Consider the following 57,671-nt stretch of genomic DNA (forward strand, 5'->3'; position numbering starts at 1 on the left):
CCCTCACCTCATCGACGGATGCCTCGCCACCACCGGCCTGATCATGGATCGCTGACCAGATCTCAGACCGACATCACGAATTCAACTTCAGTAGCGATATGGTTCCAAGGCCGCCACCCACCGACCTTCTGGACCTTCACCTGTACGCCGGCTACGCCGGCCGATCGGCCCCCGGACGCGGCACACGCTTCCAAGCGGAGGACGGAGGACAGAGCCGTGTCCCCTGCGAAGCGGGCGGGCGCCGTCCCAAGCCGGGGTCGGCACCAGGGCGAAGTCGTCGCCGTACGCTGGTGGCCGGGCCCCGCACGTCGACGAGCGTGCGGGACCCGGCCACTTCTGCGGTTGCGTGGGGCACGGCGGCCCACACCGGACCAACGCGCTCGTCCCTGCACGGCCAGCCGCCGATCTTCAAAGCCGATCCGCCAGGCGCTGGCGCTGGCCTCGGCCTGCGCGCCACCACCTTCACCACCCGCATCGCCGCCCTGTTCCGCGGCGCCGGCACCGACGGCGACAAGTTCCTCGACCGCGCGAACATCCTTACCCTCAAGGTCCCGGCCTCCGGCGTACAGGCCGCTGATGAGGGAGTGTCATGAATCAGGTGGACACCCTGATCAAGGGAGACACTGATGAGCTCGCTGACGGAACACCAGATCGGGTCGGTTCCTGACGGGTCGGTTTCGTCGGAGCCGGAAACTGCCGATGCCTTGGGCATGGGTCCGAGGAAGAACACGGGTGCGTCGGATGTGGTGGCGTCGGTCGCCGAGCTGGCGGCCGAGCAGGCCAGGGCCGGCGGGATGCAGCTGCTCGGCGAGGGCGGACTGCTGCAGCAGCTGACCCGGCACCTGCTCCAGGAAGCGCTGGAGGCCGAGATGGACGAGCACCTGGCCTCGACCGCGGGGCAGGGCCGCTCGGCGCGCAAAGGCGGCAACGCGCGCAACGGCTACCGGATGAAGACCGTGATGACCGAGGCCGGGCCGGTCACGCTCGAGGTCCCGCGGGACCGGGCCGGCACGTTCACACCGAAGGTCGTGCTCCGGCACGCCCGCCGGACCGAAGGCCTGGACAACCTGGTCATCTCCCTGACCGCGAAGGGCCTGACCTCCGGGGAGATCGTCGCGCACCTGGCCGAGGTCTACGGCATGACCACCAGCAAGGAGACCGTCTCCACGATCACCGACCGGGTCCTGGAGAGCATGGCCGACTGGCGCACGCGTCCCCTCGACCCGGTCTATCCGGTGCTGTTCGTGGACGCCGTGAACATCAAGGTCCGCGACGGTCAGGTCGCCAACCGGCCCGTCTACGTCGTCCTCGGCGTCACGGCGGACGGCTACCGGGACATCCTGGGCCTGTGGACCTCCAGCGGCGGCGAGGGCGCCAAGTACTGGCAGCCCGTGCTCACCGAGATCAAGAACAGGGGCGTCAAGGACTGCCTGATCCTCATCTGCGACGGCCTGGCCAGGCTGCCCGACGCGGTCGCCCAGGTCTGGCCGCAGACCGTGGTGCAGACGTGCATCGTCCACCGCAGCCGTAAAGAATCAAGATGTCGGTGTGTCGATGATTCCCTCTTGATCGTCCGTCAGGTTCGCGAGGTGCTCGAGAAGCTCGGCAGCGGAGTCGAACCGTCGCGAGGCGGCTGGAAGCGTGACGCCTGCGTCCTCGAGCACCGGCTGTGCGTCGGCGAGTGCATTGCGTACAGTGTTCAAGCTCACCCCGAATGCGTCGGCCAGGACCGGCTTGCTGGCGATCTTCCGTGCGTCCAGGACCGCCACGAGCAGGCGATCGGCGTCGGTGATCTTTTGGCGGAACACGCCGCCGCGTGAGCCGGGTTGACGCGGGCCGCCGCGCTGACGGTGGCGCCGGGACTCGATGAGCGCACTCTGCTGCACCGAGAGCCGGTCGATGAGCGCGTCCAACTCGGTGCGGCTCAGGCCGGTGAGTGCGGGGTGGGCGAGCTGGTGGGTGGCCCGCTGCCGGGCCGTGGTCGGGGCGTCGGTGGCAAGGTAGTCGCGGATCTGCTGGCCGTTGTCGAAGCACAGGGTTGTCGGTGTGACCGTGATCTTGTGATCCTGCAGGAGTCGCCGGACGTCCTTGACCGCAGGCCCGATGGTGCGCTGATGGAGGCCCAGCATGTCCGCCAGTGTGGTCTGGGAACAGATGTGACGTAGATACAGGACGCTGACCAGGACTTTGTCCGCCGGGGAGAGCGCCGGCGGGCGGGATCCTGCGCTCTCGCGCCGGCGCCGGCCGTCGCGGTAGCACCACAGCCGCTCCTCGCGCAGTGCGGCGAGTCCGGGGGTGAGAAGCTCGCTGATCCGGGCCAGCTCCTCCGGCTCCATGCCGGTCAGGGCCGGGACGGCCAGCAGATCGAGCACCTCTCGGCGGGTCTGGTCGTCGCGTACTGCCGCGCCATCGGCACCCGCGCCGCCGGCAGGCAGGATGGTGTAGTTCCACGCGCTCTGCTGCTGGTGGGCCTCGACAGGCAGCGCCTTGATCTGGGCCTTGCTCACCGCAACGCCCAACGGGTAGGTGCCGGTGTCGAGTTCGGCCTGTATCCGCAGCCCGGCGCGGGTGCGGGTGGCGGCGATGGCCTGGACCACGACCTCGTGGCTGGTCAGCGGGCGGCCGCGCCAGTTCATCGTGATGTGGGCGAACATCCGGTGCTCGATCTTGTTCCACTTGGACGTCCCGGGAGGATAGTGGCAGACCGTGATCGCCAGGCCCGAGTCGGCGGCGAAGGCGGCGAGCTCGGCCTTCCACAGCCGGTAGCGGTAGCTGTTCGACCCGCCGGCGTCCGCGGTGATCAGCAGCCGGGTCGCCTGCGGGTAGTCGAGGCGGCCCCTGGCCTGCCACCAGCGGCGGATCGAGGCCACAGCGAAGGCGGAGGTGTCGTGGTCGACCCCGACGTTGACCCAGCCGGTGTTCGCGGACACGTCGTAGATGCCGTAGGGGATGGCGGCGTCGCCAGTGGGACCGGAGAAGAAGCAGTGGTCCTCCACCAGCACGGGATCGCCCTTCGGGCGCCACTGCCGCCCCGGATTGGGCAGCTGGCCGAGTAGTTCCTTCTTCTTCGTGTCGACGCTGATCACCGGCTTGCCGGTGCTCTGGTGCTGCTTGACCTGCTCGTTGATGTAGCGGAACTGGGCGTCGCGGTCAGGATGCTGGGTTCCCTCCAGCACCTTGGCCTGGGACTGGAGGCTGAAGCCACTCTCCTTCAGCAGCCGGCCCACCGTCACGGCAGACACCGGGTGGCCCTGCCGCGTCAGCTCGTCGGCGAGGTTGCGCAGCGACTTGGTCGTCCACCTCAGCGGGGACATCGGGTCACCCCGTTCATCCGGCTCCACCAGCGCCATCAGCGCGGGCAGCAGGTCAGGGTCCACCTGCTCGGCCCGCCTGCGTCCGCCGCCGGGACGCCGAACACGGCCACCATCGATCGACTCCTGGCCGGCTTCCAGCTCGAAGACACCACTGCGGATCGTGGTCTCGCTGGCCCCGCTGATCCGTGCGACCGCCCGGACACCGCCGTGCCCGATCAGCCTCGCCTCGGCCGCGAGCAGCAGACGCCGCTGCCGCTCGTTCAGAACCGGCAGCAACACCTCCAACCGCGCGGCGAGCTGGCCGCGCTCTCCCTCCGATATGCCCATACCAAGTCAACGACGCCCACAGGCAGAAGCAACAGGTTGATTCTTTACGGCTGCACCTGCTGCGCAACTCCTTCCGCTACACCTCCAAGCGGGACTGGGCGGCGGTCGCCCGCGACCTCAAGCCCGTCTACACCGCGCCGAACGAGGCCGCGGCCCTGGAGCGGTTCGCCGAGTTCGCCGCCGCCTGGGAAGCGCCCTACCCGGCCGTCGTGCGACTGTGGGAGCGGGCCTGGTCCGAGATGGTGCCCTTCCTGGCGTTCGACGCCGAGATCCGAAAGATCATCTGCACGACCAACGCCATCGAGAGTCTCAACTCCCGCTACCGCAGGGCCGCCGGCGCCTGCGGCCACTTCCCCAACGAGCAGGCCGCCCTCAAACGGCTCTACCTGGCCACCCTCGCGCTCGACCCCACCGGCCGTGGCCGCCAACGCTGGAGCAACCGCTGGATGGCCGCTCAATGCCTTCGACATCACCTTCGACGGACGCCTGTCAGCCGGACGGGCGTAGGCCACCCGGCCCACGCCCGACAGCAAGATCAACACCTAGTCCAACCGGGTGTCGTACACCTAGATCGTGATAGTCCCGGACGTGCACAGCGGTGGTGCCTGAGTCCCGTTGGTGCTTTGGCTTTGCTGGTCAGTTCTACTCGGGGGCGAGGCGTGCCGCGCGGGTGGTGAGGTGGCGCCGTTCCGGTGTGCTGGTGGTGCGTCGGGCTGCCTCGCGATAGGTGTGGGCTGCTGCGTGATGGTCGCCGAGCTGTTCCAGGAAGTGGGCGCGAGTGGCGAGCAGGCGGTGGTGGCGTGCCGTCCGTTTGTCGGACTCCAGTGCCACCAGCAGGTCGAGCCCGGCGGTGGGTCCGTGCACCATGGCGACGGCGACCGCGCGGTTGAGGGTGACCATCGGGTTCGGTGCGAGGTGCTCCAGCAGGTCGTAGAGGGTGAGGATCTGCGGCCAGTCGGTGGCGTCGACGTGCTCGGCCTCGTCGTGGACGGCGGCGATGGCCGCCTGCAACTGGTACGGGCCCACCTGTCCGCGGGGCAGGGTGCGGCTGATCAGGTCGACGCCCTCCGCGATGAGCCGGCGGTTCCATCGGGTGCGGTCCTGCTCGGCCAGCGGCACCAGGTCGCCGTCAGGGCCGGTGCGGGCGGGGCGGCGCGCGTCGGTGAGCAGCATCAGGGCGAGCAGCCCGGCCGTTTCGGTGTGGTTGGGCAGCAGGCGGTGCAGCAGGAGGGTGAGCCGGATCGCCTCGGTCGACAGGGTCGGCGCGGTCAGGTCGGCGCCGTCGGTGGTGGTGTAGCCCTCGTTGAAGATCAGGTACAGCACATGGAGTACCGCCTCCAGCCGTTCGGCCCGGTCGGCCGCCTGCGGCAGGCGCAGCGGCGCGGCGGAGGTTTTGACGGTCTGCTTGGCGCGGCTGATGCGCTGGGCCATGGTCGCCTCGGGCACCAGGAAGGCGGCGGCGATCTGCGCGGTGGTCAGGCCCCCGACCGCGCGAAGTGTCAGGGCGATCCGGCTGGGCTCCGACAGTGCCGGGTGGCAGCATAGGAACAGCAGCGCCAGGGAGTCGTCCCGGTCCGCGTCCGGTTCGGCGTCGGCGTCGGCGGCGCGGCTCAGCAGCTCGGACTGCGGGGTGGCCAGGGCGATGCGGTCCTCGCGGCGCCGCCGCGCCTGCTCACTGCGTACCTGGTCGACCAGTCGGCGGGAGGCGACGGTGACCAGCCATCCGCGGGGGTTGTCCGGTGCTCCCTCGGCGGGCCACTGGAGGGCGGCGGCCAGCAGTGCCTCCTGGACGGCGTCCTCGCAGGTGTCGAAGACGCCGTAGCGGCGGACGAGCGCGCCGAGGACCTGCGGCGCCAGCTCGCGCAGCAGGTCCTCGACGCCGGGCCGCTCGGTCACAGGTCCGTCGCGGCGTCGTGCAGGACCGGCCACAGCTCGACCGGCTCGGTGTCCGCGAAGGGCATGTCGGCGGCGATCTCCTGCGCGCGCTCCAGGGACTCGCAGTCCAGCATGTAGAAGCTGGCGATGTACTCCTTGGTCTCCAGGTACGGCCCGTCGGTGACCACCGGGACGCCGTCCTTGCGGCGCACAAGCTGCGCGTTGGCCGCGTCCGCGAGGCCGTAGGCGCCCAGCAGTTCACCGCTGTCGCGGTACTTCTTGTTGAACGCGTCCTGCTTGGCGATCGCCTCGGGCCAGGCATCGGCCGGGAAGGAGTCCCACTTGGCCTGGTTGCCGTAGATCATCGCGACGTACTTCATCAGGTGTCCCCTTGTGTCCCGCGCACCCCTTCGGCGCGCTTCCACCCCTCAGTCGGAGCCGGGCGCAGGTCCTCGACATCCGGCACGAAGAAGATTCTTCGGCTTTTCTTCCGAACCGCGGTGGCGGGCTGAACCACCCAAACGGCACAAACGATCAACCTACCCGGCGCCCTCTGCCCGGGGACAGTCACCCGCACCGGTGCACGTTCGCGCGTACCCGACTGTGCAGATTGACCCGTACGCCGACACAGGGGGCGCGACAGCACCCACGCCTACTCCCGAGCCGGGCGTCGGCGGGCGTCCCACGCCGCTTCCTTGGCTGGCCGTGCCTCCTGCACGGCCAGCTCGACCACACAGAACTCCTGCCGCAGCTGGTACGCCACCGCACGGTGCAGCCGGGCGCCGGCGGGCCAGTGGGTTCCGCGGGCGTGCCGCCGCACCGTGCCGGGCCTGACGCCGAGCCAGACAGCCAGCCGCTCGACCGCTCGGGCCGTCGTCTTGTCCTGGCGCAGCCGGCGCTCCAGGCGCAGCGGCTGGCCGTCGACGTGCCGAGCGAGGAGGGCCAGGAGCTGGTCCCGGACGGTGCCGTAGGCCTCGACAGGTCAACAACCTCGGTGGCGGGCGGTCAGATCGGCGTGGTCCCGGCACACAGCCGAGCAGGTACTGGTCGTCATGCCCCGCAGCCTCCGGCGCCGGACCTGTGGACAGCGGAACCGGCCGCCAAAACCGAACACCATCCCCGCCACCACCCCCGGCCACCGCAATTCCGACCCGAATTCACAGCGTCACAAGAAACCAATCCATAAAAGCAGCAGCACGGAACACCCGGCCGAATTCACACCGAACACAACCCACCACACCGAACCGACCCCGCCAGCGACCGACCCGGACCCTCAACCCCCGCCCGCCACCACACACAGTCACAACCCCAGCCACCCACTGGCACCCCCAACAGGTCCAACCAAAGGTCCAGACAACTGCGCGAGAGAGGCCAAAACACGCCCACCACGGCCAACAGGTCACAATGACGGCCCCCGCCGGGTAGAGCTTGGCGTGCAGCACGCGGTCCTCCCACCACGGATCGGCCGGGGCGGAGACCAGGGCGGCCACCAGCTCCCGCTTGGTCGGGACCGGCAGCACCAGCGGGCCCAGCTTCTCCGCCTCCCGGTCGCTGACGCACTGCGGGCACTCCAGCCGGTCGGGGCCAGGCTGCTCGGGCTGACCGTGCAGCGCCGAACCTTCCTTCCCGCCGATCGGGCCCCGGCACGTCCAGCACGGGCGCAGCGCGGCGTTGGCCGTGCGGGCGGCCTCCAGCTGTTCTTGGGCCTCCCGTTCCAGGCGCTCCTCGCGGTCCTGGTGGCAGGGCCAGCAGCGGCCGCCGGGGCGGCGGGTCCACTCGACCTGTCCCTGGCGGCCGTACTCCCAGGTGCTCTCCTCTTCGGGAACGCCGCCGCAGTCGATGCAGGCCAGGGAGTCCATCGGCTCCTGGTGGGCCTGGTGCTCCTCGTCCTCGCGGGCGGCCTGGCGCAGGTCGTAGGCGGCCCGGTTGTTCGGGTTCTCCAGCGCCTCGATGAGGGAGTGCCGGCCCGGGCGGCCGAAGCGCCACCAGATGGGCCCGAGTGGCCCGTGCTCGGCCAGCAGCTCCAGGGTGGTCGCGACGATGGGCACGGCGTCGTCGTACTCGCGCCACCCGTCCTCGTTGTCGTCGCGGACCTCCCTGCACCACCGGCCGCGCCAGCAGTCGGCCGACAGGTCCCCGATGGTTTCCTGGCGGTTGGCCAGGGCGACGGGTCCGGCGTCGGTGACGACCAGCGCGACGGGCGGGTACCCGGCACGGGTGTGGCCGGGCCAGGTGCGGCGCCAACAGTGCACCGTCCGGTCGGCCGGCCCCTTCTCGGCGAGGGCCGGGTCGTTGTCGCGGACCTTGGTGCGGAACAGCTCGCGGTAGGCGGTGAACTTCGCGGCGACCCGCTCCGGCGCCATGGTCGAGCGGTCGACCTCGACCATGTGGACGTGGTTCAGCACTGACCACTGACCACATGAAGATGACCTGCTCCAGGTGGGTCGCGGCGTCGGATCTTGGCCCGCTGTCGGCGTACAGCTGAACGTCCCGCAGCCACGTACGGATGAACGTGGCCACTTCTTGATGCGTGTCGAGGACCCTTCCCCAGCACTCTGCTGCTTGGTCGGTGAGGCCACGTGATGAAAGGGACTCGACGGCATCGCCGTCGGGTCCCAGGCCGCCGCCGAGGCGGACGACTGGCTGGACCGTCCTTGCCCGATTCGACAGGTCGACGAGGGTCAGGTGGTGGCGAGCAGCATGTCCTCTCCGGTCGACGGGCGAAGGCCGTCGGTGCGATCGGGGAAGTAGCGCCCGGCGTGCGAGGCCCCCGACACGTGTCGGGCGTCCGCGAAACCGGATTCGCGGGCGAGGGCCAGCATCTCCTTCGGGGTGTAGAAGCTGATGAACGGCGTTCCGGACGCGCGCGCACCTTCCCTGCTCGCCCGCAGGCCGGGGCGGTCGGCCTCGTCGAGCAGGTCGGGCGGCAGGAGGAAGGTCATCGCGAGTGTGGAGCCGGGGGCGAGCCCGGCGATCTGGCGCAGGGTGGCCGCGGTGGCGTCCTCGGTGAGGTACATGGTGACGCCGGTGGACGCGATGAACGCCGGCCGACCGGGGTCGAAGCCGACGGCAACCAGCTTCTTCAGCCAGTCCTCGCTCGCCTCGAAGTCGACCGGTACCAGCTGCAGCCAGTCGGGGATGCCGTAGCCCAGTTCGACCAACCGACGGCGCTTCCACGCCTGCGGGCCGGGCTGGTCGACCTCGAAGACCCGCAGGCGGGAGGCGGTCTCCGGCCTGCGTTGGGCGAAGGTGTCCAGCCCGGCTCCCAGGATGACGTACTGGGTGACGCCGCGGTCGGCCTGCTCGATGACCAGGTCCTCGATGAACCGGGCGCGGGCTGCCATGGCCGCCCGGAACCCGCTGGTGAGGTGCGGGTCCATGTCGGGCCAGTGGCGCCAGTCGCCGTCGGGGGCCGCCAGTTCCAGGCCGATCTCGTCCTCGAACACGTGGGGCGGCCGGTCGACCTGGACGTGCATCGACCGCCAGAGGGCGGTCCGCACCGCGGTGCTGTCCGGCGCCGCGGTCGCTTCGTCTGCCATGGTGTTCCCCCTCTCCGTCGCAGTCAGTTCTTGACCGGAGCCTGGAGGCTCCACAGCCGCCCGTCGGGGTCGCGGACCGTCATCAACCTGGTCCCGAAGTGGGTGTCCTCGAACGGCGTGACCACCTCGACGGACGGATCGGCACGGAACGCGTCCGCGTCCGGCACCTTCAGCACAACCTGCACCTGAGGCTCCCGGTCCTCGGGGACCTCCGCGATGAAGACGTAGGGACCGTCGCCGTTGCGGAGTTGGCCGGAGCTGTGGCCCGTCTCGAACTCCAGGTCGTAGCCCAGCGCCTGGAAGAAACGTGCCGCCTTGCCCCAGTTGTGGGTCTCCAGGAACAGGGCCTCGATTCCCTCGGTCGCCATGTCAGGCCTCCTTCTCGGTCGATTGGCGCTCTTGCCCATGGGCGTCGTCGAGGTAGGCACGCAGCGCCTCGGCGACCAGTGCCGACAGCGACATGCCCGACTCGATGGCGCGGTACTTCACCTGCTTGATCAGCCCGATCGGCAGGTACACGTTGAACTGCTTGACTTCCTCATCGCCCACGAGACCAGGCTAACTCGTTGCTAGCATGCTAGCAAGCTAACCCGACCAAGACCGGGCTCGATCCCGAGGTGCTGCGGCTGGCACTCCGCGTCAGCCCGGTGCTTACCACCGCGCCAGTCCCCGAGGAGCAGGTGCCGCAGCGGGGAAACCTCCGGCAGGTCGCCGGGTAACTGGCCGACGCCGTCCGGGAGCCGGCTGCGGATGCACACGGCGGGCGACGGCAACGGGCAAGGCACGGCGTGCGGCAGGCCGGTGGCCCGGGTGATCGCCAGCGGCGCACGGTGGAGGCGGTGAGCACGGCCGCACCCGCCTGGCCGCAGATGGAACAGCTGCATGTCCGCCACCACGGAGCCTTCCCCTGCGTGAAGGCCGAACTGGCCGACGGCGAACGGGGCAAGCCGATGCGCCTGCGCTACACCGGCGCCGTCGGCAGATGGGGATTCGCCCCCTACTACGCCAGCAGCGATCGCTACGAGGACTCCCTGGTGCCCACCGGCCGCCCCATGGGAGCCGCCGCAGACGCACTCGACTGTGCCTGCCGGCTCCACCTCGCCGTCCCCGACATCTGACCAGACGCCAGCCACAGCCCCACCTCCGCCGTCAACCCCCGAAGGACTTCCGGAGCCGACCACTCAGCGAGACGCCGAGGTGGCCTGACAACTGGGGACGTTCGCCTGTACGCACCTGGGGAACTGAGGCCGTACGCCGACACCCGCTGCCCTCTCGGCTGCTGGTGCGCTGGGGGCTAGGCTTCGCGCATGTCCGAGTCAGCCCCCGATCCTCGCCTGCAGTCTTTGCTCGACCGGCTCCAGCCGGGACCGGTAAGACGGGTGAAGGTCATCGGGTTCGACGGGGCGGATGCACTCGTGGCCCTCGAAGGCCCGGAGGGGCGGAACGTCGAGGTCGGGAGGGTTCCGCAGCACGAGCTGTCGATGCGTCGCTTTGACGACCCCGCGGAGATCGTCAGCGTGGGCGAGGAGATCGAGGCGGAGGAGATCGGACGGTGGCGGGAGGGGCAGCTTCACCTGTCCGCGAGGGCCTGTGAGAACCCGGAGCTGAGGTCGTTTCTCCTCGGCATCCGGCCGGGGCAGATCCTGTCCGGGACGGTGTCGGAGGTTCACAACTTCGGAGTCTTTGTCCATCTGGACGGTGAGCCCGATGGTCTGTGCACTGGGTTCATCCGTGTGACAGAGCTGTCGTGGTCGCGGATCAATCATGCTTCGGAGGCCGTCGAAGTAGGGCAGCGTGTCACCACCGAGGTGATCGTCTCCGAGACTCGCCGGGGGCAGGTCATCGTGTCGTTGAAAGCGTTGCTGGAAGATCCGCTCATCCGCTTCGCCAACCAGACCGGCCGGGTCCTCCGCGGGCCGATCACGAAGATCATCCCGTTCGGTGTATTCGTGCGGCTCGCCGACTGCGTGGAGGGATTTCTTCACTTGTCCGAGCTGACCAATGAGCCTGTGGAGAGCCCTGACCAGCTCGTCAGCGAGGGCGAAGTGATCACGGTGCGGGTTGCCGAAGTCGACCTCCAACGTCATCGCGTCAGCCTCCGCGCGGTTATGACTGGCGAGGACGTCCAGGCGAGCCGATCCGTGTGACGTTGCTGGCGGCTCCCAGGGCTTCGCGTAGGCGGGCGTTGTCGACGGCCAGGTGCTGGATCTGGGCGGCTGCGAACTGGAAGTTCTCGCCCAGTGACCGGTTGGCGCGGCGGAGTTTGGCGTTTCGGGCGGCGAGGACTTCGTAGGGGCTGGGCCGCGTCTCGGCCCTGGGGTGGGGGGTCGGTCCGGAGCGGGCGGTGGAGACTTCCTTGGCCAGGTCGGGGAAGTGCCGTCGGAAGGTGGTGTTGCTCAGGTCCAACTTCGCGGCCAGGGCCAGGACGCTGGGACGGGTGCCGTTGTCGTGGCACTCGTTGACGTACTGGTCCAGGACGCGTCGGACGTGAACCTCGGCAGGGATGTCTGCGGGGCGGCTCACGAGGACTCCCCGGTGGTGCTGTTCTTTAGCAGGAACGCGGTGATCTCGGTCCGGCGGCCCTCCAGCCGGTGCCGCAGGAGCGGCGGCAGAGCCGGACGGGTGGCCAGGCGGCGGGTGACGCGGTCGATCTCGCGCTGCCAGGTAGCGGTGCTCTCGGGAGTGAGGGCGACGTTGCGGCAGGCCAGAGGCTTGCAGCCACCGTGGTCGGGGAGTCCTTCGCTGCGGCGGCTCCGGGCGCGTTCACACAGGGCCTTGGTGTGGTCGTGGACACAGGTGATGTACTGGCCGGGATAGACGGCCGGGTCATGCTTGGCCATGAGCCGTCGCAGCCGGTTGTCGTCCAGGACGACGGTGCCCGTCACCGCCACCTTCCCCGAGACCCTGCACCCGACCACGCCGGTGCCCGGCTCGGAGAAACCGGCGGTGCGGCACGGGCGCGAGCACCTGCTCGACGTCAGCCGGATCCACACCGCCTTCGTCACCCACGCCCGCACCCACGGCGAGGCCTGCGGACCGCTCGACCTCCTCCCCCACCCGGAGCTGCCGGTCGAGAGCGGCGGGGTGTACCGGCCCGCCGCCCACCTCGCCTACACCGCCGGCACCGGCGACCAGCGGCACCGCCTGCGCGCCTCCATCGAACGCCACCGCCCCGACACCGGAGACGAGCAGACCGCGGCGCAGCTGGCGGCCTGCGCCCGGATCTGGGAACAGACGGGCCAGGACAGCCGGAGCCGGGCCTGGGAGCGGCGCTGGCGGGCCTTCCCGCGGCTGCTGGTGGTCCTGGTCGGCACCGCGGCCGCCGGGGTACGCGGCGCGGTGGCGAACCTGCGCCTCGCCTCCGAGGAGAACCCGACCGTCGCCGACACGCTCACCACCGTCCCAGCCGGCGCCACCCGCATCGAAGACCTGATCCAGCGCGAACCGGTGCCCAGGCCCGGGTCTGTACGGGCTTCGGGCGCGGGCAGATTTCAGGCGGGGACGAGGTCCCAGCGCTGGCCGTCGGCGCCCGTGTCGGGGGCCTGGGTGACCGATCCGCCAGCCGAGGCCGGGGCGGTCAGCGCGAGTCCGGAGTGGGCGAGGGTGATCCGGTAGCCGCCTGCGTGGTCGCCGCGGACACGGAAGGCCTGGTTCATTCGCACCATGTCGCCGACATCGGCCGGGTTCCGGATGACGGCCGTGCAGTGGTACTGGACCAAGGCAGCGCCCGCAGCGGTGCTCGAACCGGGCACGTCCAGACACGAGCCACTGTGGGCCGGGCGCAGGTTCCAGCCGCCCAGCGCGGCCCGGAAGACGAAGGCCTGGTTCGGGTTCCCGGTCGCCGGGAACCCGACCAGGGCTGCCTGGTCCGCGGTCGAGGAGCCGGACACATCGAGGACGAGGCCGGTGGCCCGGTTCACGACCCGGTAGGCCTGGTCGAGCTTCGGGTCCTCGAAGCCGTAGGACATCGGCCACTGGTAGTAGCCGCGCCACGGCGAGTCGGCGTAGTACTGGCGCGAATAGTGCTCAGCGTAGTCATCGCCGCACCGGCCGTTGCGGAAGATCTCGTCGTCGTAGCGGCAGTAGACCTCGAAGACCTGCTTCTTGCGAGCAGTTCCCGCCGCGTCCAGGTTCGGGCCCGACTCCCTCGCCAGGTAGTCCCGGTAGTAGGTGACGCGCGGCCAGGACGTGCCCCGACGGTTCAGGGCCCCGATCAGCAGCCGGGTCGCCGCGACGTGGTCGGAGTGGAAGTAGCCGGCGCCGGAGGCCGGGTCGACCTGGGAGGCCTTCTGGTGGTCGGCCGACGGGTCCTCGGTGTTGACCACCGTCGGCTGGAAGTCGTCGATGACGCCCTGCACGAAGGCGAGGACCTGCTCGCGGTCCAGCCGCTGCTGCGCCGGGGCGTCCACCCCCGGGATGGGCCAGGCCTGCTGGTCGTCCGCATACAGTGCCCAGAGCTGGCCCTTGAACATCGTGCCCGCCTCGTTGGACGCGCTGGCGTCCGGCACCCGCAGCTCGACCGTCGACACCCGGTCGCCAAGCGTCCACGCGGTCGTCTGCACGCCTGCCGCCGAGTAGGGCCAGTGCCGCCATCCGTCGGGGAGGCCGGCCGCCGCCTGGTAGGCCTGCCGGACGCCGAGCTCACGGCTCTCCATGTACGTGTACTTGGCGGCGTCGGTCTGATGCGACGCCAGGCCGTCCCGGCTGTAGTACGACCCCACCAGAAACAACGTCCGCACACAGACGTCCGGATTCGCCAGGTCGTTGATCAGATCCGGCGTCAGGAAGATCAGATCGTCGTCATGGTGCGCGACCACGTTCAGCACCCGGCCCGCAGAACACGGCGCAGCCGGCGCGGCAGCAGCCGGATTGACAGCAATGAACCCGGCTGCCAGCACGACAGTTGACACCACGCCGCAAAAGCGTCGAACAAACCCCATGAAAATCCCCTCGATTCGTACAAGCCAGCCTCTCACGGCGCTCAGCTCGACTCTGCCGGGGATCTTGGTCGCCGCCGTGTCAGCTGACGGCTCGCCAGGAACGTAGGCGCGGGATGCCCCGCTGGTCGAGGTGGTCCTGGAAGGCTGCCGGCGGTCGTGGAGGCGCGCTTTCGTCGGGGGTCTGTTTGCTGAGGCGTTCGATGTTGACGGCGATGGCGGTGAGTACGTGCTGCAGGTGCGCCTTGGTCTGCCCACGGTAGCGGCAGTGGCGCACGCCGTGGCCGTGGGCGAACTCGCAGATGGTGCCCTCGATACCGGAGCGGACCGCATATCGCTCGTGCCAGGCCGGATCCTGCTGGTCGGCGCGGTTGCGCAACTGCGGTTCGAGCAGCTCGCGCGGAGGGAAGCCCACGGTGCGCTGGGCGTCGCGGGAGCTGGTGCGCTTGGCCCGGACCGGGCAGGGCTGGCACTGGCTTTTGGTGAAGCGGGCCACGATCAGCGGGGCGGCGGTCGGTGAGGAGGTCGGGTAGTTGCCGTGCCAGCCGGCGCTGGTCTGCCCCTGCGGGCAGGCGACCTCCTTGCGGTCGAAGTCGATGCGGAAGTCGTCGCGGGCGAAGCCCTCGCCGCGGCGGTGCTGGCGGGCGGGGTCGCCCGGCAGTGGTCCGACGACGGTGACACGGTGTTCACGCTGGGCCTGTTCCAGGTGGGGCAGGGAGGTGTAGACGCCGTCGACCAGGTGTTGGTCGGGCAGCAGGCTCCGGCGCTCCAGGCGGGTGTGGATGCCGGGCAGGACCTCGGTGTCGGCGCTGGTGGCGGGCATGGTGGCCACGTCGGTGATCACGTTGGGGCCGTCGCCGGAGCAGGTCTCGGTCACGTGGGCGAGGAACCCCGTCCAGCGAGTGACCTGCCCGCGGCGCGCGTAGCGGGCCGTCGGGTCGTAGGGCGAGACGATCCGGTGAGCCGAGGGCGGCAGGCCGCTGCCGTCGTCCTCGTCGCGCCACCGCAGGCGCCCCGCGGGATCCCAGTAGTAGTTCTGCACCAGGATCTGCCGCAGGACCTGGACTTGGGGCCTGCCGAGCAGGGACGGGTGGTTGCGGCTGAGGTGTTCGAGCAGGCGGCGGGCGTCTTCGCCGGTGGTGTTGATCCTGGTCTTGGGCCGAGTGGGGTTCTTGCCCAGGCGCACCGGTCGGCCGTAGCGGCGGCCCCAGTCATCGCCGACCAGGCCGTCCAGCGCGTGGTCGGCGGTACGGGCGAGTTCTTCCAGGGCCGCGCGCACAGCCTCGGTGACCAGTTCGAGGCGGGTCAGGTCCCGGACGGTGGCCAGGACGTGGGTGGAGTCGGTGCGCTGGGTGGTGCGCTCGCGGACCAGGCCGGCCTCTCTCAGCCGGGCCAGGGCGAGGTCGAGGAGGCGGTCCGCCCGGCCGTCCTGGAGCAGGCGGTCGCGGAAGTCGCTGAGCACGCTGTGGTGGAAGCCGGGGTCGTCGAGGTCGAAGCCGAGCGCGTATTCGAAGTCGATGCGGCAGCGCACGGCCTCGGCGGCATCACGGTCGGACAGGCCCAGCAGGAACTGCGGCACGCTCACCGTGGCCAACTGGGCCGGCGAGAGCCCGGACCGGCCGTCCCGTGGATACCAGTCGGCGAAGTCCTCGTCCTGCCACAGGCCGTCGAGACGGTCGCGCACCCACATCGCCGTCGTACCACCGGAATTGCTGGCCCGCGCCATCCTCGCCGTCAACTCCGGGACCTCGGAACCCGGACGGGGACGGACCGACATCTCGCACTCCTCGGAAATCTCGCGGGCATCGTGCACCGCGAGACTGACGCACCACCATGATCACCCGCAGCCGAACACCAAGATCCCCGACAGAATCAAGCTCAGGCCCGGACGCCGGGGGGCCGATCCGACGCTGACGAGGGCGCTCGACGCCGAACTCGCCGCCGCCCTCGCCCCGGAGGAGGACGAAGCCCTTCGCCGGGCGCTCGACGTGCCCGCCAGGGAGGCGGGCCCTGCCCGCCGGGTAGTCCGAAAACGCCTTTCACGGACCCGCAGGCCATGGCTACGGCGGGCAACCGCGCACGAAAGCTGGTCCATGTCCCGAGAAATCGTCACCGTCTGCCTGCCCCCCACCGACCCCGCCGACGTGACGGAAGCACGTGCTGCCGCAATGGCGCCGTTCTGGAACGACACCGAGATCCCGCCGGGCGACGTCTGGCAGGGCGAGTGGGAGTGGTGGCACGTCTACGGCGGATACCTCACGGACGGCTTCGCAGTCCGCACCGGGCACGAGGCCGATCCGCGGCTGATCCGCAACCCGCTCCTGCTCGACGGCCGACCGCGGCCGCCGCAGCCGGCCGGGCGCCGCGACGGCGGGCCGCGCGGCCTGCTCGACCTGGACGTCGACCGCACGCCCGTGGCAGAACAGGCAGGCACCGACTGGGACCGCTGGGCCGCCGTCAGCGCCGGCTTCGAACCCACGCTGTCCCTGACCGCCATGAACGAGCAGGCCTCCGACAGCGCGACGGCCCGGACCGCGTACCGCGAGCAGCCGGTCGTCCGGGCCGCGGCCGCCCTGTGAGCGAGCGACGCCCAGTCCGGCACGTCCGTGTCGATCGGTATCGCCGGCAGTTGCCAGGTCGTCTGCGCTCTGCGGCTTTTGCCCTGGCCGTAAATTCGTCGAGGCGGCGGGGGAGGGCCTGCCATGGCAGTTGAGGAGGAAACGTCATCGAACCGTAATGGTCAGGTGCCGCCCCCGTCGCCTTCCCATTCATCCTAAATGCCCATATTTAGAATGTCAGATTCTGGGTCGTTCAGTCATGTTTTTCCGTACGTCGCTTGACTACCGGTCAGCGCCCAACCGGGTGCCGCCACATGCTTTGACGTGCCGGTTTTCCGGCCGATAGCGTCAACTTGATCTCTTCTTTGCCAGCTCGGGGGTGCTGGTCGCTCCCGAGCGTACCTATCTCTGGAGCACCTGTGCGTACCGTTCGCAGACTGGCCTGGCCTCTTGGCGCGGCCCTGGCAATACCCGTGCTTGCCGCCCCGATACCGGCGACAGCCGCCGATGCCACCCCGCCGAGCACGGTGGAGGGCTTCGCCTACCCGGACGCGGCGAAGGTCTACGCCGACCGGAACATCACCCTGAAGTCCGGTGACGGGCACATCGTCCTCGCCGACTGCGCGTCGGGGCCCGGTCTGGTGCACGTGCTCAGCCGAGCGGCCAACCCGAGCGAGGTCTGCTTCCGGATCACCGGGCCGACCGGCTACCTGGCGGTGGAGATCCCGAAGGTCTACGACATCCGAGGCGACAACCACACTGTCAAGGCCACACTGAACACCGCAGGCAACGTCACCAGCATCGACGTCCCCAAAAACGTCTGGACGCCGGTCGGCGAGAGCGTCGGGGAAGCCACCACCCTGCTGGAGCTCACCTCGGTCGACGGACCTGCCGCGCCTGCCGCCTCCGGCGACTTCCCTGCCGTCGGCACGGTGACGTTCGGACAGTCCGGCCGCGCCGGCGCGCGTTCCTGCACGGCGACCCTGGTCGACCGCAACTGGGTGCTCACCGCAGCGGGCTGCTTCGGCGACAGCCCCGCCGAGGGTGCCCCCGCGACCGCCGGCACCGCCACCGTCTCCGGCCACACCGTCGCCATCGCCGAGCTCGTCCCGCGCGGCGATCGCGACCTGGTGATGGCCCGTCTGGCCAGCCCAATCGACGGCGTCACCCCGGCGGCCCTGGCCACCGGTGCCCCGGCGGCCGGGGAGAGCCTGCGCGTGCCCGGCTACGGCCGCACCGCCACCGAGTGGGCGCCCTTCAAGGTCCACACCACCACCCACACCGTCGGCGCCGTGGCCACCACCACCGTCGACACCGCCCCGGCCGCCGGCCAGGCGCCGCTGTGCCAGGGCGACGCCGGCGCCCCGCTGCTGCGCGAGCGCAACGGCACGACCGAGATCGCCGCCGTCGCCTCCCGCTCCTGGCAGGGCGGCTGCCTGGGCACGCCCGCCACCGAGACCCGCCCCGGAGCCACCTCCACCCGCGTCGACGACCTCGGTGGGTGGGTGAAGGAGCTGCGGTTCCGTACCGCGGACGTGCAGGCCGGTACGCACGTGCAGATCATCGGTTCCGACAACACGCTGTCGGAGTCGACCGCCGACTACAACGCCGGCCGCTGGACCCGTACCTGGACCCCGATGGGCAACAGCCAGCTCCTCAAGGTCGACAGCGTGGCGATCGGGGACACTGTCCACGTCTATGCGGTCGCAGGCGACGGTCACGTCTACGGCCGTGACGGCAAGGTCGGCGGCAACTGGGGCAACTGGAGCGAGGTCCCCGGCGGTGCCGCCGGTGTCAAGGATATCTCGGCCACCGCCCGCGGCAACCTCGTCGACCTCGTGATCGTCGGCGGCGACGGCTCGCTCTACGCCACCACCGGCGACTACAACGCCGGCACCTGGCGGCCGCAGTGGGACAAGATCGGCGACAACCACCTCAAGGCCGTCACCAGCGCCTTCTACAACAACACCACCTACGTCTTCGCCATCAACGAGGACGACAAAGTCTACACACGCTCCGCCGACTACACCGCCGGCCGCTGGACCGACTGGGTCGAACTGCCCGGCAGCCTGCCCAATGTGAAGGCCATCAGCGCCAGCACCCACGGCCACACCATCGACCTCGCGATCGCCGGCGCCGATGCGTTCTACAACACCAGCGGGCACTACGACACCGGCTTCTGGGACCCCCAGTGGACCAAGATCAGTGACAACCGCCTGAAGGCCATCACCAGCACCACCTCCAACAACGTCGTCCACGTCTACGCGGTCAACGAGGACGACAAGGTCTACGGCATCGACGCCGACTACAACGTCGGCCGCTGGACCGCCTGGAGCGACGTCCCCGGCGGGGCGGTCGGCGTCAAGGAGATCACCGCCACCAGCACCAGCTGACTCCCCCTCCGTCCCGGTCACGCCGCGCTGTTCCGGCGGGACCGCCGGGCGGGGACGCACCGCACGCAACGAAGAATCGGCCCGCCGCCCTGTCTGCCTCTGCGGGGCGGCGGGTCGGGTCGTGCGCGCGCCGCGCCTAGGCGTGTGGTCGTGAGTGATTTTCAGAGCCGTCGGCGGATCGTCGGCGGTCGTACGGCACTCCGGTGCCCGACAACAGAATGGGATTGCGAATTCCGATGAGGGTGTCATTGACCCCACGGGTCACAAGGTCGCGCCTCGCGGCCGGGCTCGTGGTCGGAGGCCTGCTGGCAGGGCTGTTGACGATACCGGCGGTGGCGGCCGACACGGCGCCCGCCACCGCCGCGGACCCGGACCGGGTGAAGGCGGTCGCGGCCTGGCAGGCCGGCGGACCGGTCGTACGCCACGCCGCCGAGACCGCGCTGACCGGCTCCGCCGACGACCTGAAGGCGTTCCTGGCTACCGGCCAGGTCGCAGCGGCCGACCAGGATATGCGGGCGCAGATCGAAACGCTCATCGCGAAGTCCGGCCCAGGACTGCGCGAAGCGGGAACGGACGCGCTCAAGGGCACGGCCGCCGACCTGAAGAACTTCCTCGACAAGGGCGCCCAGAAGGCCTTCGACGACGACCAGCGGGTCCGGCTGTCGCAGATCATGGCCACCGGCGGCCCCGGGGTGAAGGACGCCGCCGGCAAGGCGCTGGACGGCACCATCGCCGACGTCAACCGGTTCCTCAACGAGGGCCAGTTCAAGGCCCGCGACGACGACGACCGCGTCCACCTCTCCCAGCTGATGGCCGCTGGCGGGCCCGAGGTGAAGAAGGCCGCCGGCGCCGCGCTGGACGGCTCGATGGACGACGTCCAGCTGTTCCTCCAGTACGGCTACCAGACGGCCGCCGCGCACGACCAGGAGACCCTGACGGTCTCCCAGCTCGCCGACCTGACGAAGAACGCCTCCGGCCAGGCCGGGCAGCAGGCCCAGGCCGCCCAGGACGCGGCGGGCAAGGCCCTGGACGCCACCAAGCTGGCGAAGGAGGCCTCCGAACGGGCCGCCAACGAGACCAAGGCCGCCCAGGGCTCCGCCGGACAGGCGTCCAACGCCGCCGGCCGCGCCGCGGACGCGGCGAACCGGGCCGCGAACGCCGCCCAGACCGCCTCGAAGGCGGCGAAGGCCGCCAACGAGGCCTCCCGGCAGGCCGCCAACGCCGCGGCCGATGCCGCGTCGGCCGCGACGAAGGCCGGCAACGCGGCCGCCAGGGCGATGGCCGCCGCCGCCGGCGCCGCCGGTGACGCCGGCCAGGCGGACACGGCTCGCAATGCCGCCGTCACCGCCCGCAACGCAGCCGTCGACGCCCACACCGCGGGTGAGGCCAGCGCCTGGGCCGGCCGGGCCGCATCACAGGCCGGACTCGCCGCGCTGGCCGCCGCCGCCTCGGGTATCAACGCCCAGGCCGCCGCCGACGCCGCCGCAGAGGCCGCCAGCTACTCCGGCGTGGCCAGCGCGGACGCCGCCCGGGCCCGTCAGGCCGCGGCCCGGGCCAGGAGCGCCGCCACCGAGGCCACCCGCGCGGCGAAGGCCACCGTCGCGATCGCGAACCAGGCCGCCGCCGCAGCCTCCGAAGCCCAGCGGGCCGCCAACGACGCAGCCGCGCACGCCGAAGCCGCAGCCACCGCAGCCGAGGAAGCCGCGAAGCACGCCGGCGATGCGAACACCGCGGCCAACGTCGCGCAGGCGGCCGCCGACGCGGCCGACTCCTACGCCAACTCGGCGGCGAACTCCGCCAAGCAGGCCCACAACGTCGCCGACGTCGCCCGCGCCTCCGACCAGGAACGCCTCGACGCCCAGCAGGCCGAGGAGATGGGCAAGGCCGACGAGGCCTCCCGCGCCGCCGACCTCAAGGCGAAGACCGCAGCCTGGGAATCCGGGAAGGCAACCCAGCTCGCCGCCGACACCGAGCAGCTCATCAAGGACGCCACCGCGGCCGGGGCCGATGCGAAGACCGCCGTGCTGAAGGGCCGCCAGGCCGCACTGCGGCTGTTGGACTCCGCCGGCCCGTGGACGAGGACTGCCGCCCAGAGCGCGCTGGAGGGTGACGACAGCGCCGTCCAGGACTTCCTGAGCAGCGGTCTGACGACCGCCCGCGACTACGACGACCGCACCAGCGTCATGGCGATCGCCAAGTCCCCCGGCAAGCTGGAGAAGCGCCTCGCCGCCGAGACCGCGTCCGTCGGCTCCCCCGACCAGGTCCGGGCGTTCCTGGCCACCGGCCAGTACCCGGGCAAGGACGACGACGACCGCGTCCGACTGTCCCAGATCATGGCTGCCGGCGGACCGGGTGTGAAGGAAGCCGCCGGCAAGGCCCTCGACGGCACCATCGACGACGTCCGCGCCTTCCTGGCCACCGGCCAGTACAAGGCCCGCGACGACGACAACCGCGTCCAGGTCAGCCAAGCCCTCGCCAACGGCGGCCCCGAGGTCAAGGCAGCCGCCCAGGCCGTCCTGTCCGGCCCGGCCGACCGCCTGGTGCCGTTCCTGCAGTCGGGCCTGTTCACGGCCCAGCAGCGCGACGCGCTGACTGCCACCCACGTGGCCACCGTCGCGTCCTACCTCGCCACCATCGACGGTTCCGTCGCCCAGGCGCGCCAGTACGCCGCCCAGGCGGCTCAGTCCTCCGCTGACGCACGCGGCGCCTCCGACCAGGCGGCCGGCTACGCCAACCAGGCCAGCCAGTCCGCCCAACAGGCCCAGGGCTTCGCCACCCAGGCCGCCCAATCCGCACAAGCCGCCCAGGCAAGCGCCCAGCAAGCAGCCGGCTACGCCAAACAGGCCCAGGCCTCCGCGGCCACCGCCAACGCCGCCGCCCGCAGCGCCTCCACCTCGGCGGCCATGGCCACCGGCTACGCCAACCAGGCCAGCAAGTACGCGGCCGATGCCAAAACCGCCTCCGACCAGGCAAATGCCTCCGCCGCCGCCGCTGCCAAGAGCCGCGACGAGGCGAAGCAGGCCGCCGACGAAGCCATCGCCGCCGTCTTCACCAAACAGCAAGACGACAGCACCGACGGGAAACTGCAGAACGCAACCGCCACCGTCGACGACCAAGGCCGAATCTCCTTCATCGACGCCATCCCTCAGGGCGACCCGAACACGGAGATCGTCAAGAACGACCTGGACCGCTGCGAAGCCGGCGACGTGATGCTGTCGGCCTACGGCCACGTGATGAAGCCCCTCGACCCCACGGTCTGGCACAACGACGCGTCAGGGAAGTCGGTCTGCACCGTCACCCTCACGGTCAAAGCTACCGGCACCACCGACTACATCCTGAAGACCTGCCCCGAACCGAACCTCACGATCGCCGCCTGCCGCGGCAAGTACACCGTCTGGAACACCGTCCTCCTCAGCAGTTCCCCGGTGGACGCCCAGTACACGCAGACCGTCGACATCACCTACGCCGAGTACGTCAAGAAGTACCGGCCGAAGGTGGACACCGGCCAAATCCTGTACGACATGACGATCGGCGACTTCGTCAAGTGTTACGACGACCCCGGCTTCAACAAGTCCTGCGCCTTCGCCGCGGCCAACGCCGCCCCGTTCCTCCCCGTCCTGGCCAAGAGCGTCAAGGCCGTCGTCGCGTTCCGCTACGCGCTCACCACCGGCATCGGTATCGAAGACGCCAAACTCGCCGTTCAGGCCTCACTCGACGGCTACAGCAAGGCGGCCCTCGACAAGCTCACCGCCACAGCCGACGCCGTCGCCAGGTTCCGCAACTCGCTCAAGACCGGAATCGGCACCGACGCCGCGCTCGAAGCACTCCGGAGCGACATCAACGTCGACCGAACACTGATTCAACGATTCGACGCCCTGGCGTCGGCGGTGCTCGGAATCTGCAAGCGGAACAGCTTCCCTGCCGGCACCCGTGTGCTCATGGCCGACGGCACGAGCCGTCCGATCGACCAGATCCGCACCGGCGACTCGGTGCTGGCGACCGACCCGGCCACCGGCACCACCGGGCCGGAGAACGTCGGAGCCGCCTTCTACACCCCCGACGACCGTGACTTCACCGAACTAACGGTCACGGGGCCGAACGGCGTCACCGGAGCCATCACCTCCACCGACCACCATCTGTACTGGTCGGAAAGCAAACAGAGCTGGCTCAACACCGCCGACCTCGTCGCCGGCGACACCGTCCGGACCACGGACGGATCGGCCGTCCGGATCACCGGCACGCGGCACTGGACGTCCCCGCAGCCCGCGTACAACCTCACCGTCAACGACATCCACACCTACTACGTTCTCGCGGGCGCAGTCCCCGTTCTGGTGCACAATGCGGGCTGCTGGGAGGTATCTGAGGACGTCCTGGACGAGATCTTCGACGCCCACGGGCCGGCTGTCACCGACGGCGTCGAGTACAACATCAGGCGGTACAACGAGGGCGATGTGTCCCACGCGCCGAACGGCATCGGCACGAACCCCAAGGCGCTGGCCGAGTACCTCGCGTTGCCCCGGATCTTCAAGTACAAGGACATCGAGACCGGGAACGAGATCTTCTTCGACGAGGCCAGGCAGGTCATCGTGATCAAGACCCGAACCAACATCCACGCCTACAACTACTCTAAGAAGTCCTGGGACAACGCCGTGGGAACGAAGTACGTGGAGAAGTAGACGGAATGAAGACCGAATACATCGACGGAGAATACGTCCTGAAGCTGGACCGGAGTGAGCTGGTGGTCGTCATCTCCGCGATGCTGACCGCGGACAATCTCACCGCGTCGGACGAAGCCCTCTGGGACTACATCGGCCGCACGCGGGAGGACTTCCAGGAGATGACGACGCGAATCGCCGACTTCTGCCGGTCGGTTCCGTATACGCCCGATGGGGATTCCTTGCCCTAGCGGAGGAAACTCGTAAGAACCTGACATCAGGACACTAGTGAGGCCTGGCAGGCGAACCGGCGAAATCGCCGCCGCCTGCCAGGCCTCGCCGTTGCATCCCGGACGGCTGCGAGCCGACATACCCCAGCCCCGGCCGCGGCTCATTCCGAACCCTCCAGCGGCAGCCCGACCACTGCCAGCCGCCCCGTCACGTACTCCCGCACTCCACGTCGCCGCACACAAGCTGCCTCCTCCACGCCACCACCTGGGAACTGGAGTACACCGACGACCGGGACGGCCTCATCAAGGTGTGGCAGATGGCGGCGAAAGCTGGGAGGGGTGTTCCAGGCTGGGTGCCGAAGGAACCCGTGAGCAAGGACGAACGCGAATCAACGGCGTAAGCGGGCAGACGCTGCAGGCCGTCGGCCGGTTACTTCGGTGCACACGCGAGCACAGGCCATCTCGTCCGGAGGACGGTACTCGGCTCGCGAGGCGGCCGGCGGGCACCCTCTTCTGGAAGGGCCTCATCCGTCGCGGCCTCCTCGCTTCCCTGGGCGAGAGGGAGCGGCCAGGGCCCTGTTCGAGTAGTTGTTCAGTCCGACCGTCTCCGGCATCCCAGCCGTGCTCTTGGGCTGCTCTGGCCTTCTTGGAGTCCCTGATGTCTGGGTTTGTTACGATCCAGGCGCAAGGAGAACCACGAGGAGTGCCAGCACCACGCAAGTACCCCGATGAACTCCGCGAACGCGCCGTACGCGAGGTCCGCTCGACCGGCCGCCCCGTCGCCCATGTGGCCCGCGACCTCGGCATCCACAAGGAAGCCCTCAGGTCCTGGGTCCGTGATCACGCGATCGCGGACCCACGAAAGTCGGGGCAGCTCAGCTACTTCTCTCCGTGGCTCGCACGCGCGGCTCACCGCCGGGCATCCGCCGCTTCCGCACGGGCCAGCTTCGCTGCCCGCTCGGCCAGGCGCGCGGGACAGAACTCCTCCTCCGTCCGGTGGTTCACCGCCTGGCGCAGCTTGCGGCCGGCGGGCCAGCGGGAGCCGCGGGCGTGGCGGCGTACGGCTCTGGGAGGCACGTTCAGGAGGGCCGCGAGCAGGCGGATCGCCCGCTGGGTGGTCTTGTCCGGGCTGAACCGGTAGTCCATGCTCAGCGGGCCGTCGGCGTACTGCTCCAGTAGCGCCAGGAGCCGTGTCTGGACGGTGCGCAGCCCCGCCACCGGGCAAGTTGCCCCAGCTGTCGGCGTCGTGGGCCTGGCCGGGCGTTGTGGTCTTCTTCGTCGTCATCATGACGCCACTCTGGCCGAGGTTGGCTGTGGACAGCGGCGCTGACGACGGAGCACCGCGGCCCAGCCGGGGGTCACCGGCTGGGCCGCGCTGAGGCAGTGGGCCCTGGAGGCCCTGGGTTGTCGGTCAGAACTGGTTCTGGTCCAACTTCTGTGGTGTCCCTACTCTCTGTGGCTGTTGATCTCGCCGGAGCGTCACCCGAGATCGTCTGGAAACGGCCGGTGACGGCGGCGTTCGGGGTGATGGTTCTGGGCTGTGCGAGAGGTACTGCTCCAACTGGAAGAGCTGCTCTTCCTGTCGGCTCCGGAGATCAGGGTGGTGTCGGTGCAGGACGACGGCGACGTGATCCGGGTCGGTGTCAGATCCCGGACGGCCGAGGCTCGCTGCCCGGGATGCGGGAGCTGGTCGGGGCGGGTGCACGGTTCCTACCTGCGGTTTCCCGCCGATCTTCCCGTGGCAGGGCGGCGGGTGGTGCTGCGGCTGCGGGTCCGCCGGTTCACTTGCGAGGACACCTCATGCGAGCGGCGAACGTTCGTCGAGCAGGTCACGGGCCTGACCCGCCGACACCGCCAGCGGACCGAACGAATGCGGTCGGCGCTGGCCGAGGTCGGCCTCGCGGTAGCCGGCCGCGCCGGCGCCCGGCTGGCCGACGTCTTCGGCGTGAAAGCCAGCCGGAACACGGTCCTGCGACTGGTCGATGCACTCCCGGAGCCTCAGCCGCGGACCCCGAGGGTGGTCGGCGTCGACGAGTACGCGATGCGCAAGGGGCGTGTCTACGGGACCGTCCTGGTCGACGTCGAGACCCGCCGACCGATTGATTTGCTGCCGGATCGCGAGGCGGCCACCGTCGCGGCCTGGCTGGCCGAACGCCCGGGGATCGAGGTCGTCTGCCGCGACCGTGCTCCATTCTTCGCAGAGGGCGCCAGCATCGGGGCACCCACCGCCGTCCAGGTTGCCGACCGTTTCCACCTCTGGCGCAACCTCGGCGAAGCCGCCGAACGGTTCATCTCCCGCCATCGTTCCTGCCTGCGCGCGACCACCACTGATTCGGCCCCGGAGAAGGCAGAGGCCCAGGCGCCGGCAGACGGCGGGTCGCCATGGCCCACCGGGCACCGGTTCGCCGACCGCACCCGCGCCAAGCACGCCACCGTCCACGCGTTGCTGGCCGCTGGCCACAGCCGACGCTCGATCCAGCGCCAGCTCGGCATGACCTACCGCACGGTCCAGCGGCTGGCGGACGCCGCGAGGCCGGAAGAGCTGTTCCAGGGGCAGTGGCAGAACCGTAGGACCAAGCTCGACGACTTCAAGCCGTACCTGCACAACCGGTGGGCCGAGGGCTGCACGAACGCCTGGACCCTCTGGGAAGAGATCAAGACGCACGGCTACCGCGGCGGCTACGGAGCCGTACGCGCCTACCTTCGCCCGCTCCGCACTACCCCGACCGCACCGGCAGCCCGACCACCGTCGCCGCGGACCGTCGCCGGGTGGATCCTGACCCACCCCGACACCCTGCCGGAGAACGAGCGACTCAAGCTGAAGTCAGTACTCGCCGGCTGCCCAGAACTGGACGCGCTCGCCGGTCACGTCCGCGCGTTCGGAAAGATGATCACCGAGCTCCAAGGCGACCGGCTCCCGCAGTGGATCAAAGCGGTCCGCGCCGACGACCTGCCGAGCCTCCACACCTTCGTCAACGGCCTGGAACGAGACCTTGCCGCCGTCACCGCCAGCCTGACCCTGCCCTGGAGCTCGGGCGTCGTCGAGGGCCACGTCAACCGGATCAAGATGCTGAAGCGACAGATGTACGGACGAGCTGGGTTCGCGCTCCTGAGGAAGCGCGTCCTCCTCGCATCGTGAGCTGATCGAACTGCCGGCGGACTACGTGAGGAGCCGGAAGCCGGTTTGTCTCGACCATGCCTTGATGAATTCTGCGGAGCCATAGGCAGCCGGCAACGTCGGCCAGCTTGTTCTCGTCGTGGCGATCAGTCCCGGAAGGCCGTCCACGATTGCCCTCTGTCCCTGGGCCAACTCGGCGTTGGCAACACCGCCAATTACGTCCATGATTGCCACGGTCAACAAGGCGGTTGCGACATGGTCGATCGGTTCGTTGGCGAGGGCAATGACGTTGACTGCATGGGTTGGTGTGAAGCCGATGAGAGCTTCCTGATCGACCTCCTCGGGGTGCTCGGCTTCGAAGATCCACTCGTCGCCAATCCCAGGCCCCATGAGCGAGACCAAGAACGGCCGGTGACCATCGATTTCATCGGCGTCCGCAATGCCCAAGCTCTCCGCCTGGATCTGCAGGTCATACTCACCGACGCGCTTCTCCTCAAGGCGTGTCGACAAGCCCGCCAGCAACTCGCGCAGCCGCTCGATGACGGCAACGGGTACCGCCTCCGCCAACTCAATCGCCAACACCGGGCCACCCATAGGTTGGAGCCTAACCAGTGCAGGCTCCCGCCCCAAACAGTTACCTAGCGTGTGGCCTCCACAGAAGTTGGACCAGAACCACAACTCACCTGTAAAGCCACCGCCGTCGACGCACTGGCGCTCGGCCTGCTTGGATACAGGTATGAACAGCGGCAGCCATCAGGAATCGGGCCTCTCGAAGAGTGTCTGGAGCGACACCGACTTCGAGGAGATGGGATGGCACGACGCCACCGTCCACGGCCTGTACGTGCAGCAGACGCAAGACGTCCTGCCTCGGCTTCTGCTCGACCTCGACTACATCGTCCGCTGGGTCCACCCGGTCCGGCCGGCAAAGAACTTCTCCTTCTGGATCGCCCCTGCGACGCTCGTCTTCGAAGAGGTCTGGGACCTTGAGGGCGACCTCGGTTTCAAGGGCATGCATCCGGAGCTGGAGATCGACTCGGTGCGCCGGCTGACGTCGGACGACGGCAGGCAGGACTGGCCGCAATGGCACGTCGAAGGCCACTCGTTCGACCTGAAGTTCCGCGCGTCGGGCTTCCGTCAGTACTTCCGCGACACCCCGCGGCTCACGTCGGTCCAGGCCCTGTCCGCAGCCGAGCGCGGAGGCTGCTGCTTCACCGAGGTCGGCTTCGGCTGAGCAGGTTCGGTCCCGCGTCCTCGACCGGGAGCGGGTGACACCACTCGGCAGTACGCCACGGGCCTCGTCCCGAACCCGGTCTGACCTGAGTTCAACTCCTGGCCGATGGCGCCCGAAGGGACCCGCCGAGACGGTCGCCACCGCTGGACCGGGTTCGGACCGTCGGCGAGCGGCTGAACGCCCTATCCGCCCGCCTGTCGGACAGGGCTGAGGTGCCGTCGCCGACCCACGCACCCCCACGCACCGCGCTCGAACTCGAACTCGAACTCGACTGACGCCGGGACGGCCGGCGGCCCTGACACCGGCCATGGGGCGCCCGGCCACCGGTGTGTGACCGCCACGGTGGCCGGGCTCTGAACCCCGGTGGCACGGGTCCGGACGATGAAGAGGGAGATGTCCACCGCCCGAACCACGCTCTCGACCACCGGTCCTCTTCTCACCCCGATCCGCCCCCGCAAACCACCAGGCATCGCAGAAGGCCACCGGCAGTGGCGACGACGTCCAGGGCGTGCTCGGAGAACACCCTGCCCTGGCCGTCCCGCTCGGGGCGCAGCGCGGACAGCTTCGCCCCGGCTGGGAGCAGGGCGGCGGCCTCGCGGCGCCCGGTCGCGGTCAGGGTCCACAGCTTGCGGTTGTCCGGCAGGCGCAGATCCTCCCGCACCCTCCCCGCACCCTCCCGGCGGCCTTCAGGTCGACCACGGCGTCGCGGGTCGCCCGATCGTTGCGCTGTCCCGGCAGGACCAGATGCCGCAGCTCCCGCCCGGTGGCGCGCCGGAACAGGCCATGGCCGGGCTTGTGGACGCTGGCCCATCGCGGCGGCCTGGGTGTCCAGGCCCTCACCGTCTGGGTCTTTCGCACCGAGGCGGACACGCTGGAGACTGGCTCGGCAGGAACGCAGCCTCGCCGGTCTTCCTCGGTCTGCCGACGATTCGACAGCATCGCAGCCCCCGCCGTGCAGTGAGGCTCAGCACGGCACGCCTGCGACGCTGTCGTCCAGGCACGACGGCGTCGGGCCCTGAGTCCTGTCCGACAAATGACCAGACAAATGAGCAGTTGAACACCCCATCGGACAGACGTCGACCGCCGGATGTCGCTGGCGACGAGGTCACCGGGCGGTCTGGAACCGGTAGACCTTCCGGCCGCCGGCGGGCCCGGCCAGGGTGGTGGGGCGGGGGACGCCGGACGCACCGACGCCTCGAGGTGCACCGTCTCAACCCTGCGACGGCGTCCAGAACGCGGTGATCCTCGCGACTCCGGGCCCGATCCTCTGCCAGGAACCGTCGAACTCGAGGACGGCCACGGAGGCGGTCGGGAACCCAGACTCCTCCACCCATCGTGAGAGGTCGCCGTCGGCCGTTCCGACGAGGAGCCGGACCAGCTCGGACAGGCTCGGATTGTGTCCGACGACGACCAGGTCGCCCACGTCGTCCGAACTCCCCCGCACCATCGCGGCCAGCTCGCCGATCCCCGCTTCCCCCCGATGGATCTCCACACTGAGGTCGTAGAGCCCCTGCTCGTGGACCGTCTCGGGGAGCCGCGGCAACGCGGCGCCCACGCGTTCCCAGGTCTCCCTGGTCCGGCGGGCGCCGGACACCCGCGCGAGATCGGGCGTGATGCCGGAACCCGCGAGCCATCGTCCGGCCCGGGACGCCTCCTCCCGCCCCCACTCGTCGAGACGCCGTTCCCTGTCGACCGCCGTCTCCCGTTCGGCCTGCGCATGACGGATCAGGACGAGCCTCCGGCCGGTACCCACGATCACGTTGACCTCCCCCTGTCCGCGGGCCGTGGCGCCGCCCGGCGGAATCGCTTGATCCTTTGCATCCGAACACTATCCGGCGCGAGTTACGCAGTAAGGAAGCACTTGACTGTAAATATGTGCCGACTCATAGTTAAGTACATGCCTAACTATGCTGGATCGCTGGACCGGGTGTTCCAGGCGCTGGCGGATGGAACGCGCCGGGCGATGGTGCAGCGCCTGATCCGTGGGCCTGCGCCGGTCAGCGAACTGGCCAGGCCACTGGAGATGTCGCTACCGGCGGTCATGCAACACATCCAGGTGCTGGAAGCGTGCGGGCTGGTCAGATCCGAGAAGGTCGGCCGCGTCCGCACCTGCCGCATCGAGCCGGAGGTACTGCGGACGGCCGAGGACTGGCTTGCCGAGCAGCGCACGTCCTGGGAATGGCGCCTGGACCGGCTCGGCGACTACCTGCTCGATGATCCCGGCACACCGGAGCAAGGGAACTTGTGATGATCGACCGTTCTGTCACGCACGCCACGTTCACCCTCGAACGCCTCTACCCGGCCACGGCGGCCCGGGTGTTCGCGGCATGGGCCAACCCGAAGGCGAAGGCCCGCTGGTTCTCCACCCCCGACGCGGAGCATGAACTGGACTTCCGGGTCGGGGGCCGGGAGGTCAACCGCAGCCACCCGGACAACGGCCTGTCGATGACGTTTGAGTCGTTGTACCGCGACATCGTCCGGGACGAGCGCATCGTCTACACCTCCGTGTTGCACGTGGAAGACGACCTGGCGACGGTATCGCTGACGACCGTGGCGTTCTGCCCGGCCGATGGGGGCACCCGGCTGGTCCTCACCGAGCAGGGCGCCTTCCTCGACGGCCGGGAGGAGCCCTCCTGGCGGAAGCACGGTACGGGCGACTGGCTTGACGCGCTGGGCGTCGAGCTGGGTACGGGAGGGCGCGAGTGAGCCCGCGGGCGGCCGCCTTGAGGTGGCGGGCGCTGGTGTTGCTGGGCACGGCGTTCTTCATGACCATCCTGGACGGGACCAGCTTGCTCACCGCCCTGCCGGCCGTCGAGCGGGAGTTTCGGGTGCACGGCACCGCCGTCCACTGGGCGGTCACGGCCTACGCGCTGGCCTTTGCCGGCCTGCTGCTGTGCGGCCGCGCCGCGGATCTGCTCGGCCGTCGCAGGGCCTTCCTGGCCGGGATGTCGCTGCGCGTGTTGGCCTCGTTGGGACGCGGGTTCGCCCCGACGGTCGAAGCCCCGGTTGCGGCCCGCGCTTTGCAGGGTGTGTCGGCCGCCATCATCGCCCCCGCAGCCTTGCCCATGGTGACGAACGCCTTCGCCGAAGGCAGCGAGCGGAACAGGGCACTGGGAATCTGGGGGTGGGATCGGAGGGTTCGGTGCCACCGCCGGGCTGCTGCTCGGCGGCCTGATCACCACTACGCTCGGCTGGCAGTGGGTCTTCTGGACCGACGTCCCGGTCGGGGTGGTGGTGCTGATCCTCGCGCCGGTGATACTGCCTCACGGCCGGGGTGATGACCGTGGCGGCCGTCGTCGGCGCTCTGGTCTGCCAGCGGGTTGTGACCAGGATCGGCGTGCGTCCGGTCGCGACCGTCGACACTGCCCTGCTCGGTGGAGCCTGCCTGCTACTCACCCTGGTGGTGCCCGAGCACAGCTCACCGGAACTGCTGACATTTGCCCTGTTGGTCTTCGGGGCGGGCATGGGCACCGCCACCGTCTGTACGCAGATCACAGCGTTCACCGGTGTCGCTGAACGGCACTCCGGTCTGGCCGCCGGACTCGCCGATACCTGCTTCGCGGTTGGTACCGCCCTCGGCGTAGCCATCGCCGGCAGCGTTGTCGCCGCGCAGGCACCCACGCCTGGGATCGCCGCGCCGCAGACGCTGGTTCCCGGTCATCAGGCCGCGTTCGCCGTGATCGGCCTCGTCGTGGCAGTGGGCGTGGTCATCGCTCCGGCCGTACTCGGCAAGCGATCGGCACCGGTCACCAGAGAGACCGCGGCGCCTCCCGTCGACCAGATCGTGACCGACCCCATTTCCAACTGACCCATTGAGGAGCTTCCATGTCAGACCGTGACCCGGTCGCCGAGATCGGACCCTTCAGCGACTCAGGCGCCGACGCGACCCCCTGGCCGACCGCACTGCGTGAGCTGGAGCAGGCGCGACTGTTCTGGCTGTCCACCGTCCGGCCCGACAGCCGGCCCCACGTGACACCGTTGCTGGCCGTCTGGACCGGCGGCGCCCTGTACTTCGCCACCGGTGACCAAGAGCGCAAGACGCGTAACCTCCACGCGAACGACCACTGCGTCATGACGACCGGCACGAACGTCCTCGACGGTATCGACATCACCATCGAGGGACGTGCCGAGTTGGTGTGCGATCCGGCTGAACGCAGCACCACCGCCGACGCCTACGAGAGCAAGTACGGCGACCTGCTGACGAGCCCGGACGGCACCTGGCACGGCCTCGGTGACACCATCCGCTCCGGCAAGGTCCTGCTGTACCGCATCGACCCGGAGGCCGGATTCGCCTTCGGCAAGGGCGAGACGTACAGCCAGACCCGCTACCGCTTTCAGCACTGACCGCTGACTCCGCGGGCGCGTGTCAGACGGCCGAGCGCTGGCCCGTGAACCCGCGCAGGATCACCTCGGTGGACGCGGTACGGGTCCGGATCGCGGTCGCGTACTTGACTATCTGATCGTGCTGCTGGGTGATGAGTTCCCAGCGGATCGGGCGGGTCAGCGCCGGGGCCAGCTGCGGGTAGGCGTCCGGCTCGCCGGCCCGGCCGGTACAGCTTCACCTTGTTGATCCGCTTGGTCCTCGGCAGCAGATCAAAGTTCAGCAGCCTCGTGACGCCGAACCCGATTTCCGACTGGCCGTGCGAGTCCGTGTAGTTGGCCTCCACGTCCATGGTGGTGTCGTGCCGCATCGTGCCCTCGATCATCGCAGCGACCTCGGAGGCGGTGCAGTTGATCAGCTGGGAGTGGATGGCCAGGGACTTCTTCTCCACGTGCCTTGTGATCGTCTCGGCGCCATGTGGCCACCGCACGCCGCGGGTCAGCCGGATGTGGGCCGCAGATTGTTCATGAGCAGGCCGAGGGCGAACTCGAAGCGGTCGTGTCCGGTGCCGGAGATCAGCTCGGCGGCATGGCGTCGGGTGTGCGGGAACTTCTCGGCGGGCAGTGCGGTGAAGCGGTCCAGCAACTCCTCGTGGCTGAGCACCCATTCGTGATCCTGGTGCCGGCGCCGTTGCCGGACCAGCGACTGCTCCAGTGCATAGGCGCTGACGTAGAGGGAGAGCGCGTCGCGGGCCCATCCGGCCGTCCTCGGTTCGATGCCGCCCGCGAGCAGGATCGCCAGGATTCCTTCGCCGACTCGCAGCGTTTCCAGGTTGGTCGGCACCATGGCCAGCGCGGCGCGCGAGATTCCAGGGTATTCCAGGTACAGGTCGCGGATCTGTGTGTACACCCCGAGCACCTGCTCGCGCCAGGCGGCCGGGTCCGGTTCGGGGAGCATGACCTCGGCGTAGAGCCTGCCGATCAGCAGATCGTCGATGTCGTCCTTGTTGACGATGTGCGCGTACAGCGACGACGGACCGGTGCCGAGCACGGCGGCGACCCGGCGGATGGTCAGCGCGTCATACCCCTCGGTGGCGACGACCTCCAGGGCGGCGTCGGTGATCCGTTCGACGGTGATCGGCTTCTTGCGTGGCGCCGACGCGGCGACCTCCGCTGCGGGTTGGGCGTGGCGAGCTGCGCGGCGTTGGCGGGGATCGGCGGGCATGCCGACCACCATACCTTGACACGATCTAAGTTCGTTGAGTAGAACTCAGATCGCCGAAACGAACTAAGTTCGTGCCGATGTTCCGGAGGTATGCGATGCGAGTTTCCGTTGTCGGAGCAGGCCTGGGAGGCCTGGCCCTCGCGCAGGGTCTGCGCGGTGCCGGGATCGAGGCCGACGTGTTCGAGCGCGACCCGGGGATCGCCGCACGATTCCAGGGCTACCGGCTCGTGCTGGACCCGATCGGTTTCCAGGCGGTGCGCGACTGCCTGCCGACGCGCTGGCACCCGCTGCTGGACGAGATCGTCATGGACGCCTCCGCCGAGCAGCTGATCCTGGACCCGCAGCTGAACGAGATCGGCAGGCTCGGCGCGGGCCGGACCGGCATCGTGGTCGACCGGCAGGTGCTGCGACACCTGTTGCTGACCGGCCTCACCGTGCACACCGATGCCGCGCTGACCGGCTACGACGTGCTGGCCGACGGCAATGTCCAAGCCCAGTTCGCCCGCCGCGACCCGGCCACCGCCGACCTGCTCGTCGGCGCGGACGGCGTGACCTCCGCGGTCCGCGGGGTGCTGTCGCCGCAGACCACCCCGACCGACACCGGCGTCCGGTTCGTCATCGGCCGCACCCCGCTGACCGACGAGTTCGCCGGCCTGTCCAAGGCATACGGCTCGAAGATCGCGGGCGACGGCGTCAGCCTGCTGCTCGGCGCGATGCGCTTCCGTACCCCGCCGAAGCAGGCCGCCGAGCAACTGGCCCCCGAAGTCACGCTGCCCGACATCGGCGACTACGTGCGCTGGGCCATGATCCTGCCGCCGAACGGCTCACCGGAGAACCTGACCGCGCAGGACACCGTGCTGTCCAGGATGGAAGGGTGGCACCCGCGGCTACGCACGCTGATCGAGCAGGCCGACCCGGACAACAGCACCCTGCTGTCCATCCGGGTGGTCAGGCCCGGTGAGCGCTGGGCGTCCGGCCCGGTCACGCTGCTCGGCGACGCGATCCACGCCACCTCCCCGACCGGCGGCAACGGCGCGAACACCGCACTGCGCGACGCCGACCTGCTGCGCCGCTGCCTGATCGAGGCACGCGAAGGCCGCCAGGATCCGCTCAGTGCGGTCGACGACTACGAGCGGCAGATGTTCGAGTACGGCGCCGAGGCCGTGCGCAGCAGTCTCGAGAAGCTGCCGGCCTTCGCCCCCGGAGCGAAACTGTCCTGAGGTCGAAGTTCACCTTGCGCGATCAACCGGACCCGCCCGCTCGTGGACATCCTGATCCCCGCCAGCTGACGACGCGGCCGACTACTGGAGGCCAGCGACAAGATCGTTCGGCCGTTGGCAGCGCACGGTGGCGCGTCGGCCCCGCACGCGCGGGGGTGGCTCGCTCGGTTGGGTCGCCCGCCGGTCGAGCAGTCGCAGCCCGTCACGCGCCCGTGGCTCAGCCTTTGTCAGGGCGGGTCGATGTGGGTCGACGGTTCGGCTCGACGCGAGTGTGCGCTGGTGGTCCCCGGTCAGCGGCGGCCGGTGGCCAGGATGACGAGGAACTGGCCGCCGCCCGGCTCGATGTCGGCGGTCACCGGCAGCCCCGGTGCCAGTCGGGAGAACCGGTCCACCAGCCAATCCGCCGCTTCCTGGGCGTCCTGCCTGGTCGGACAACGGCCCACCATCTCGCGGCCCCCCTTGCGCTCCAGCCTCGCGGCAACGGTGATCAGCGGCGCGGGTTCGGCCACGTACAGGCGATCCGGCCAGGCGATGACCACCTTGACCGCGCCCTTGCGGGTGTTGCACCCGCGGTGCGCGAGCCGCTCGGCGACCTTGGCCTTCCGGTCGGCGGTCCGGCTGTCAACGCTGGGCCCCCTGGGATCGTTCACCGACTTGTCGGGGTCGACCGGTTCGTCGCACACCCAGCATCGCCAGCCGTCGCGCTCAGCCACATCATCGAGGAGACTCACCCGGACAAACTAGCTTGCCCGGCCGCCACCCCGTGCACCAGGGCCTCGGCAACCCGGTGAGCGGTGGTCCACGTTGTTCCTGAACGACGGGCGAATGATCGGGAATCTGCGGTCACCACCCGACTTTGCCGGCCTCTGGTGGAAGGTCACCGTGGTGACCGTGCCCCGGAGGCCCGGCTTCGAACAGCGTACGGACCGCCCCCCGCCCGGCGTTCGGGCGTCCCTTCAGGGCCGTCAGCAGTGTGGTGCGGGGGCGCCCGCAGCGCCTGGCGGGTACCTGACATTTCCTTGGCTGTTCATCCGCCGTCTCCACTGCCTCGAAGCTCCCGGGGGAAGGCCACAGGTGGTCCGGTGCGGTGACATCCCGCACGCGCACCGGCGCGACGGAGAGGGTGGGGCTGATGTCCGGAATAACCCGACGGAGGCTGCTGGGATCGGCGGCCGGCGCGATGGGAGCGGCAGCGGCGATGAGCCTGCTGCCACCGAGTGTCCAGCGAGCGGTAGCGGCGGGGGTACCGAAGGCCGGTTCGCTGCGGGACGTCCAGCACGTGGTCCTGCTGATGCAGGAGAACCGGTCCTTCGACCACTACTTCGGCACGCTGGCCGGTGTCCGCGGCTTCGCGGACCCGAACGCGCTGCAGCTGGACGACGGGCGCTCGGTGTTCTACCAGCCCGACAGCGTCAACCCGGACGGCTACCTGCTGCCGTTCCACCTGGACACCCTCACCACGAGCGCGCAGGCGATCCCGTCCACCAGCCACTCCTGGTCGGTGCAGCACCGGGCCTGGAACGGCGGGAAGATGGACCGGTGGCTGCCCGCGCACCGGTCCGCCGACGGCGTCAACGGCCCGTACGTGATGGGGTACTACACCCGGGAGGACATCCCCTTCCAGTTCGCCCTGGCCGAGTCGTTCACCATCTGCGACAACTACTTCTGCTCGGTCCAGGGACCGACCTGGCCCAACCGGCTGTACTGGATGACGGGTTCGATCGGAGCCGACGGCGGCCAGGGCGGCCCGATCATCAGCAACTCGGCGCCCGAGCCGCTGACCTGGAAGACCTACCCCGAACAGTTGGAGGCGGCCGGCGTCAGCTGGCAGGTCTACCAGGAAGCCGACAACTACGGCACCAACATGCTCTCGCTCTTCAAGAGCTTCCAGCAGGCCGCGCCCGGCAGCGCGCTGCACCGCAAGGGCATGACGGCCCGGCCGGCCGGCACCTTCGAGGACGACGCGCGCAACAACCGGCTGCCCGCCGTCTCCTGGATCCTGCCGACCGGCTACCAGTCCGAGCACCCGGACTACCTGCCCGCCGCCGGTGCCGACTACGTCGCCTCCAAGATCGAGGCGGTCGCCTCGAACCCCGAGGTCTGGGCGAAGACGGTGTTCATCCTCAACTACGACGAGAACGACGGGCTGTTCGACCACGTGCCGCCACCGGTGCCCCCGGCCGCCACGCCGGGCGAGTTCGTCGGCGGTCTGCCGATCGGCGGCGGCTTCCGGGTGCCGTGCATCATCATCTCGCCCTGGACGGTGGGCGGCTGGGTCGCCGGCGAGGCCTTCGACCACACCTCGGTGCTGCAGTTCCTGGAACGGTTCACCGGAGTCCGGTCGGCCACCGTCACCGACTGGCGTCGCAACGCCTTCGGGGACCTGACCTCGGCCTTCCAGTTCAACGGCGGCGTGTGCAAGGCCCCGGCGCTGCCCCCGACCGCCGAGCAGCTCGAACTGGCCAAGTACGAGGTGTCGAACAATCCGGCGCCCGCCCTTCCGGGCGCGGGCCAACAGTTCCCCACCCAGGAACCCGGCGACCGGCCGCACCGGCCGCACCGACCCCGATAGCGCCCAGTAGCACCCGGCGGTCTTCGGCCAGGGCCCGGGCCGAAGGCCGCTCCGCACCGCCGGCAGGGCCTACGCCGCGTCAGACCGGCCTCCCAACCACCGCGACGCTGTTGCCGATCGTCAACGTGACCGCCCGTCCCCGAGAGTGCGGTCCGGGAGGTCCGTGCTGGACCCGCGACGGCCACGGCCACCGGGGGTTCGAACTGCACCGAAGCGCCGAGCAACTCGACAGCCTCACCGCCGTCCCCGAAGCATCAGGCCGCACCATCCGATGGCGGCTGTCCGACAGCGTCGCGGTCGAGGAGTTCCGGAACCGGAGCAGCGACGCGCCACGTCGTCGGCGCGCATTCATCCGGAGCCGAGGTGAATCCCGCCGACGCCAGGTGGAAGAGGCCGCTGCACGAGCAGCAGCCGCACAGCAGATCACGACAGCCACCGGATGACGACCGCTGCTTGACGGAGCCGATTCCACACAATGGTGCGGTTGACGGTCCTTCGACCGTGCCGGAGCGGTAAGTTGACGGCTGCCGACTATGGAAAGAAGCACCGACGTGACCATCGACCAGGCTGCCCTCGGCAGCGCCGTGAAGGCAGTCGCCGCCGCCGCACACGCCGATGACCCGGCTGCGCTGTACCGCGCCGTGATGCCGCCGGCAGGCACGGACACGCCTCCGGCCGAGGCCGCCAGCTGGTTCGGGTCGCTCCTCATTCACCTGGCGCTCGCCGCGGCGAGCGCTTCGCGGTTGGAGCGGGGCTGCCCCCGGGAGACCGTCGCGGGGTGGATCGGGGAGGTGCTGGGCCCGCTGCCCACCCCCGCGCTGCTGCGCGCTGCGGATCCCGGCCGCATCGACCACGTCGAGGCGGTGCGCGCCGTAGCGGACTACTCCCGGTGCCGCGAGTACGCCGTCGACCTGGTCCGGGTGGGCCTGACCGAGCCGGATGAAGCACCGGACGAGCGAGGCGTCGATGCCCACTGTGCGGTGACGAACGACAAGGACGCGCGGATCACCGTGATGGCGATGCTCGGCCGCCTCGCCTCCGTTCCCGGCGGGCGAGGTTGACGGCACCTCCCCGGTGGTGCGCGGGGCGTCGGGCCGCCTTCGGGTCGCTCGGCTCGGCCTCGCCGCTCGGCCGGACGCCTTCGCCGGGCTGTCGGGGGATCAGGCCGGCGTAGACGATCTCCACGGCCGGCTCAGCCGCCCCAGCCGAAGCTGTCGAGGGTCACGGTAGGAACGGGGGCACCGACCGGGGCCGAGGCCGTGGCGGCGGAGGGCGCGAAGGCGATGGCGGTGAGGGCGATGGCGGCGACCACGAGGGCCTGGGCGATACGGGTGCGGATCACGGCGGGTGTCCTTCGCTGCTGATGGTGTGGCTGTCCGGTACCGGCAGGCGCCTCGCGGTTGGCGCCTCGTCCGGTTGCCGTCCCGGGGTGTTCTCCCTGGCGGCGATCACCAGCTTTTCCGCTCGCCGACGGCGCCGGAAGATGTTCCGGCTGTCGCCCACCGGACTGTCCGGGGTCGGACATGGAGACATGTCCACAACAGGACTGTCAGCGCGATTTCGGTCCGAAGAGTTCGTCGACGGGGCGGTCGAAGCGGGCGTGGGCCTCCCGGTCGAGTTCTTCGGTGTCGCGGTAGGGCTAGCCACAGGACGGATACACCCGCTGGCCGGGCTGTGGCACGAGGGTGACCGTACGTAGCGTCGGCGATATGGAATCCACCTACTTAGCAGGCACGCTACGGCCCGTGCTTGGCCGGCGGAACGTCGGAACAGTCCTGGCCGTGCTGGCTACCGCGGCTGTGACGACGGGAGCCGCCTCGGCGGACACGGTGCATCGAAGCGATCGCGGACGGCTGGTTTCCGTTCAGCAGACGACCACCCTGGCCGCGAAGGAGGACGTCACCGCCGCGCTGGCCGCCGCCGGGTATGACGCGGGTGCAGTCCGGTTCGGAGTGGACGCCTACCGGCTGGTGTACCGCACCGTGGACCCCAGCGGCCGGCCGATCACCGCCAGCGGACTGCTGGTGCTGCCCCGCGGCGGCGAACACGAGTTGCGGACGGTGTCATTCACCCACGGCACGACCAGTCACCGGTCCGACGCCCCGTCCTCCACTGCCGAGGCCGGGTTCGTGTCCTCACCCGCCGTCACGTACGCGTCCGCCGGGTTCGCCGCCGTCGCCCCGGACTACATCGGGCTGGGCGCCGGCCCGGGACTCCACCCCTGGATGGACGTGCCCTCGGAGACCACCGCCTCCCTGGACATGCTCCGGGCAGCCCGCGCCTTCGTCCCGCGTACGGGCCGGGCGCTGGGACACGACGTGCTGGTCACCGGGTTCTCCCAGGGCGCCTCGGCGGCTATGGGACTCGCACGGGCACTCCAGGCCGGCGACGATCGGTGGTTCCGGCTCCAAGCCGTCGCGCCGGTCAGCGGCGCCTACGACTTCCGGCACGCCGAGCTGCCGGCGCTGCTCGACGGCTCTCTCGACCCGAAATCAAGTGTGCTGTACTCGGCGTACCTCCTCGTCGCCTGGAACCGGCTGCACCGTCTCTACGACTCCCCCGGCGAGGTCTTCCAGGCCCCGTACGACAGCACGGTCGAGGTGCTGTTCGACGGTTCACACACCGGCCCGCAACTCTTCGCCGGCACACCCGACACCATCGACGCACTGCTCACCCCACACGGCTTCGAGATGCTGCGCCACCCAACCGGCCGACTGGCCAAGGCACTTCGGGTAGCCGACAGCACCTGCGACTGGGCACCACGCGTCCCGGTCCGCTTGTACGCGGCCGACGCGGACGAGCAGGCGGCCAACGCCAACACCGACCACTGCGAGGCCACGCTGCGATCGCACGGCGTGAACGCGGCGGTCGTCGACCTCGGCACCTCCGACTTCGCGGGTTCCAGACACCTCGGCTCCAACGTCGCCGGCACCGCCGCCGTCGTGCGCTGGTTCAGTCGACTGCGCTGAGATCCCGCCGGCCCGCCCCGCCCGCTCCGCACCGACCGGGCCGGTGCGGAGCGGGCGGCAGGTGCGCCGGGCCCGGGGTGTGGACGGCGCGGACCGGGACGGCGTCCCGAACGGGTGGGGACGGGGACGCCGGGCAGCTCTCCCGGCTGGTGTGACCAGGCGGTGCGCGACGAAGCCGAAGCGCGGGACGTGACGGAAATGTGTTCGCCAGCGGGGGGTACCGTTGCTATACGATCACTCGGCCGACCGTCGCGAGGCCGCGACTGGCTCATCCGTGTTGCAGATCCCGGGGGACCGTTGAAGATCCGTCATTCGCTCGCTGCCGTCCTCCTCGCCGCAGCCGCCGCGCCCGTCGCCCTGGGCGCCGCCCCGGCGTTCGCCGACACCGTCCCGACGGGGCAGGAGCAGACCGACCCGGCCGAGACCAAGGCGGACGAGGAGAACCGGGCGGCGATCGAGAGGCTGCTCGTCTACCCGAACGACTACCTGCTCACGGCTCCGAGCGACTACCTGCGCGAGCACGCGGGCCAGGCCCTCGCCGGCACCCCCGCGGACCGGGCGCACTTCCTCGCGGTGGAGGCGGACAGGATCCGCCGGGACGACGCGCGGATCGCGATCCTGCGGACCATGAACGCCGCCGGCCCGGCCGTCACGAAGGCCGCCAACGCCGCGTTCGGCTCGAACGACCTCGACGTGTTCCGCGCCTACCTGAACGTCGGCCAGTACACGGCCCGGACCGAGGACGAGAACCGCGCCAAGCTGCAGCAGCTCCTCGACGACCCGAACAGCGGACCGGGTGTGCGCGAGGGCGCCCAGCAGGCGCTGGCGGGAACCGCCGCGGATGTCGAGCGCTTCCTCGACACGGGGCTGAAGACGGCCGCCGAGCACGACGACCGGGTCCTGCTCAGCCAGATCATGTCCCACGGCGGCCCGGCGGTGAAGAAGGCCGCCAACGCCGCGATGTCCGGCACCATCGAGGACGTCCGCGCCTTCCTGAAGACCGGCCAGTACGTCGCCCGGGCGGAGGACGAGAACCGCGCCAAGGTCCAGGACGTCCTCGCCGACGCGGGCACCGGCCGCCACGTCCGGGAGGCGGCCGAGAAGGCGCTCGCCGGCAGCGCGGCGGACGTCGAGAACTTCCTGAAGACGCAGCTGGAGCCGCTGCGGGCGAGCGACGACCGGATCCACGTCTCGCAGCTCGTCGAGGCCGGGGGGCCCGAGGTCCGCAAGGCCGGCCTCGCCGCGCTCGACGGCGGCATCGCGGAGGTCCGGGCCTTCCTGAAGGAGGGCCAGTTCACCGCCCGGGCCAAGGACCAGGCCGCCGCGAAGACCACTGCCGAGACCGCTACGGAGACCTCGCGGAACGGCTCCGGTACCACCCGGGCGGTCACCACCGTGACCCCCGACGCCACGGCCGCCCCCGTCTCGGCCGCCGGCGGCACGACGACCACCGCGACCACGACCACCGCCACCACGGACGGCCGGAGCGCCGCCGGTGGCTCGCTGGCCGCCACCGGCTCGACCGCCCCGCTCGGGCAGCTCGGCGCCGCCGCAGGCGCGGCCGTCGTGCTGGGCGCCGGCGCGGTCGTCGCCTCGCGCCGCCGCTCGCAGGCCTGATCACCCTCCTCCGCCGGCCGGTCCACACCTCACGCCGGCCGGCGGAGCGTTCCCTGCACACCCGCACCCCGCACCCGCGCCCACGGACGGGCCGCGCGCCCCGCGCTCGGTCCCGGCCCCCGCCCGTACCCGCTCCCCCGTCCCGTGGTGCAGATCCCCCCTTCTCCAGCACGCGGGACGGACACCCGGCCACTGCTCCACACCCCCGGCGCCGTCCACCCGGAGGCGCGCGGCCGATGTTGAGGCGCGACGGCCCCCGGGCTGGAGCGCCCGGGGGCCGCGGCGAGCTGCTGGGCCGCGGCGTCCTCGGCCCCGCTCGTCAAGTGGTGCTGCTCACGAGCGGGCCCCGCAGGGGCGCCGGAACGCCGGTGCTACTTCTGCCAGCCGATGGTCTCGGGCAGCGGGCTGTAGAAGATGGTGGCACCGACGTTGGCGAGGCCCTTCCTGATGCCGTAGGTGGAGGGGCCGCTGTAGAGCGGCAGGAAGGCGTACTGCTGGAGGGCCTTCTGCTCGACCTTGTTGACGGCCGCGACCTGCTGGCCGAGGTCGGCGATCTCGCCGGTGGCGCGGATCTCCTTGTCCAGCTCGGGAGTTCCGGCTCCGGTGATGTTGGAGTCACGGTCCGAGCAGTAGAAGTCGCACAGGTACCGCGCGCCGAAGGGGTCCGTCGAGCGGTTGCCGGAGATGAACAGGTCGAAGCGGCGGTCGCTGAGCACCTTGGAGAAGTCGTTCTCGGAGACCTTGTTGACGTTCACCTTCACGCCGACGGCCTTGAGCATCGCGGTGAGCGCGCCGGCGGTGGCCTTCTCGATGGGGTCGTCGCCGAGCACGGTGTAGCCGAGCTCGAGTTGCTTGCCGTCCTTGGCGCGGATGCCGTCGGCTCCGGGCTTCCAGCCGGCCGCGTCCAGGGTCTTCCGCGCCTCCTGCGGGTCGTACTTCAGGACAGCGGCGACGTTGTCCTGGTAGCCCTGCTGGAAGCTGTAGAGCACCGCCGAGCCGGGCAGCGGCTCCGTGTAGTCGAGGCCCTGGAACCGGATCTTCGTGATCTGCGGACGGTCGATGCTCTCCTGCACCGCCTTGCGGACCTGGACGTCACCGAGGAACGGGGACTTGGCGTTGAGGTACAGCGCGTACTCGAAGGGGCTGCCGCCGCTGCGGATCTCGGCGTCCTTGACCGTCCTCACCTGCTTGAGGTTCTCCGCGGTCCCGACGGGGGCGTAGTCGAGTTCGCCGTTCTTGAAGGCGTTGATCGAGGCGGCGCTCTCCAGGTTGACGTAGACGCGCTTGTCGAGCTTGCCCGGCCGGCCCCACCAGTTGGGGTTGCGCACGAAGGTGATGTTGCCGGAGTGCTCGTCCCAGGTGCCCACGGTGTACGGTCCGGTGCCCCATTCGGGGTGGGCCGTCTTGACGTACGCCTTGTTGAAGTTGTCGACGGTGGCGGCCTGGGGGTGCAGGAAGGTGGTGAACAGCGCGGACCAGGAGGCGTTGACGCCCTTGAAGGTGATGACCGCCTGCTTGTCGTCGGCGCCCCGGGTGACGGAGGTGATGCGGTCGTAGCCGTCGGTGGAGGAGGCCGCGTAGTCCTTGTCCGAGCCGTTGTTGGCCTTCCAGGTGGCTTCGATGGCCCGCCAGTCGATGGGGGTGCCGTCGTTGAAGACGGCCTTGGGGTTGAGGGTGATGACGACCTTCTGGTCGCCGCCCTCGACCGAGACCTTCACGTCGCTGTAGTAGTCCGGGTTGTACTGGACCTCGCCGGTGGGCGAGTAGGTGATGGCGTGGGCGTTGTACCAGGACCAGATCCGCGAGGAGTTCAGGGTGCCGTTGACGTTGAAGGGGTTGCCCTGCTCGTCGAAGGTCCCCGCGGTGGTGTAGGTGCCGCCGTCCTTGATGTTCTCGTACGGCTGGGGGTTGTAGTCGGTGACCGAGGACGCGACCTTGGCGGCGTTCTCGGCGTTCGGCCCGGAGGATCCGCCGGGGGATCCGCCGGAGGCAGACGAGGAGGAGGACGGGGAGGAGCACGCGGTGGCGGCGACCAAGACGGCCGCGGCGAGCGCGAGGGGTAGGGCGAGCTTCCGGCGCATGGGTTGTCCTTGGTGGGAATCGGTGAGAAGGGGGTGGGACGGGGCGGGTGTCAGACCGCGTGGCAGGCGTACTGGTGGTCGGAGCCGTCCGGGGCGCCGACGGTCGCCGGCCGCTCGGTGCGGCAGCGGGTCCGTACGCTCTCGTCGGCCTCCCGGTACAGCGGGCAGCGGTCGACGAACACACAGCCCTCCGGCAGCCGGGTGGCACTGGGCTGCTCGCCCGCGAGGACGACGCGCTCGCGGTGGCGCTCGCGCTCCGGGTCGGGCACCGGGATCGCCGACAGCAGGGCCTGGGTGTACGGGTGCCGGGGTCGGGCGAAGATCTCCTCGGTGGCACCGGACTCGACGATGTGCCCGAGGTACATCACCGCGATGCGGTCGGAGACGTAGCGCACCACGGCCAGGTCGTGGGCCACCACCAGGTATGCCAGGCCCAGTTCGCGCTTCAGCCGGGCGAGCAGGTTGATGATCTCGGCCTGCACGGAGACGTCCAGCGCGGACAGCGGTTCGTCCAGGACCAGGAGTTTCGGCTCGCGGGCCAGGGCGCGGGCGATGCCGACGCGCTGGCGCTGGCCGCCGGACAGGGCGGCGGGGAAGCGGTCGCCCATGGCGCGGTCCAGGCCCACCAGGTCCAGGAGACGGGTGACCCGGGACCGGATGGCCGTCCGGTCGGCACCGGCGGCCTGGAGCGGTTCGGCCAGCAGGTCGAAGACGGTCAGGCGGGGGTCCAGGGCGTCCGTCGGGTCCTGGAGGACGATCTGGACGTCGCGCCGCAGCTCGCGCACCTGGGCCGCCGACCGCAGCGTGGCGACGTCGGTGCCGGCCACTTCGATGCGACCGCCCTCGGGGGCGCGCAGCCGCAGCACCTCGCGCAGCGTGGTGGTCTTGCCGCTGCCGGACTCCCCCACCAGGCCCAGGGTCTCGCCCGCGCGCAGTTCGAAGCTGACGTGGTTGACCGCGTGCAGGGTTCCCACCCGGCGCTTGAGGAGGGCCCCCTTGGTGACGGGGAAGGTCTTGACCAGGTCCTCCACGCGCAGGACCACCTCGCCCGCGGTCCGCTCTCCGGCGCGGGACGGCGGCACGGCAGCGGCGCGCCCGGCCGGGTCGAGGGTTCCGTCGGCGATCTCCCGCGCGCGGTGGCAGGCGACGCGGCCGCGCTGCCCGACCGGTGCGGTCGAGTCCGGTGCGGTCGAGTCCGGTGCGGTCAGGTCCGGTTCGGTGGTCCGGCACACGTCCTGGGCCACCGCGCAGCGGGGCGCGAAGGGGCAGCCGCCGGGCAGGCCGACCAGGGAGGGAGGCTCGCCGCCGACCGGGATCAGGGGCCGTTCGACGCCGCTGTCCACGGTGGGGACACTGGCCAGCAGCCGGGCGGTGTAAGGCATCGTGGGGCGGCGGAAGAGCTCGTCGACGCTCGCGTGCTCGACGATCCGTCCGGCGTACATGACGGCGACGTCGTCGGCGTGGCCCGCCACCACGCCCAGGTCGTGGGTGATCAGGACGAGGCCGGCGCCGGTCTCGCGCTGGGCCAGGCGCAGCACGTCGAGGATCTGCGCCTGGACGGTGACGTCGAGCGCCGTGGTGGGCTCGTCGGCGACGAGGACCGAGGGCTTGTTGGCGATGGCCAGGGCGATGACGACGCGTTGGCGCATGCCGCCGGAGAACTCGTGCGGGAACGACTTGGCGCGTTCGCGCGGGTCGGGGATGCCGACCAGGTCGAGCAGTTCCACCGCCTGCTCCCACGCGTCCTTCTTCGACAGTTCCCGGTGCACGCGCAGGGCCTGGGAGAGCAGCCGACCGACGCTGAAGATGGGCGTGAGCGCGGACATCGGGTCCTGGAAGACCATGCCGATGTCCTTGCCGCGCACCCGGGAGAGGCCCTTGTCGTCCATCGCCGCCAGGTCGCGGCCGCCCAGCAGGATCCGGCCGCCGAGGCGCGCGGTGGGCGGCAGCAGGCCCATGACGGCGAGGGCGGTGGCGGACTTGCCGGAGCCGGACTCGCCGACGATGCCCAGGGTGCGCCCTGGCAGCAGATCGAAGCCGATGCCGCGCACGGCCTCCACCGGTCCGGCCTCGGAGGGGAAGGAGACGCTCAGGTCGCGTACGGACAGGACGGGTGCGGGCTCGGTGGGCCCGGCCGGGGAGCCGGCCACGGGCCCGGTGTGGTGGGCGGGTGCGAGGGTCATCGTCGGCCTCCTGCCGCGCCGGTGGTGGACGTGGGGTCGAGGGCGTCGCGCAGGCCGTCGCCGACGAAGGTCATCGAGACGGTGAGCAGGACGGTCAGCCCGGCGGGGAAGGCGAAGAGCCACGGGGCGCTGGTGATGGTGCCCGCGCCGTCGGCGAGCATCGTGCCCAGCGACACGTCCGGGGTCTGCACGCCGAAGCCCAGGAAGGACAGGGCGGTCTCGCTGAGCACGGTGGAGACCACGCCCAGGGTGAGGTTGACGATGAGCAGGGAGCCCAGGTTCGGGATGATGTGGCGCACCACGATGCGCAGGGGGCGCACGCCCATGTACTCCGCGGCGCGCACGTAGTCGCGCTCGCGCAGGGACGTGGACACCGACCAGACCACGCGCGCGGTGGACATCCAGCCGAACACCGTCAGCACGAGGATGAGGACCCGCCAGTCGCCCGCCAGCCGGTGCGAGACCAGGGCGAGGATGAGGAAGGAGGGCACGATCAGCAGGAAGTGGATGACGGCGAGGGTGGTCTTCTCCACCCGGCCCCCGAAGTAGGCCGCGCCCGCGCCCACGACCGCGGCGATGGCGACGGTCAGCACGGACACGCTCACCGCGATCACCAGCGAGCGCTGGAGGCCGTGCACGGCGGCGGCGTAGACGTCGTTGCCGCCCTGGTTGGTGCCGAACCAGTGCTCGGCGCTGGGGGCCTGGGTCAGTGCCGAGAAGTCGGCGTCCGCGTAGCCGTACGGGGTGAACAGGTCGCCGAGCGCGCTGAACAGCACGAGCAGCAGGAAGATCACCACGCCGGCGACGGCGATCCGGTTGCGCAGGAAGCGCCGTAGGTAGAGACGGCGACGGCCCAGATAGTGCCCGTCGTGCCCGTCGTGCCCGTCATGCCTGTCGCGCCCATCGTGCCCGGCGTGCCCGGTGGGCCCGGTGGGCGGCGGATCGGCGGCTTGCGCGGGTGCGATGGCGAGTACGCCTTCGGAGGTCGCGTCGGGGCTCACAGGGGTGCCCATCTCAGCTCACCCGCACTCTCGGGTCGAGGAGAACGGTGGCGATGTCCGCGAGGATCGCGCCGATCGCGGTCAGGGCGGCGGCGAAGGCGGCGGTCGCCACGGTGCCGTGCACGTCGTTCTTGCCGATGGTCTGGATGAAGTACTGGCCCATGCCGTTCCAGCCGAAGATCGTCTCCGTGAGGACCGCGCCGGTGAAGACGGCCGGGATGCTGAAGGCCACGGACTGTGCGGTGGGGATCAGGGCGGTGCGCAGGGCGTGCCGGCGGATCGCCTGGGCACGGGTGAGCCCGGTGGCCCGGGCGGTGCGCACGAAGTCGGAGCCGATGACGTCCAGCAGCAGGGAGCGCTGGGTGAGGTGGTAGCCCACGTAGCCCGTCAGGGTGAGCGTCAGCGTCGGCAGGATCAGGTGCAGCAGCCGGTCACCGACCGTCGCCCAGAACCCTTCCACGCCGGGCGAGTTCTCCCCCGCGACGTACAGGAAGTGCCAACCGGCCTGCTCGTTCAGCCGGATGGCCAGCAGCACCAGGGCGAGGGCGGCGATGGACACCGGGACGTTGAACAGCGCCATGGAGAGGGCCTGGGCGGCCCGGTCCCTCCAGCCGTACTGGCGCGAGGCGGTGTGGACCGCGAGGGCGACACCGACGACGACCGACAGGACCGTCGCGCCGATCACCAGTTCGGCGCTGACGAGGGAGCGGTAGCCGATCTCCCCGTTCACCTGGACCCCGACCGGGGAGCGGCCCCAGTCGAAGTGCAGGACCACGCTGGTCAGCCAGTCCCACCAGCGGTGGAGCAGCGGCTCGTGCGGGTCGAGGTTGTAGGGGGCCAGGGCCCGGGATATCTGCTCCTCGGTGCGGACCGGACGCAGTTCCTTGAAGTTCGAACGCGGGTCGAGGAACCAACTGGCGAGGAAGTACGTGGCGTTGGTGGCCATGGCGATCACCAGGAACCAGCCCGCCGCCCTGCGTGTCACGTACCGGAGCACGGGCGGCACCTCCCCACCAGGTGCGGCGGGTGCGCCTGGGGAACGTCGGGTCTGGAGGAGGTACGCATGCAGGTGGAAACCTTCTGGGGCGAGAGCCGGGTGCACGATCGTGCAGATGCCAGTCTGTGTACGACTGGTGCGCGACGCCAGTGATCTGGGCATATGTACATGGGAACGAAACACCCCCGCAGCAAAGAGGCGTTGAACCCACTCCCCCGTTCACATTCGCAGGTGGCCGGGTCGACGACGTCTTCCCGAAACACCTCGACTCCCCCCACACACAAGTCGAGCGAACCTGTGGGGCCATGGAGCACAGGTACCTGCTCAGGGGGCGGGCCGGGTGCGCAGGGTGCGGTCGGCGAGGGTCGCCAGGACCAGGACGACGCCGACACCGACCATGATCCAGGCGATGAGGTGCATGCCGCGGTCGGAGACGTGGGTGCGGAAGACGATGCCGGTGATTGCGGAAGCGACGATCGAGCCGAGGTAGCCGAAGGTGCGCAGCAGGCCGGAGGCGGTGCCGAGTTGATCGGCGGGAGCGTGTTCGTAGAGGGCGGTCTGGTTGCCCGCGCCGGACGTGCCCATGGCGACGCCGAAGATGAGCGTGACCACCACGACCCATCCGATCCAGCCCGAGGTGCTGAGCAGCAGTACGCCGGCGGATCCGATGAGGCAGGCCAGGGCCGCTGCCATGACCGGTCCGCGCACCGGGTTGTGCCGGGAGACGAGCGAGATCACCAGGCCGGACATGAGCGTCATGGGCAACAGGAGCAGTCCGGCTTCGGTCCCGGACAGGCCCCGGACGCTCTGGGCCCACTGGGTGACGCCGTAGAGCACCACGTACGCGCAGACCAGGACCAGCCCGTAGCGAAGATAGGTGCTGGTCAGGGCCCGGTTGCCGGCGAGCAGGCGCAGGTCGAGGAACGGGGTGCCGGCTCGCAGCTCCCACAGCACCAGGGCGATCCACAGCACGGCGGAGATCGCCAGCAGGTACCAGTGGGCGTCGGGCAGGGCGAACAGGAACAGCAGCAGCGTGATCATCGCGGCGGCGAACCCGGCGATGCCGATCACATCCAGGGCGGCCGCGACGTCCCGGGCGCGTCGGCTGCGGTCCGGTGGGCTGTCGGACGGGCTGTCGGACGGGCTGTCGGGTGGGACCCAGGCCACTGTCGTGACCAGCGCGACGAGTGCGACCGGAACGTTGATGAAGAACACGGACCGCCAGCCCAGCGCGGCCACCAGAACACCGCCCAGGGGCAGCCCGAGCGAGGCGGTGGCGATGCCGGCGATCTGCAGGCCGCCCAGCACTCCGCCCGGCGGCTTGTCCAGACCGGCGTCCTCGGCGCGGCGGCGGATCAGCAGCATGGCCGTCGGATAGGCGCACGAGGTGCCCGACCCGATCAGCACTCGGCTGATCAGGAGGATCGGAAGACTGTCGGCAGCGCCGCCCATGAGTCCTCCGACGATGACGAGTCCGATTCCGGCCAGGAACACCCGTCGTGGGCCGAACACGTCGGCGGCCTTGCCCGCGGTGGGCTGGGCGATCGCGCTGGCCAGGTACAGGGCCGTGACCAGCGCGGCGGTCTGCCCGATCGACACGCCGAGTCCGTGGGCGATCGGTACGAGGGCCGTGGCGATCAGCGAGCTGTTGATCGGGTTGAGCGCCGAACCTACGAACAACGGGGTGGTGAATCGCCAGGAGAACGGACGCCCGGGCGGTATCCCGTTCACCGGCGGGGCGTTGGTCGTCGGTCCGGGAGCTGGCATCGGAATCTCCAGTACATGGTGGTCGCAGAGGCTCGGCGAGGCGCCCGGGCGACAGCGTGGCGGCATCCGGGGTCGCGGGCTCATCGCTGGTGGAGGACTCGCCCAGGACGTCGGCGACGTGGTCGACGAAGGTGACGGCGGCGGGACGAGGCGTCGCACGGCGCACGGCGCACGGCGCACGCCGGACCAAGGCCTGCACGGCTGACGGCGTGGTTCGTTCGAGTGGATTCGTGTCGCGCAGCGGTGCGACGGCGGTGTGCGGAGGTGGGAGGCGGTCATGACGGTCCGTTGGCCTCCCCTCGTACGCGAGGATATGGGACTTGCGAGCTGAGGGAACATCAGTTCGCCGGAACCGACTTCGCGGTGGTGCGGATGATCTGGCCGTTTCCGTGGCGAGGGAGTCTGCCACTGGCGCAGCAGCGGGAGGTTCGCATGGTGGTTTAGGTTGGAATCCACGGGGAGCCGGCGACAGGTCCAGGACGAGAGCCCACCAAGCAGTCGCCCGCCTCCGGCCCTGCTTCCCGCTCTGCTTCCTGCCCTGCTTCGTGCTCAGCTTCGTGCTCTGATCGGAGAACTCGCGTGTTCACCAACAACACACACCCCGTCGTGGTCCTGCACGACCTGGACGACGTCCGCGCCGAGCTCCTGGCGGAAATACAGACGGCGGGCGCGGCGGAGCGACCCGGGTTGGAGGCAGCCCTGCGTGTGGTGGATCGCCAGATGATCGTGGCGGACGAGGAGCGTGTCCGCCGGTGGGCGAGCCGGATCCTGTCCGCGGCGGACGTCGACCCCGTGCTGGAGCCGGTCCGGGCCGTGAAGGTGCTGCGGGACGCCGTCCCGGGGCTGGGGCTCATTTCAGCGAACGACCTGGTGAAGTCCGTTCTCCCCCGCTGACACGGGCGAGGCGCGGCAAGCCGGGGCGGGGCCGCCGTGTACATCAGCTGAGGAGCCGCGGAGCTGAGGACCCGCACACCCGCGGCACGACCACGGCGACTGCTGCGGGTCGGACTGCCGCCAGGTCGGACGCCCGCGCCGGCCGCCGCGCCGGCGAGGACGCCGCAGGCCCCGCCTCGGCGTCGAGCGTGGCCCGCGGCTGCCGGAGGACCGCGCTACCGGGGTCGGTTCGTCGGGCCCAGACCTGGAAGCGGCGTGGTCCACCAGCGGGCCTTGTACAGCTCGGTTCCGGTCAGGGCGAGCGTCCCGTCGGGGTGGTGGAAGGTGACGGCGGAGGTACACCAGGAGCAGGGCCCCGCGTGATCGGGCGTGACGGTGAGCAGGCGACCGGTGACGGGCTCACTGCCCACGCTCTTGATCCCGCGGGCCGAGTCCTCCGCGCCCAGCCCGACGGCTTCGAAGCGGTCGAGGTGTGAGTCGTAGCGCCACAGGCGGTCGCCGGTGCTGACCCAGAACGTCCCCGGCACGGAGCGCACAGGTGCGAGGTCGTGTCCCCCGACTTCCGGAAGGGGGACGCTGCGTTCGGGGGTGAGGGACGGGATGTCGGGCGTGCCACCGACCCGGAGGGCCAGCAGGGTGTCGTCCCCGAGCACCCAGAGCAGCTCCGCGCCCTCGTCCCACTGCACGGCGTGGGCCCCGTCGAGTTCCTGCTCGGTATAGGTGGTGCTGCGAGGCCCCTCCGAGGCCGCGTACAGCCGCACCCATCCACCGGTGCTGGCGACCACGGCGACGTTGCCGTCCGGTAGGAGCTCCGCGCTGTGGGGGTTGACGGAGGTGCCGAGGTCCGTGGCCCAGATCGGCGTGCCGGTCGCCGTGTCGACCAGGGCTGCCAGGCCACCCGAGGCGGTGACCAGGAGGGAGCCTTCACCGTCGAGCACCACGTCCCTGGCCTCGGTGGGCCTGGCCCAGCTGCGGGCCGGCTCCAGGTCGGCCAGCCGATCGTCGCCGTCAGCGGTCCACGACCACACCACCGGCAACCGGTCGGCCTCGGGTTCGGCCTCCCGCGCCGTCTCGCCGTCCAGGACGAGAACCTGCCGGGACGCCTGATCGACCGCGACGATCAGCGCACTGCCCCGAACGCCGGCCTGCCCGGACCCCGGGTCGGTCTGCCCGGGCCCCGGGTCGGCCGCAGCGAGCGGCGGACCACCCGGCACGGGTGCCCGCCCGGCCTCCTGATCAGCCGCGATGACCACCGCACTGCCGCGGGGCTCTCCGCCGCTGCCGTCCACGGCATGCGGGACGGGGGTCGAACACGCCGTCAGCATCAGGCCGCCCAGGACGGATCCCACCCTGAGGCCCGCTCCGGCTCTTGCGCACACTGCCACGTCCCTTTCGCGAGATTATTTTCAGACTTTCCACTCTGCGTCCCGGCGCCCCGGCCCGGCGTCATCCTCGTCGCGGCGTCCGGGTGAACTCGCCCCAGCGGGCCCTTGACGTCATCCGTATAGACCGCGTGCGCGTCCGGTGGAAGCATTGGTGCCAACGGGTGACCTACAGTCACCTCGAAGTTCTCCCCAAGGAGAGTCATGCGGATCAGCACGCGCATGCGCGCGGCCTCGGCTGTGCTCACCGTCATCGCGGGCAGCCTCACGTTCGCCACGGTCGGAGCGGGAACCGCCAGCGCGGGCAGCCTCACGTTCGCCACGGTCGGAGCGGGAACCGCCAGCGCGGCCGACTGCGGCCAGGTGCTCGGACCTGCCCGCACCATCGTGGCCGGCGGCCAGTCGATCGGTCGGGCCTACCTCGCCTGGAACTCCTGCAGCAAGCAGGCCTACACCGAGATCAACCTCTGGAACACCAACTACGTCAACGGCAACTGGCACGGCGGCCTGATCGACGTGAAGTCCAGCTCGAACTACAACTCGAACACGGGCTCGCCCCAGCCGAACGTCGGCTCGTGGTGGTGGGACTCCGGATACATTCCGGTGACCGGTGTTTCGAACACCCGCCTCTACCACGGCAACTGGAACTTCACCGCCGGCGGCCACAACTGCAACGGTCAGACCGTCACATGGAACTTCTCCAACGGAAGCTACGACAGCAGCCAGGAGTCCCTGCCGCACTGCGACTGACGCTGACCGGCTCCCCCGGGCGGCCCCGTTCCGCGGGAACGGGGCCGTCCAGGCGGCGGACCGGTCGTCGGCGTTCGGGCGGGAGAGAGCGGCCCGCAGCTCCGGCTGGGCCTCCTCGGTGGGCGGGTACTGGCCAGCACCCGCATCCGCGCGCCGGCGCTGACGCCGCGCGCCCGACGGGCCGCCCGCGGCTGGAGCCCGCCACCCGGGGAGGATGGCGGGCTCCTTCGCGTTCGGGCTCGCCGTGCGTGCTCAGGCCCGGCGCAGCACCCGGCGCAGCCAGAGGGCGCCGGCCCCGGCGGCCGTCAGGGCGAGGCCGCCGAAGGCGAGGCCCGCGGTGTGGTCGGTCCCGGTGGAGGCGAGCTGGACGGATGACGGCGCGGCAGGCTGCGCGGCGTCGGCGACGCGGGCCTGCTGGATGGACGGCGCGGTGGAGGTGGTGGATGGGCCCGCCGGAGCCGAGGCGCTCGGGGCGCTCGGGGAGGACGCGGAGACCGGCACGGCGGCGCCGGCCGGGGCCGACGGCGCCGAGGAGGAGGACGGGCTCGGCTCGGGCGCCTTCGTGGCGGCGGGCAGCACCTGAATCGTCGAGCGGGTACCGCAGTTCGTGGTTCCCCGGAACGGCTGGCCCTCGTTGACGAACACGCACGGGCCGAGCGTGGTGGTGCCCGCCGGAGTCTTCGCGTCGTACGACACCCGCACCCGGGCGACGGCCTTGCCACCCGACCGGAGGCTGGAGTCACGGCCCTGGAGGTACACCCCGTAGGGGTCGTCGGGCGCGATTCCGGCCACCTTGTCCAGCGTCCGCCAGGCCCCGTCCGCCGTACGCACCTGCACGGTCGCGTACCGGTCCACGAACAGGACGTTGCCGAGGTTGGTGTAGTCGGACGGCGTGGGGTTGTCGAGGGTGGCGTCGAACTCGACCGGCGCGCCGCCCGCGACGACGGTGGCGGGCACGTGGTCGAGCGAGCTCGTGATCGAGGTGACCTTGATCGTGCTGGTCACCTCGGCCTGCGCCGGCTCGTGGGGGTCGACGACGACGGCGGAATGCAGGGCGATGGACCGGAAGCCGCCGTTGGTGGCACCGTTGTGGGGCAGGCCCATCGGCGCGCCGATCCGCAGGTCGACCCTGAGGGTCCGCCCGGCCGGGACGGTGAGCCCGGGCACCGTCCCGTCGTACACGACGCCTCCGGAGGTGCCGGTCATCACCAGGGGCACCGACTTCCACGTACCGTCGGCCGGGTCCCTGAAGTCGATGACGATCGCGTCCGACGGCGTTCCGACGTCGGTGACGGTCTGCAGCTCCAGGTTGTAACCGGTGCTCTCCTGGCCCGAGTTGGTGATGTCCTCGGTGAACTCGACCGGCCCACCGGCGAATCCGACCGAGGCCGGGGCCTGGACGGAGAGCGAGGTGTGCGACGGCTCTCCCGCGAAGGCCACCGGGGCGGCGGCCACGACCGATCCGCAGACTGCGGCGACGCCGAGGGCGGCGACGACGATGGCACGACGGGTACGACGGGTACGACGAACATGAACGATGGCGGACACAGTTCTCCCCTGAAACCGTGCTGCGGGCAGGCCGCAGCAGCGCGCTGATGACTGATGACTGATGACTGATGACTGATGACTGAATGACTGATGGCGAGCGGGCCGCAGCAGGTTTGTGTGCGGCCGGGGGGGCGACCACGGCCCCGCTTCTCACTGTCATAGACGTGGAGCCCGGCCAAAGGTTGCAGGCGGCCGGAAAGAAGTTCCTCCCCATCTCCGGACACTGCCGACGACGAGCGATCTCGGCGCAGCCGGGCCGTCAGCCCCAGCGGGCGGATCCCGACAGGCCCCTGACACACCCTCAAGTTACTATCGGGTATTTTTAAGGGGCCTCACATCTCCACCCTCGCGCCGTTCCCCGACGGCGCGTTCCAGGACGCGATCGTCTCGGGCCTGAAGGCCTCGGTGGCGGCGGGCAACAAGCTGACCGTGCGGGTCCTGGTGGGGGCCGCCCCCCTTTACAACATCACCGCGCTGCCGACCAGTTACCGGGACGACCTGCTGGCCCGGCTCGGCCCGGCCGCCGCCGGCGTCACGCTGAACGTCGCCTCGATGACCACCTCGAGGACCGCCCTGTCCTGGAACCACTCCAAGCTGCTGGTGGTGGACGGCCGCAGCGTGATCACCGGCGGCATCAACAACTGGAAGGACGACTACATCGACACCACCCACCCGGTGTCCGACGTCGACCTCGCGCTGACCGGCCCCGCCGCCGCCTCGGCCGGCTCCTACCTCGACACCCTGTGGGGCTGGACCTGCAAGAACACCGGAGTGCTGTCGAACACCTGGTTCGCCTCCAGCAACGGCGCGCCCTGCCTGCCGAACCTGGAGAAGGACGCCAACCCCGGCCCGGTGCCGGCCACCGGCAACCTGCCGGTGTTCGCGATCGGCGGCCTGGGCGTCGGCATCCGGAGCGCAGACCCGGCCTCCACCCACCAGCCGGACCGGCCGGCCGCCTCCGACGCCAGGTGCGGCCTGGTCGCCCTGCACGACAACACCAACGGCGACCGCGACTACGAGACGGTCAACCCCGAGGAGAGCGCGCTCCGGGCCCTGGTGGCCGGCGCCACCAGCCACATCGAGATCTCCCAGCAGGACCTGAACGGCACCTGCCCGCCGCTGCCGCGCTACGACCTGCGCCTCTACGACCTGCTCGCCGCCAAGCTCGCCGCCGACGTGAAGGTGCGCATCGTGGTGAGCGACCCGGCCAACCGCGGCACGGTCGGCAGCGGCGGCTACTCGCAGATCAAATCCCTCTCCGAGATCAGCGACGCGCTCCAGGCCCGGCTGGCGGCCCGGACCGGCGACGCGTCCGGCGTGAGGGCCACCATGTGCCGGAACCTCCAGCTCGCCTCCTTCCGCGCGGCGCCGACCGCGACCTGGGCCGACGGTCACCCGTACGCACTGCACCACAAGGTCGTCGCGGTCGACGGCTCGGCGTTCTTCGTCGGCTCGAAGAACCTCTACCCCGCCTGGCTGCAGGACTTCGGCTACCTGGTGGAGAGCCCGGACGCGGCCGCCCAGCTCGACGCGAACCTGCTGGCACCCGAGTGGCGCGACTCGCAGGCCGCCGCCACGGTCGACCACACCCGCGGCATCTGCCCGAACTGAGCGCGTTCTCCGTCCGTCAGGATCTTCCGGGGCCGCCGACGTCTCAGCACCTCGGGGCGCCGGACGGTCCTGCCGACGTCGTAGCGGGGTGCCCGGTGTCCGTTCTCGGCGCTGGGTGTCCATGAAGTCGCCCTCGATCAGGCAGTGCGCCGTGCTCGTCTCCTGCAGCACTGCCGACACCTCCCAGCCGACCGTCGTCGTTCCGACGCCCGCACCACCACCGATGAGCAACAGTTCGTAGGCCATGGCGGGCCGTCATGGCAGGCCCGGGCCGCCGCCGCGATGGGAATTCGGCGGGCCCGCCAGGGTTCGCCGTCAGAGTTCGCCCGCCAGGATCCGGCGCTCCTTCTGCGGATCGATGCCGAGCACGTCGCCCTGTAGACCCTGGGTGTAGGGCTCCTCGCGCGGGCCGCGTTCCTGCAGCCAGGCCCAGGTGTCATGCACCGTCTCGGCGAGCGGGCGACAGCGCAGCCCGGCCGCCGCAGCTGCCCGGGAGTCCGCCCGCCAGATCGCGCCGGCGCTCCCGTTGTCATCGAACTCCGGGTACCAGAGTGGGAGTTCGCTCCACGGCCGGACGCCGGCCGCACGCAGCCGCTGGTCCTCAACCCAGACCAGTTCGGCGTTCGAACCGCTGGCCGCCGCACAGGCCGTGAGCAGTTCGCCGTAGGTGCTCGACCCCGGCAGCGAGGTGGTCACGAACCGGCCGCCGACGCCGCGTTCCCCCAGGTCCAGCCCGAAGGCGGCGAAGTCCCTGGCATCGACCAGTTGGATCGGCAGGTCCGGCCTGCCGGGGGCCAGCACGCGCCCGCCGCGCGCCGTCCGCTCCAACCACCAGGGCAGCCGCCCGATGCTCTCGTGCGGGCCGATCAGCAGACCGCAGTTGAGGACGGTCGATCGATCGGTGCCGAACTGTTCGATCACCGACCGCTCGCAGCCCGCCTTGAGCGCGGTGCTGAATGGCAGGCCGGGTGGCGAGTCGGCCGGGCAGTCGTGCAGCGGCGAGTCCTCGTCGACCGGCCGGTCGGGCCAGCGGGCGAAGGCGTGGACCGAGGAGACGAAGACGTAGTGGCTCGCGTGCTCGCGCAGCAACCGGGCCGAGGTGGCGACGGCGTGCGGCTGCTGGCCGCTGGTGTCGATCACCGCCTCCCAGGCCCGGTCGGGGCCCGGCGCCCGCTGGACCAGCGCGGCCAGGTCACCGGCATTGTGGCGGTCGCCGCGCACCGTCACGGTGCCCGGCAGGTCGGGTCCGGAACGGCCTCGGTTGAACACGGTGACCTCGTGGCCCCGGGCCAGGGCCTCCGTGACGAAGGCGCGGCCGAGGAACACCGACCCGCCGAGAACGAGGATTCGCATGTGA

General features: G+C 70.4%; 47 protein-coding genes and 6 pseudogenes. 26 read left to right on the forward strand and 27 right to left on the reverse strand.

From position 1 onward, the window contains the following. Positions 1-317 precede the first annotated feature (317 nt). A complete protein-coding gene (locus tag AB0O19_RS29110) occupies positions 318-593 on the forward strand; it encodes a hypothetical protein (protein WP_363623731.1) in 276 nt (91 codons plus the stop codon). A gap of 201 nt (positions 594-794) precedes the next feature. Continuing rightward, positions 795-1,526: pseudogene (locus AB0O19_RS29115) on the forward strand (IS256 family transposase); the annotation flags it as partial. Between the two features lie 9 nt (positions 1,527-1,535). On the opposite strand, the gene AB0O19_RS29120 reads toward AB0O19_RS29115, so the two are convergent. Continuing rightward, positions 1,536-3,641, reverse strand: a complete 2,106-nt coding sequence (locus tag AB0O19_RS29120) for an ISAzo13 family transposase (RefSeq protein ID WP_363623733.1) — start codon at positions 3,639-3,641, stop codon at positions 1,536-1,538. 50 nt (positions 3,642-3,691) lie between these two features. Between AB0O19_RS29120 and AB0O19_RS29125 the strand changes: the two are divergent. Beyond that, positions 3,692-4,148: pseudogene (locus AB0O19_RS29125) on the forward strand (transposase); the annotation flags it as partial. Positions 4,149-4,283: 135 nt separating this feature from the next. Here AB0O19_RS29125 and AB0O19_RS29130 read toward each other — a convergent pair. From AB0O19_RS29130 to AB0O19_RS29155, 6 genes are all read right to left on the reverse strand, one after another. Continuing rightward, the gene (locus AB0O19_RS29130) at positions 4,284-5,537 is read right to left on the reverse strand and encodes a DUF6596 domain-containing protein (protein WP_363623735.1); all 1,254 of its coding nucleotides are present in this window, start codon (positions 5,535-5,537) and stop codon (positions 4,284-4,286) included. Next, on the reverse strand, positions 5,534-5,896 hold the full coding sequence (locus tag AB0O19_RS29135; RefSeq protein WP_363623737.1) for a YciI family protein: 363 nt from the start codon (positions 5,894-5,896) through the stop codon (positions 5,534-5,536). Before AB0O19_RS29135 ends, AB0O19_RS29130 begins: the two co-directional genes overlap by 4 nt. Before the next feature lie 777 nt (positions 5,897-6,673). Then, entirely contained in the window at positions 6,674-7,921 is a 1,248-nt protein-coding gene (locus tag AB0O19_RS29140; protein WP_363623738.1) for a hypothetical protein, read from the reverse strand. 276 nt (positions 7,922-8,197) lie between these two features. Further along, positions 8,198-9,055, reverse strand: coding sequence for a class I SAM-dependent methyltransferase (locus AB0O19_RS29145; RefSeq protein WP_363623740.1), 858 nt, complete (start codon positions 9,053-9,055; stop codon positions 8,198-8,200). 23 nt (positions 9,056-9,078) lie between these two features. Further along, the gene (locus tag AB0O19_RS29150) at positions 9,079-9,423 is read right to left on the reverse strand and encodes a VOC family protein (protein ID WP_344641599.1); all 345 of its coding nucleotides are present in this window, start codon (positions 9,421-9,423) and stop codon (positions 9,079-9,081) included. A 1-nt stretch (position 9,424) separates the two neighbouring features. Then, complete coding sequence (locus tag AB0O19_RS29155; RefSeq protein WP_119990337.1) at positions 9,425-9,604, reverse strand: CopG family transcriptional regulator; 180 nt, start codon at positions 9,602-9,604, stop codon at positions 9,425-9,427. Positions 9,605-9,894: 290 nt separating this feature from the next. On the opposite strand from AB0O19_RS29155, the gene AB0O19_RS29160 reads away from it, so the two are divergent. Both AB0O19_RS29160 and AB0O19_RS29165 read left to right on the forward strand, forming a co-directional pair. Beyond that, positions 9,895-10,173, forward strand: coding sequence for a hypothetical protein (locus AB0O19_RS29160; protein WP_363623743.1), 279 nt, complete (start codon positions 9,895-9,897; stop codon positions 10,171-10,173). 189 nt (positions 10,174-10,362) lie between these two features. Further along, a complete protein-coding gene (locus AB0O19_RS29165; RefSeq protein WP_363623745.1) occupies positions 10,363-11,202 on the forward strand; it encodes a S1 RNA-binding domain-containing protein in 840 nt (279 codons plus the stop codon). Here AB0O19_RS29165 and AB0O19_RS29170 read toward each other — a convergent pair. The 4 genes from AB0O19_RS29170 to AB0O19_RS29185 form a co-directional block, all read right to left on the reverse strand. Then, positions 11,162-11,578 (reverse strand): hypothetical protein, encoded by a 417-nt coding sequence (locus tag AB0O19_RS29170; RefSeq protein ID WP_363623747.1) that lies wholly within the window; start codon positions 11,576-11,578, stop codon positions 11,162-11,164. The genes AB0O19_RS29165 and AB0O19_RS29170 overlap by 41 nt on opposite strands. After that, positions 11,575-11,940, reverse strand: a complete 366-nt coding sequence (locus AB0O19_RS29175) for a hypothetical protein (protein ID WP_363623749.1) — start codon at positions 11,938-11,940, stop codon at positions 11,575-11,577. The genes AB0O19_RS29170 and AB0O19_RS29175 overlap by 4 nt, the downstream gene beginning before the upstream one ends. Positions 11,941-12,546: 606 nt before the next feature. Next, a complete protein-coding gene (locus AB0O19_RS29180) occupies positions 12,547-13,872 on the reverse strand; it encodes an RICIN domain-containing protein (protein ID WP_363623751.1) in 1,326 nt (441 codons plus the stop codon). 202 nt (positions 13,873-14,074) lie between these two features. Beyond that, the gene (locus AB0O19_RS29185; protein WP_363623753.1) at positions 14,075-15,769 is read right to left on the reverse strand and encodes an IS1182 family transposase; all 1,695 of its coding nucleotides are present in this window, start codon (positions 15,767-15,769) and stop codon (positions 14,075-14,077) included. A 316-nt stretch (positions 15,770-16,085) separates the two neighbouring features. Here AB0O19_RS29185 and AB0O19_RS29190 point away from each other — a divergent pair, with 316 nt between their 5' ends. The 5 genes and pseudogenes from AB0O19_RS29190 to AB0O19_RS29210 form a co-directional block, all read left to right on the forward strand. After that, the gene (locus AB0O19_RS29190) at positions 16,086-16,571 is read left to right on the forward strand and encodes a hypothetical protein (protein ID WP_363623755.1); all 486 of its coding nucleotides are present in this window, start codon (positions 16,086-16,088) and stop codon (positions 16,569-16,571) included. A gap of 452 nt (positions 16,572-17,023) precedes the next feature. Further along, positions 17,024-18,943, forward strand: a complete 1,920-nt coding sequence (locus tag AB0O19_RS29195; protein ID WP_363623757.1) for a trypsin-like serine protease — start codon at positions 17,024-17,026, stop codon at positions 18,941-18,943. Positions 18,944-19,275: 332 nt separating this feature from the next. Beyond that, positions 19,276-23,619: a polymorphic toxin-type HINT domain-containing protein gene (locus AB0O19_RS29200; RefSeq protein WP_363623759.1), complete on the forward strand. Its 4,344-nt coding sequence runs from the start codon at positions 19,276-19,278 to the stop codon at positions 23,617-23,619. Between the two features lie 5 nt (positions 23,620-23,624). Beyond that, positions 23,625-23,849: a hypothetical protein gene (locus AB0O19_RS29205; protein ID WP_363623761.1), complete on the forward strand. Its 225-nt coding sequence runs from the start codon at positions 23,625-23,627 to the stop codon at positions 23,847-23,849. A 637-nt stretch (positions 23,850-24,486) separates the two neighbouring features. After that, positions 24,487-24,612: pseudogene (locus AB0O19_RS29210) on the forward strand (hypothetical protein); the annotation flags it as partial. Between the two features lie 125 nt (positions 24,613-24,737). Here the strand turns inward: AB0O19_RS29210 and AB0O19_RS29215 are convergent. Further along, the gene (locus tag AB0O19_RS29215) at positions 24,738-25,046 is read right to left on the reverse strand and encodes a hypothetical protein (protein ID WP_363623887.1); all 309 of its coding nucleotides are present in this window, start codon (positions 25,044-25,046) and stop codon (positions 24,738-24,740) included. Between the two features lie 322 nt (positions 25,047-25,368). Between AB0O19_RS29215 and AB0O19_RS29220 the strand changes: the two genes are divergently transcribed. Continuing rightward, positions 25,369-26,967, forward strand: coding sequence for an ISL3 family transposase (locus AB0O19_RS29220; RefSeq protein ID WP_363623763.1), 1,599 nt, complete (start codon positions 25,369-25,371; stop codon positions 26,965-26,967). A gap of 21 nt (positions 26,968-26,988) precedes the next feature. Here AB0O19_RS29220 and AB0O19_RS29225 read toward each other — a convergent pair whose 3' ends face one another. Then, positions 26,989-27,540, reverse strand: coding sequence for a DUF6368 family protein (locus tag AB0O19_RS29225; protein ID WP_363623765.1), 552 nt, complete (start codon positions 27,538-27,540; stop codon positions 26,989-26,991). A 142-nt stretch (positions 27,541-27,682) separates the two neighbouring features. On the opposite strand from AB0O19_RS29225, the gene AB0O19_RS29230 reads away from it, so the two are divergent. After that, a complete protein-coding gene (locus AB0O19_RS29230; protein ID WP_363623767.1) occupies positions 27,683-28,177 on the forward strand; it encodes a hypothetical protein in 495 nt (164 codons plus the stop codon). Between the two features lie 436 nt (positions 28,178-28,613). Here the strand turns inward: AB0O19_RS29230 and AB0O19_RS29235 are convergent, their stop codons facing one another. Together AB0O19_RS29235 and AB0O19_RS29240 are read right to left on the reverse strand one after the other, a co-directional pair. Then, the gene (locus tag AB0O19_RS29235) at positions 28,614-28,838 is read right to left on the reverse strand and encodes a hypothetical protein (RefSeq protein ID WP_363623769.1); all 225 of its coding nucleotides are present in this window, start codon (positions 28,836-28,838) and stop codon (positions 28,614-28,616) included. Positions 28,839-29,387: 549 nt separating this feature from the next. Beyond that, positions 29,388-29,936: a histidine phosphatase family protein gene (locus AB0O19_RS29240; protein WP_363623771.1), complete on the reverse strand. Its 549-nt coding sequence runs from the start codon at positions 29,934-29,936 to the stop codon at positions 29,388-29,390. Between the two features lie 138 nt (positions 29,937-30,074). On the opposite strand from AB0O19_RS29240, the gene AB0O19_RS29245 reads away from it, so the two are divergent. The 6 genes and pseudogenes from AB0O19_RS29245 to AB0O19_RS29270 all read left to right on the forward strand — a co-directional run bounded on the left by AB0O19_RS29245 (position 30,075) and on the right by AB0O19_RS29270 (position 32,521). After that, on the forward strand, positions 30,075-30,425 hold the full coding sequence (locus AB0O19_RS29245) for a metalloregulator ArsR/SmtB family transcription factor (protein WP_363623773.1): 351 nt from the start codon (positions 30,075-30,077) through the stop codon (positions 30,423-30,425). Continuing rightward, positions 30,425-30,883 (forward strand): SRPBCC family protein, encoded by a 459-nt coding sequence (locus AB0O19_RS29250; RefSeq protein WP_363587086.1) that lies wholly within the window; start codon positions 30,425-30,427, stop codon positions 30,881-30,883. The genes AB0O19_RS29245 and AB0O19_RS29250 overlap by 1 nt, the downstream gene beginning before the upstream one ends. Before the next feature lie 59 nt (positions 30,884-30,942). Continuing rightward, positions 30,943-31,266, forward strand: a pseudogene (locus AB0O19_RS29255) (MFS transporter); the annotation flags it as partial. A gap of 40 nt (positions 31,267-31,306) precedes the next feature. Next, positions 31,307-31,423: pseudogene (locus AB0O19_RS29260) on the forward strand (hypothetical protein); the annotation flags it as partial. A 37-nt stretch (positions 31,424-31,460) separates the two neighbouring features. Beyond that, positions 31,461-31,985 carry an MFS transporter gene (locus AB0O19_RS29265; RefSeq protein ID WP_363623774.1) on the forward strand — a complete coding sequence of 175 codons (525 nt, stop codon included), beginning with the start codon at positions 31,461-31,463 and terminating at the stop codon, positions 31,983-31,985. A gap of 17 nt (positions 31,986-32,002) precedes the next feature. After that, positions 32,003-32,521, forward strand: coding sequence for a pyridoxamine 5'-phosphate oxidase family protein (locus tag AB0O19_RS29270; protein WP_363587088.1), 519 nt, complete (start codon positions 32,003-32,005; stop codon positions 32,519-32,521). A gap of 43 nt (positions 32,522-32,564) precedes the next feature. Here AB0O19_RS29270 and AB0O19_RS29275 read toward each other — a convergent pair. Then, positions 32,565-32,952 (reverse strand): annotated as a pseudogene (locus AB0O19_RS29275) (Tn3 family transposase); the annotation flags it as partial. Between the two features lie 44 nt (positions 32,953-32,996). Next, entirely contained in the window at positions 32,997-33,722 is a 726-nt protein-coding gene (locus tag AB0O19_RS29280) for a TetR/AcrR family transcriptional regulator (protein WP_363623881.1), read from the reverse strand. 95 nt (positions 33,723-33,817) lie between these two features. Here AB0O19_RS29280 and AB0O19_RS29285 point away from each other — a divergent pair, with 95 nt between their 5' ends. Continuing rightward, the gene (locus AB0O19_RS29285; protein WP_363623776.1) at positions 33,818-34,942 is read left to right on the forward strand and encodes an FAD-dependent monooxygenase; all 1,125 of its coding nucleotides are present in this window, start codon (positions 33,818-33,820) and stop codon (positions 34,940-34,942) included. 290 nt (positions 34,943-35,232) lie between these two features. Here AB0O19_RS29285 and AB0O19_RS29290 read toward each other — a convergent pair whose 3' ends face one another. Then, the gene (locus tag AB0O19_RS29290) at positions 35,233-35,673 is read right to left on the reverse strand and encodes a hypothetical protein (RefSeq protein WP_363623778.1); all 441 of its coding nucleotides are present in this window, start codon (positions 35,671-35,673) and stop codon (positions 35,233-35,235) included. A gap of 401 nt (positions 35,674-36,074) precedes the next feature. On the opposite strand from AB0O19_RS29290, the gene AB0O19_RS29295 reads away from it, so the two are divergent. Together AB0O19_RS29295 and AB0O19_RS29300 are read left to right on the forward strand one after the other, a co-directional pair. Next, positions 36,075-37,514: an alkaline phosphatase family protein gene (locus tag AB0O19_RS29295; RefSeq protein ID WP_363623779.1), complete on the forward strand. Its 1,440-nt coding sequence runs from the start codon at positions 36,075-36,077 to the stop codon at positions 37,512-37,514. 551 nt (positions 37,515-38,065) lie between these two features. Beyond that, positions 38,066-38,575: a hypothetical protein gene (locus tag AB0O19_RS29300; RefSeq protein WP_363623780.1), complete on the forward strand. Its 510-nt coding sequence runs from the start codon at positions 38,066-38,068 to the stop codon at positions 38,573-38,575. A 131-nt stretch (positions 38,576-38,706) separates the two neighbouring features. On the opposite strand, the gene AB0O19_RS29305 is transcribed toward AB0O19_RS29300, so the two are convergent. Continuing rightward, a complete protein-coding gene (locus AB0O19_RS29305; protein ID WP_363623781.1) occupies positions 38,707-38,856 on the reverse strand; it encodes a hypothetical protein in 150 nt (49 codons plus the stop codon). A gap of 487 nt (positions 38,857-39,343) precedes the next feature. Between AB0O19_RS29305 and AB0O19_RS29310 the strand changes: the two genes are divergently transcribed. Together AB0O19_RS29310 and AB0O19_RS29315 are read left to right on the forward strand one after the other, a co-directional pair. Further along, positions 39,344-40,483: a lipase gene (locus tag AB0O19_RS29310; RefSeq protein WP_363623783.1), complete on the forward strand. Its 1,140-nt coding sequence runs from the start codon at positions 39,344-39,346 to the stop codon at positions 40,481-40,483. A 297-nt stretch (positions 40,484-40,780) separates the two neighbouring features. Next, positions 40,781-42,100, forward strand: coding sequence for an ALF repeat-containing protein (locus AB0O19_RS29315; RefSeq protein ID WP_363623785.1), 1,320 nt, complete (start codon positions 40,781-40,783; stop codon positions 42,098-42,100). Between the two features lie 371 nt (positions 42,101-42,471). Here AB0O19_RS29315 and AB0O19_RS29320 read toward each other — a convergent pair whose 3' ends face one another. The 5 genes from AB0O19_RS29320 to AB0O19_RS29340 all read right to left on the reverse strand — a co-directional run bounded on the left by AB0O19_RS29320 (position 42,472) and on the right by AB0O19_RS29340 (position 50,129). Continuing rightward, positions 42,472-44,181 carry an ABC transporter family substrate-binding protein gene (locus AB0O19_RS29320; protein ID WP_363623787.1) on the reverse strand — a complete coding sequence of 570 codons (1,710 nt, stop codon included), beginning with the start codon at positions 44,179-44,181 and terminating at the stop codon, positions 42,472-42,474. A 50-nt stretch (positions 44,182-44,231) separates the two neighbouring features. Next, positions 44,232-46,364 (reverse strand): ABC transporter ATP-binding protein, encoded by a 2,133-nt coding sequence (locus AB0O19_RS29325; protein ID WP_363623789.1) that lies wholly within the window; start codon positions 46,362-46,364, stop codon positions 44,232-44,234. Beyond that, positions 46,361-47,377, reverse strand: a complete 1,017-nt coding sequence (locus tag AB0O19_RS29330) for an ABC transporter permease (RefSeq protein WP_363623791.1) — start codon at positions 47,375-47,377, stop codon at positions 46,361-46,363. The genes AB0O19_RS29325 and AB0O19_RS29330 overlap by 4 nt, the downstream gene beginning before the upstream one ends. Before the next feature lies 1 nt (position 47,378). Beyond that, on the reverse strand, positions 47,379-48,362 hold the full coding sequence (locus AB0O19_RS29335; RefSeq protein WP_363587103.1) for an ABC transporter permease: 984 nt from the start codon (positions 48,360-48,362) through the stop codon (positions 47,379-47,381). 324 nt (positions 48,363-48,686) lie between these two features. After that, entirely contained in the window at positions 48,687-50,129 is a 1,443-nt protein-coding gene (locus AB0O19_RS29340; RefSeq protein WP_363623793.1) for an MFS transporter, read from the reverse strand. A 579-nt stretch (positions 50,130-50,708) separates the two neighbouring features. Here AB0O19_RS29340 and AB0O19_RS29345 point away from each other — a divergent pair. Further along, positions 50,709-51,023 (forward strand): hypothetical protein, encoded by a 315-nt coding sequence (locus AB0O19_RS29345; protein ID WP_363623795.1) that lies wholly within the window; start codon positions 50,709-50,711, stop codon positions 51,021-51,023. Between the two features lie 215 nt (positions 51,024-51,238). On the opposite strand, the gene AB0O19_RS29350 is transcribed toward AB0O19_RS29345, so the two are convergent. Then, positions 51,239-52,372 (reverse strand): DUF6528 family protein, encoded by a 1,134-nt coding sequence (locus AB0O19_RS29350; protein ID WP_363623797.1) that lies wholly within the window; start codon positions 52,370-52,372, stop codon positions 51,239-51,241. Between the two features lie 237 nt (positions 52,373-52,609). Between AB0O19_RS29350 and AB0O19_RS29355 the strand changes: the two genes are divergently transcribed. Beyond that, complete coding sequence (locus tag AB0O19_RS29355) at positions 52,610-53,155, forward strand: hypothetical protein (RefSeq protein WP_363587107.1); 546 nt, start codon at positions 52,610-52,612, stop codon at positions 53,153-53,155. 252 nt (positions 53,156-53,407) lie between these two features. Here AB0O19_RS29355 and AB0O19_RS29360 read toward each other — a convergent pair whose 3' ends face one another. Next, positions 53,408-54,703 carry a hypothetical protein gene (locus tag AB0O19_RS29360; RefSeq protein WP_363623799.1) on the reverse strand — a complete coding sequence of 432 codons (1,296 nt, stop codon included), beginning with the start codon at positions 54,701-54,703 and terminating at the stop codon, positions 53,408-53,410. Positions 54,704-55,108: 405 nt separating this feature from the next. Between AB0O19_RS29360 and AB0O19_RS29365 the strand changes: the two genes are divergently transcribed. Next, positions 55,109-56,314 carry a phospholipase gene (locus AB0O19_RS29365; RefSeq protein ID WP_363623801.1) on the forward strand — a complete coding sequence of 402 codons (1,206 nt, stop codon included), beginning with the start codon at positions 55,109-55,111 and terminating at the stop codon, positions 56,312-56,314. 315 nt (positions 56,315-56,629) lie between these two features. Here AB0O19_RS29365 and AB0O19_RS29370 read toward each other — a convergent pair whose 3' ends face one another. After that, positions 56,630-57,667, reverse strand: coding sequence for an NAD-dependent epimerase/dehydratase family protein (locus AB0O19_RS29370; protein ID WP_363623803.1), 1,038 nt, complete (start codon positions 57,665-57,667; stop codon positions 56,630-56,632). Positions 57,668-57,671 lie beyond the last annotated feature (4 nt).

This window comes from Kitasatospora sp. NPDC091276 (assembly GCF_040684355.1).
GTDB lineage: Bacteria > Actinomycetota > Actinomycetes > Streptomycetales > Streptomycetaceae > Kitasatospora.

What these genes read in the sequence shown, in the direction of transcription:
- AB0O19_RS29270 (WP_363587088.1), top strand. Translation starts at nt 32,003, where the DNA reads ATGTCAGACCGTGACCCGGTCGCCGAGATCGGACCCTTCAGCGACTCA.
- AB0O19_RS29150 (WP_344641599.1), bottom strand. Translation starts at nt 9,423, where the DNA reads ATGGCGACCGAGGGAATCGAGGCCCTGTTCCTGGAGACCCACAACTGG.
- AB0O19_RS29355 (WP_363587107.1), top strand. Translation starts at nt 52,610, where the DNA reads ATGCGGATCAGCACGCGCATGCGCGCGGCCTCGGCTGTGCTCACCGTC.
- AB0O19_RS29250 (WP_363587086.1), top strand. Translation starts at nt 30,425, where the DNA reads ATGATCGACCGTTCTGTCACGCACGCCACGTTCACCCTCGAACGCCTC.
- AB0O19_RS29320 (WP_363623787.1), bottom strand. Translation starts at nt 44,181, where the DNA reads ATGCGCCGGAAGCTCGCCCTACCCCTCGCGCTCGCCGCGGCCGTCTTG.
- AB0O19_RS29280 (WP_363623881.1), bottom strand. Translation starts at nt 33,722, where the DNA reads ATGCCCGCCGATCCCCGCCAACGCCGCGCAGCTCGCCACGCCCAACCC.
- AB0O19_RS29225 (WP_363623765.1), bottom strand. Translation starts at nt 27,540, where the DNA reads ATGGGTGGCCCGGTGTTGGCGATTGAGTTGGCGGAGGCGGTACCCGTT.
- AB0O19_RS29245 (WP_363623773.1), top strand. Translation starts at nt 30,075, where the DNA reads ATGCCTAACTATGCTGGATCGCTGGACCGGGTGTTCCAGGCGCTGGCG.
- AB0O19_RS29205 (WP_363623761.1), top strand. Translation starts at nt 23,625, where the DNA reads ATGAAGACCGAATACATCGACGGAGAATACGTCCTGAAGCTGGACCGG.
- AB0O19_RS29370 (WP_363623803.1), bottom strand. Translation starts at nt 57,667, where the DNA reads ATGCGAATCCTCGTTCTCGGCGGGTCGGTGTTCCTCGGCCGCGCCTTC.
- AB0O19_RS29145 (WP_363623740.1), bottom strand. Translation starts at nt 9,055, where the DNA reads ATGGCAGACGAAGCGACCGCGGCGCCGGACAGCACCGCGGTGCGGACC.
- AB0O19_RS29340 (WP_363623793.1), bottom strand. Translation starts at nt 50,129, where the DNA reads ATGCCAGCTCCCGGACCGACGACCAACGCCCCGCCGGTGAACGGGATA.
- AB0O19_RS29230 (WP_363623767.1), top strand. Translation starts at nt 27,683, where the DNA reads ATGAACAGCGGCAGCCATCAGGAATCGGGCCTCTCGAAGAGTGTCTGG.
- AB0O19_RS29295 (WP_363623779.1), top strand. Translation starts at nt 36,075, where the DNA reads ATGTCCGGAATAACCCGACGGAGGCTGCTGGGATCGGCGGCCGGCGCG.
- AB0O19_RS29330 (WP_363623791.1), bottom strand. Translation starts at nt 47,377, where the DNA reads ATGGGCACCCCTGTGAGCCCCGACGCGACCTCCGAAGGCGTACTCGCC.
- AB0O19_RS29285 (WP_363623776.1), top strand. Translation starts at nt 33,818, where the DNA reads ATGCGAGTTTCCGTTGTCGGAGCAGGCCTGGGAGGCCTGGCCCTCGCG.
- AB0O19_RS29325 (WP_363623789.1), bottom strand. Translation starts at nt 46,364, where the DNA reads ATGACCCTCGCACCCGCCCACCACACCGGGCCCGTGGCCGGCTCCCCG.
- AB0O19_RS29135 (WP_363623737.1), bottom strand. Translation starts at nt 5,896, where the DNA reads ATGAAGTACGTCGCGATGATCTACGGCAACCAGGCCAAGTGGGACTCC.
- AB0O19_RS29190 (WP_363623755.1), top strand. Translation starts at nt 16,086, where the DNA reads ATGTCCCGAGAAATCGTCACCGTCTGCCTGCCCCCCACCGACCCCGCC.
- AB0O19_RS29165 (WP_363623745.1), top strand. Translation starts at nt 10,363, where the DNA reads ATGTCCGAGTCAGCCCCCGATCCTCGCCTGCAGTCTTTGCTCGACCGG.
- AB0O19_RS29185 (WP_363623753.1), bottom strand. Translation starts at nt 15,769, where the DNA reads ATGTCGGTCCGTCCCCGTCCGGGTTCCGAGGTCCCGGAGTTGACGGCG.
- AB0O19_RS29120 (WP_363623733.1), bottom strand. Translation starts at nt 3,641, where the DNA reads ATGGGCATATCGGAGGGAGAGCGCGGCCAGCTCGCCGCGCGGTTGGAG.